At 38.5% G+C, this 57,671-nt stretch carries 46 protein-coding genes (1 of these 46 running past the window's edge); 31 read left to right on the top strand and 15 right to left on the bottom strand.

The window, feature by feature from the left end:
- Both HRT55_RS08500 and HRT55_RS08505 read left to right on the top strand, forming a co-directional pair.
- A partial coding sequence (locus tag HRT55_RS08500) for a MerR family transcriptional regulator (protein ID WP_291620489.1) occupies window positions 1-789 on the top strand: 789 nt, incomplete at its 5' end.
- Window positions 790-1,059: 270 nt separating this feature from the next.
- Entirely contained in the window at window positions 1,060-1,890 is an 831-nt protein-coding gene (locus HRT55_RS08505; protein WP_291620491.1) for a hypothetical protein, read from the top strand.
- A gap of 211 nt (window positions 1,891-2,101) precedes the next feature.
- On the opposite strand, the gene HRT55_RS08510 is transcribed toward HRT55_RS08505, so the two are convergent.
- A complete protein-coding gene (locus tag HRT55_RS08510; RefSeq protein ID WP_291620493.1) occupies window positions 2,102-3,226 on the bottom strand; it encodes an alkene reductase in 1,125 nt (374 codons plus the stop codon).
- A gap of 111 nt (window positions 3,227-3,337) precedes the next feature.
- On the opposite strand from HRT55_RS08510, the gene HRT55_RS08515 reads away from it, so the two are divergent.
- A complete protein-coding gene (locus tag HRT55_RS08515) occupies window positions 3,338-4,228 on the top strand; it encodes a LysR family transcriptional regulator (protein ID WP_291620495.1) in 891 nt (296 codons plus the stop codon).
- 361 nt (window positions 4,229-4,589) lie between these two features.
- Here the strand turns inward: HRT55_RS08515 and HRT55_RS08520 are convergent, their stop codons facing one another.
- Both HRT55_RS08520 and HRT55_RS08525 read right to left on the bottom strand, forming a co-directional pair.
- Complete coding sequence (locus HRT55_RS08520) at window positions 4,590-5,159, bottom strand: class I SAM-dependent methyltransferase (protein WP_291620498.1); 570 nt, start codon at window positions 5,157-5,159, stop codon at window positions 4,590-4,592.
- A 54-nt stretch (window positions 5,160-5,213) separates the two neighbouring features.
- Window positions 5,214-6,131, bottom strand: coding sequence for a LysR family transcriptional regulator (locus tag HRT55_RS08525; RefSeq protein WP_291610392.1), 918 nt, complete (start codon window positions 6,129-6,131; stop codon window positions 5,214-5,216).
- A 271-nt stretch (window positions 6,132-6,402) separates the two neighbouring features.
- On the opposite strand from HRT55_RS08525, the gene HRT55_RS08530 reads away from it, so the two are divergent.
- Window positions 6,403-7,380 carry a zinc-dependent alcohol dehydrogenase family protein gene (locus tag HRT55_RS08530; protein ID WP_291620500.1) on the top strand — a complete coding sequence of 326 codons (978 nt, stop codon included), beginning with the start codon at window positions 6,403-6,405 and terminating at the stop codon, window positions 7,378-7,380.
- A 186-nt stretch (window positions 7,381-7,566) separates the two neighbouring features.
- Here the strand turns inward: HRT55_RS08530 and ygjK are convergent, their stop codons facing one another.
- The 3 genes from ygjK to HRT55_RS08545 all read right to left on the bottom strand — a co-directional run bounded on the left by ygjK (window position 7,567) and on the right by HRT55_RS08545 (window position 12,055).
- Entirely contained in the window at window positions 7,567-10,056 is a 2,490-nt protein-coding gene (gene ygjK, locus HRT55_RS08535; protein ID WP_291620501.1) for an alpha-glucosidase, read from the bottom strand.
- Window positions 10,057-10,296: 240 nt separating this feature from the next.
- Complete coding sequence (locus tag HRT55_RS08540) at window positions 10,297-11,640, bottom strand: M56 family metallopeptidase (RefSeq protein WP_291620502.1); 1,344 nt, start codon at window positions 11,638-11,640, stop codon at window positions 10,297-10,299.
- On the bottom strand, window positions 11,633-12,055 hold the full coding sequence (locus tag HRT55_RS08545; protein WP_291620503.1) for a BlaI/MecI/CopY family transcriptional regulator: 423 nt from the start codon (window positions 12,053-12,055) through the stop codon (window positions 11,633-11,635). The genes HRT55_RS08540 and HRT55_RS08545 overlap by 8 nt, the downstream gene beginning before the upstream one ends.
- Before the next feature lie 148 nt (window positions 12,056-12,203).
- Between HRT55_RS08545 and HRT55_RS08550 the strand changes: the two genes are divergently transcribed.
- A complete protein-coding gene (locus HRT55_RS08550; RefSeq protein WP_291620505.1) occupies window positions 12,204-12,902 on the top strand; it encodes a hypothetical protein in 699 nt (232 codons plus the stop codon).
- A 106-nt stretch (window positions 12,903-13,008) separates the two neighbouring features.
- On the opposite strand, the gene HRT55_RS08555 is transcribed toward HRT55_RS08550, so the two are convergent.
- From HRT55_RS08555 to HRT55_RS08565, 3 genes are all read right to left on the bottom strand, one after another.
- The gene (locus tag HRT55_RS08555; protein ID WP_291620507.1) at window positions 13,009-13,917 is read right to left on the bottom strand and encodes an aldo/keto reductase family oxidoreductase; all 909 of its coding nucleotides are present in this window, start codon (window positions 13,915-13,917) and stop codon (window positions 13,009-13,011) included.
- Between the two features lie 33 nt (window positions 13,918-13,950).
- On the bottom strand, window positions 13,951-15,483 hold the full coding sequence (locus tag HRT55_RS08560) for a tryptophan halogenase family protein (protein WP_291620509.1): 1,533 nt from the start codon (window positions 15,481-15,483) through the stop codon (window positions 13,951-13,953).
- Between the two features lie 105 nt (window positions 15,484-15,588).
- The gene (locus HRT55_RS08565; protein WP_291620511.1) at window positions 15,589-18,396 is read right to left on the bottom strand and encodes a TonB-dependent receptor; all 2,808 of its coding nucleotides are present in this window, start codon (window positions 18,394-18,396) and stop codon (window positions 15,589-15,591) included.
- 294 nt (window positions 18,397-18,690) lie between these two features.
- On the opposite strand from HRT55_RS08565, the gene HRT55_RS08570 reads away from it, so the two are divergent.
- Entirely contained in the window at window positions 18,691-22,647 is a 3,957-nt protein-coding gene (locus tag HRT55_RS08570; RefSeq protein ID WP_291620513.1) for an alpha-1,6-glucosidase domain-containing protein, read from the top strand.
- A gap of 139 nt (window positions 22,648-22,786) precedes the next feature.
- On the opposite strand, the gene HRT55_RS08575 is transcribed toward HRT55_RS08570, so the two are convergent.
- Window positions 22,787-23,722 carry a redoxin domain-containing protein gene (locus tag HRT55_RS08575; protein ID WP_291620514.1) on the bottom strand — a complete coding sequence of 312 codons (936 nt, stop codon included), beginning with the start codon at window positions 23,720-23,722 and terminating at the stop codon, window positions 22,787-22,789.
- Window positions 23,723-23,871: 149 nt separating this feature from the next.
- On the opposite strand from HRT55_RS08575, the gene HRT55_RS08580 reads away from it, so the two are divergent.
- Window positions 23,872-24,843 (top strand): LysR family transcriptional regulator, encoded by a 972-nt coding sequence (locus HRT55_RS08580; protein WP_291610370.1) that lies wholly within the window; start codon window positions 23,872-23,874, stop codon window positions 24,841-24,843.
- A gap of 117 nt (window positions 24,844-24,960) precedes the next feature.
- A complete protein-coding gene (gene pulA / locus HRT55_RS08585) occupies window positions 24,961-27,825 on the top strand; it encodes a pullulanase-type alpha-1,6-glucosidase (RefSeq protein ID WP_291620516.1) in 2,865 nt (954 codons plus the stop codon).
- Between the two features lie 111 nt (window positions 27,826-27,936).
- Here pulA and HRT55_RS08590 read toward each other — a convergent pair whose 3' ends face one another.
- Window positions 27,937-28,824: a 1-acyl-sn-glycerol-3-phosphate acyltransferase gene (locus HRT55_RS08590; RefSeq protein WP_291620518.1), complete on the bottom strand. Its 888-nt coding sequence runs from the start codon at window positions 28,822-28,824 to the stop codon at window positions 27,937-27,939.
- 614 nt (window positions 28,825-29,438) lie between these two features.
- On the opposite strand from HRT55_RS08590, the gene HRT55_RS08595 reads away from it, so the two are divergent.
- On the top strand, window positions 29,439-30,452 hold the full coding sequence (locus HRT55_RS08595; RefSeq protein WP_291620519.1) for an FHA domain-containing protein: 1,014 nt from the start codon (window positions 29,439-29,441) through the stop codon (window positions 30,450-30,452).
- Entirely contained in the window at window positions 30,445-33,150 is a 2,706-nt protein-coding gene (locus HRT55_RS08600) for a serine/threonine-protein kinase (protein ID WP_291620521.1), read from the top strand. The genes HRT55_RS08595 and HRT55_RS08600 overlap by 8 nt, the downstream gene beginning before the upstream one ends.
- A gap of 9 nt (window positions 33,151-33,159) precedes the next feature.
- On the opposite strand, the gene HRT55_RS08605 is transcribed toward HRT55_RS08600, so the two are convergent.
- Window positions 33,160-33,555 (bottom strand): hypothetical protein, encoded by a 396-nt coding sequence (locus HRT55_RS08605; RefSeq protein ID WP_291620524.1) that lies wholly within the window; start codon window positions 33,553-33,555, stop codon window positions 33,160-33,162.
- 498 nt (window positions 33,556-34,053) lie between these two features.
- Here HRT55_RS08605 and HRT55_RS08610 point away from each other — a divergent pair, with 498 nt between their 5' ends.
- From HRT55_RS08610 to HRT55_RS08645, 8 genes are all read left to right on the top strand, one after another.
- Entirely contained in the window at window positions 34,054-34,428 is a 375-nt protein-coding gene (locus HRT55_RS08610) for a hypothetical protein (RefSeq protein ID WP_291620526.1), read from the top strand.
- 90 nt (window positions 34,429-34,518) lie between these two features.
- Window positions 34,519-34,725, top strand: coding sequence for a hypothetical protein (locus HRT55_RS08615; RefSeq protein WP_291620528.1), 207 nt, complete (start codon window positions 34,519-34,521; stop codon window positions 34,723-34,725).
- A 464-nt stretch (window positions 34,726-35,189) separates the two neighbouring features.
- Complete coding sequence (locus HRT55_RS08620) at window positions 35,190-37,268, top strand: winged helix-turn-helix domain-containing protein (RefSeq protein WP_291620530.1); 2,079 nt, start codon at window positions 35,190-35,192, stop codon at window positions 37,266-37,268.
- 76 nt (window positions 37,269-37,344) lie between these two features.
- Window positions 37,345-37,515 carry a hypothetical protein gene (locus HRT55_RS08625; RefSeq protein ID WP_291620532.1) on the top strand — a complete coding sequence of 57 codons (171 nt, stop codon included), beginning with the start codon at window positions 37,345-37,347 and terminating at the stop codon, window positions 37,513-37,515.
- 88 nt (window positions 37,516-37,603) lie between these two features.
- Window positions 37,604-37,867 carry a hypothetical protein gene (locus HRT55_RS08630; RefSeq protein WP_291620534.1) on the top strand — a complete coding sequence of 88 codons (264 nt, stop codon included), beginning with the start codon at window positions 37,604-37,606 and terminating at the stop codon, window positions 37,865-37,867.
- A 44-nt stretch (window positions 37,868-37,911) separates the two neighbouring features.
- Entirely contained in the window at window positions 37,912-38,277 is a 366-nt protein-coding gene (locus tag HRT55_RS08635; RefSeq protein ID WP_291620536.1) for a DUF6232 family protein, read from the top strand.
- Window positions 38,278-38,547: 270 nt separating this feature from the next.
- Complete coding sequence (locus HRT55_RS08640) at window positions 38,548-38,697, top strand: hypothetical protein (RefSeq protein WP_291620538.1); 150 nt, start codon at window positions 38,548-38,550, stop codon at window positions 38,695-38,697.
- 50 nt (window positions 38,698-38,747) lie between these two features.
- Window positions 38,748-39,005, top strand: coding sequence for a hypothetical protein (locus tag HRT55_RS08645; RefSeq protein ID WP_291620540.1), 258 nt, complete (start codon window positions 38,748-38,750; stop codon window positions 39,003-39,005).
- Window positions 39,006-39,112: 107 nt separating this feature from the next.
- Here the strand turns inward: HRT55_RS08645 and HRT55_RS08650 are convergent, their stop codons facing one another.
- On the bottom strand, window positions 39,113-41,518 hold the full coding sequence (locus HRT55_RS08650) for a S9 family peptidase (protein ID WP_291620542.1): 2,406 nt from the start codon (window positions 41,516-41,518) through the stop codon (window positions 39,113-39,115).
- A 243-nt stretch (window positions 41,519-41,761) separates the two neighbouring features.
- On the opposite strand from HRT55_RS08650, the gene HRT55_RS08655 reads away from it, so the two are divergent.
- The 4 genes from HRT55_RS08655 to panP all read left to right on the top strand — a co-directional run bounded on the left by HRT55_RS08655 (window position 41,762) and on the right by panP (window position 46,077).
- Window positions 41,762-42,742: an ABC transporter ATP-binding protein gene (locus HRT55_RS08655; protein WP_291620544.1), complete on the top strand. Its 981-nt coding sequence runs from the start codon at window positions 41,762-41,764 to the stop codon at window positions 42,740-42,742.
- Entirely contained in the window at window positions 42,743-43,507 is a 765-nt protein-coding gene (locus HRT55_RS08660) for an ABC transporter permease (protein WP_291620546.1), read from the top strand.
- A 50-nt stretch (window positions 43,508-43,557) separates the two neighbouring features.
- Window positions 43,558-44,280 carry an SAM-dependent methyltransferase gene (locus tag HRT55_RS08665; RefSeq protein WP_291621297.1) on the top strand — a complete coding sequence of 241 codons (723 nt, stop codon included), beginning with the start codon at window positions 43,558-43,560 and terminating at the stop codon, window positions 44,278-44,280.
- A gap of 165 nt (window positions 44,281-44,445) precedes the next feature.
- Complete coding sequence (gene panP / locus HRT55_RS08670; RefSeq protein ID WP_291620548.1) at window positions 44,446-46,077, top strand: pyridoxal-dependent aspartate 1-decarboxylase PanP; 1,632 nt, start codon at window positions 44,446-44,448, stop codon at window positions 46,075-46,077.
- 211 nt (window positions 46,078-46,288) lie between these two features.
- Here the strand turns inward: panP and nagB are convergent, their stop codons facing one another.
- The gene (nagB, locus tag HRT55_RS08675; RefSeq protein WP_291620549.1) at window positions 46,289-47,095 is read right to left on the bottom strand and encodes a glucosamine-6-phosphate deaminase; all 807 of its coding nucleotides are present in this window, start codon (window positions 47,093-47,095) and stop codon (window positions 46,289-46,291) included.
- Between the two features lie 269 nt (window positions 47,096-47,364).
- On the opposite strand from nagB, the gene HRT55_RS08680 reads away from it, so the two are divergent.
- The 9 genes from HRT55_RS08680 to rraB all read left to right on the top strand — a co-directional run bounded on the left by HRT55_RS08680 (window position 47,365) and on the right by rraB (window position 56,483).
- Window positions 47,365-48,822 carry an HDOD domain-containing protein gene (locus HRT55_RS08680; RefSeq protein ID WP_291620551.1) on the top strand — a complete coding sequence of 486 codons (1,458 nt, stop codon included), beginning with the start codon at window positions 47,365-47,367 and terminating at the stop codon, window positions 48,820-48,822.
- A 147-nt stretch (window positions 48,823-48,969) separates the two neighbouring features.
- Window positions 48,970-49,515, top strand: coding sequence for a YcxB family protein (locus HRT55_RS08685; RefSeq protein ID WP_291620552.1), 546 nt, complete (start codon window positions 48,970-48,972; stop codon window positions 49,513-49,515).
- A gap of 23 nt (window positions 49,516-49,538) precedes the next feature.
- The gene (locus HRT55_RS08690) at window positions 49,539-50,408 is read left to right on the top strand and encodes a sulfite exporter TauE/SafE family protein (RefSeq protein WP_291620554.1); all 870 of its coding nucleotides are present in this window, start codon (window positions 49,539-49,541) and stop codon (window positions 50,406-50,408) included.
- Window positions 50,409-50,606: 198 nt separating this feature from the next.
- Entirely contained in the window at window positions 50,607-51,572 is a 966-nt protein-coding gene (locus HRT55_RS08695; protein WP_291621298.1) for an extracellular solute-binding protein, read from the top strand.
- Window positions 51,569-53,197, top strand: coding sequence for an iron ABC transporter permease (locus tag HRT55_RS08700; RefSeq protein WP_291620556.1), 1,629 nt, complete (start codon window positions 51,569-51,571; stop codon window positions 53,195-53,197). Before HRT55_RS08695 ends, HRT55_RS08700 begins: the two co-directional genes overlap by 4 nt.
- Window positions 53,194-54,264: an ABC transporter ATP-binding protein gene (locus tag HRT55_RS08705; RefSeq protein ID WP_291620558.1), complete on the top strand. Its 1,071-nt coding sequence runs from the start codon at window positions 53,194-53,196 to the stop codon at window positions 54,262-54,264. Before HRT55_RS08700 ends, HRT55_RS08705 begins: the two co-directional genes overlap by 4 nt.
- Before the next feature lie 138 nt (window positions 54,265-54,402).
- Complete coding sequence (locus HRT55_RS08710; protein ID WP_291620560.1) at window positions 54,403-55,173, top strand: response regulator transcription factor; 771 nt, start codon at window positions 54,403-54,405, stop codon at window positions 55,171-55,173.
- A gap of 181 nt (window positions 55,174-55,354) precedes the next feature.
- Window positions 55,355-56,083 carry a 1-acylglycerol-3-phosphate O-acyltransferase gene (locus tag HRT55_RS08715; RefSeq protein WP_291620562.1) on the top strand — a complete coding sequence of 243 codons (729 nt, stop codon included), beginning with the start codon at window positions 55,355-55,357 and terminating at the stop codon, window positions 56,081-56,083.
- 49 nt (window positions 56,084-56,132) lie between these two features.
- Window positions 56,133-56,483: a ribonuclease E inhibitor RraB gene (gene rraB, locus HRT55_RS08720; RefSeq protein WP_291620564.1), complete on the top strand. Its 351-nt coding sequence runs from the start codon at window positions 56,133-56,135 to the stop codon at window positions 56,481-56,483.
- Between the two features lie 629 nt (window positions 56,484-57,112).
- Here rraB and HRT55_RS08725 read toward each other — a convergent pair.
- A protein-coding gene (locus tag HRT55_RS08725; protein WP_291620566.1) for a LacI family DNA-binding transcriptional regulator crosses the window boundary here: on the bottom strand, window positions 57,113-57,671 show its 3' portion. 473 nt of this gene lie beyond the right edge of the window; 559 of the gene's 1,032 nt are visible here — the last part of the coding sequence; its start codon lies off the right edge, out of view; it ends in the stop codon at window positions 57,113-57,115.

Here is a 57,671-nt window from a genome sequence, read left to right on the forward strand (position 1 = left end):
AGTGTAAGTAAGCTAAGCGAAATTTCGGGTGTTACTATTCGAACACTTCATTATTACGATAAGGTTGGCCTATTAAAGCCACACCGACGTATTGATAATCACTACCGCGAATATACCCAAAAACATCTTGCTTTACTTAAACAAATAATTATTTATCGTGAATTGGACTTTAGTCTTGCTCAAATAAAAGACTTAATCTATGCCAAAGAGCTAGAATTTTTACAAATATTAAGTAATCAAAAAAAACTACTGTTAAAACGACAAGAAGAAACTCAATTAATTATTAACAGTATCGAGGTTACGATGAATACTTTAGCAGGTGAAAAAAACTTAGAGCTACTTTTTAGTGATATGCCTGGAGGCTTTACTGAAAAACTAATGAAACACAAAGGCGATGATGCATTTGACTCAATGCTTTCATCTTTAGGTGGACTTAGTAAAATTGAAATAGAACTATCAACAAAACAAACTGATGAATGGGCATTGGACTACAAATTAATGTTATCTGTTTCTGTAGGCTCCGAAAAAGTTCAGGAAAAAATAAAAGCTCATTATCTTCTTATGAATAGCTTATTTAAAAAAATTCACGGAGATAGCTTTAAAGGGATTGGATATAGCGGTTATTTAATACTAGCCGATAAAACCATATCGGAACCAATTACTAAAGCTGTTTATGAGAATTATCAAGTTGGTATGGCTGAGCACCTTTATGAAGCTATGATTATTTTCGCGGATAAAGAATTGAAAAAAAACGTTGAAGAGTATAAAAAATTAAATACTAACTTTTAGAGTAATACATACAAGAGACTATGGCTCAAGTAAACGCTATTTCAATACAAAATCTAATGGAACCTGTCCAATTAGCTGTAATTGCTAATGTCAGCAATGTGGTAAAAGTGAACCTTAGGTCGTAATCAATTGCTAACGAAAAATAGGTCTTTGTTAACTACTTCTTGGTGCGCATAGTTGACGTAAGTAACTGAAAAGATTAATGTCGGCCTAGAGCGATAAGCTGTCGTTAAATTTTATGCAGTGGAGTCAGCATAAACAAGGAAGGTTATGTCCCAACTATTAAAAATTTTCTTTTTCATCTGTGCCCTACTTTCTCCTACTGTGCATGCTGATGCCCCAAATTACTTTACTAAAGAAATTGATAATGAGTATCGTACTTTTATAAAGCATATACGTGAAATGTTACCAAAAACAGATTTACCACTAGCTTACTTACCTTCCTTTGAACCATTTAATTTGTTAGATGTTCGTCCACTTAAGTTTGGGGATAACAAGGACAAACAAGATTTCGCAAATTTTAACTTTGGAGTGTTCGGTGCAGCATTACTTAATATTAACAAAAAACAACTCTCTAATTTGCCAAGTGTGTCAATTTGTAAAAAGAATAAATGTAAAACTGAACGGTTAAAAGTAATCGATGCCTTTTTACTGGACGCCTCTTTACAATTAAAAAAACTACATAAAAATAAAGAGATATTCATTGTCCAACAAACCGCACATCATGTTTATCGTGTAAATAACACCTTTTATAGCCCTACGACTCTAATTACTTACTTCCCCTCAGAACACGCAGGGTTTGTTCCATCAGGAAACTTTGAAGTTACCTCTAAACTCGCGGATGCTCCTAAACTAATGGCTCTATCTGCTAGCTCAAATAAATTAAGAGCTATTATGGGAGAACACAAAGTAGCTGCAATAGCTAAAATAGATGAAGTCAGTACAAATGTAATATTTGGTGGGATAGGAGATAATCACTGGGGAGTTGTAATTGAGCATTATGCTAAATTACCAAAAGCAGGAGTCTCCAATCACATAGGGTTAGAATATGATATTGTTGAGGAAATTTCAGAAACTAGCTTTTATTATCAGACAAACTAAACGATCGAAATTGCCACTTTTAGGACGGTTAAATGATGTTATTTTTAATACTATTTATGTTAACTTCACTAATGAAAGCAGCTAGTGCAGTGGCTAAAATCAATTAGCCACTGCACTAGACGATAACTTAGGTCAGGCCTTCGAGGACCAAAATTATGACTTTCCTTGATTTTCTGGTGAGCAAATACCGTTACGATGGTATGTTTTTATATCACCCAGAGAATTTAGGGTAATCGGTATAGCCTTTATCCGTGCCGCCATACATGCTGGTAGGATCAACATCATTTAAAGGCCATTCATTACGAATTCGTTCTGGTAAATCCGGGTTAGCAATGAATGGGCGACCGAAACCAAAAATGTCACCTTTACCTTCTGTCAACACTCTCTGTGCTTTCTCTGGCGTGTATTTACCAGCGTACATAATTAATCCTTCGAAGGTATCTCTTACTTCTTGGTAAAACGCTTCAGGTAAATCCGGCGCGTTATCCCAATCGGCTTCTGCCAATGATAAATAGGCTATGCCTACTTCGTTCAGAACTTTAATGGCTTCGATGTAAGTTGTGTGCGGATCACTTTCAACCAAGCCTAAATACACCCGGTCTTCATCGGTGCTTTCAAACAAGGGGGCGAAACGCACACCTACTTTGTCGTGGCCAAAAACTTCAGTGACGGCTTGGGTAATTTCTTTCAAAAATAGTAAGCGGTTCTTTAAACTTCCTCCGTATTTATCTGTTCTGGTGTTGGTGTGCTCAGAAATAAACTGGTTAACCAAGTAACCATTAGCGCAGTGCAATTCAACCCCATCAAAGCCGGCCTCTTTGGCATTAATTGCCGCATTGCGATACATGCCTACTAAGGCTTCGACTTCTTCGGTTGATAATGCTCTTGGCTGACTTGGGTCTGCCAATGCACCTTCGCCTGGCCCTGTTTCAATGAACACACTTACCGAATCCGCTTTTATATCAGAAGGTCCTACAGGCGATTCTTGATTTGGTTGCAGCGAGTTATGAGAGACACGACCAACATGCCAAAGCTGCGAGAAGATCACGCCATCTTTGTCATGTACTGCTTTGGTTACTTTCTTCCAACCTTCGACTTGTGCTTTGCTATGAATGCCCGGTGTCCAAGCGTACCCTTGACCTCTGGGTTCAATTTGAGACCCTTCAGTGACCATAAATCCAGCTCCCGTACGTTGAGAATAATATTCTGCCATCAGCTCATTAGGGATATTGCCAGGTTGTGAACTTCTTGAGCGAGTTAACGGGGGCAAAACAATACGATTTTTTAATTTATAAGGGCCAAGTGAAACTTCGCTGAACAAACTGGAAAACGACATAAAAACTCCTGAAATGAACTGTTTAGTTCATTTATAATATGTAATAGATAGGTGCTATTTTAAACCGACACAGATACAATTAAAAACAAGATGAACCTGTAAGTGATACAAATGAAACTTTTAAATAAAATAGATATTCGTCAGTTACGAATTCTTCAAGGATTGCTTAAAGAGCGGAATTTATCCCGTGTAGCAGAGAAAATGGATGTCTCCCAACAAGCAATAAGTGACCAACTGCGTAAATTGCGCGATACCTTCGATGATCGATTGTTTATTCGAACTAGTAACGGAGTTATCCCCACCCCTTTTGTCGAATCTCTTAAGCCTAAAATAGATCACATTTTGGAATCATTAGAAAACCTGCTCAAACCTGATATCTTCGATCCGGCCACTGCTACAGACCTGTTTTCCATCAGTTCCACCGATTTCGAACAAAGAGTCATTCTGCCTAAGTTAGTGAATCTGCTTCGTCAAAAAGCACCTAATTTGAAATTGGCAGTGCGGAAGCTGGAATTAGATAAATTGGCAGAATCTTTAATGACTGGCGACGTCGATTTAGTGATCAGTAACCCTGCATTTGTGCCTGAGAGCTACCCTTCCATGCTCTTGTACAATGAAAACTATGTTTGTGTTGCCGGTAAGACCAACAAGAAAGTGAAAAAAAAGATGTCGGTGGCAGCCATAGCTCAAATTCCTCAATTAGTGGTTTCTCCTTCCAGCGGAGAATTTAGTGGGGCCGCTAATTTATGGTTTGAAGAACAAGGCCACCCCAGAAATGTAGTGCTGTCAGTACCTACTTTCACGGCAGCCAAAGCATGTATCGGCGAAAGTGATTTATGCGGCTTTATTCCCTCACGTTTACTCCCTGACCTACAGCTTAAAACTATCGAATTAGAAGAGTATCCTCCTAATTTTGAAGTCATTGCTGTCTGGCATCAAAGATCTAACCAGGACCCTCTTCATATTTGGATAAGAGGACAGTTAAAAAAACTTGTGGGATAGAGGGAAATCTATAAAAGTAAAATATATTTTAAGTCAGTAGACTCAATATCACCGGTTTTTAACCTGAAGTTTAGACTTATATTTGTACACATATTCCATATGAGACTATCCGGGGGTTTCTCCCTTTGCCATATAATTTAAAATTTATGTCAGTTGAATGGTCGGAAAGTTGACCTTCATATCGAGGAGGGTTAACGTCAATGTGCACAACGTGATCGTTACCAGCTTAACCATGAATAACAGCAATGGTGGCAAAGCGGACTATTTATTAAGATAAATTCACGTCTTAATTAGATCGTCTTTGTGGTACTGGCTGTCATTGGTCAATACCTGAAATCTAAAAGCTTAACATTGCTTGTTTTCACCTTTGTTTTTTATAAATTTTATATAGGTAAACCGGGGATTTATAAAAATCATCGATTTGTATAGTCTTGTAAGGTTGCCATGCTGGTAGGGCAAAATTATTGCTGATAAGAAAGTTAACGCCTGCTTGTTTTAAGTGCAGCTTATCGCTGATTTTCTCCATCGCCTGTGGGAATAAATAACACACTAATATCGATGCGGAAGATAAGTCCGCCTGATAAAAATCTTGTCGATGTAAAGTTAAGTTCTTTAATCCCAGTAGCTTCTTAAGTAAGGAGGATATTAGCCATGGCAGGTAGGATAATTCATAACCTACTACTGTCCTTTGCGGATGTCGCTTGGCAATACGTATTACAAAATTGCCCCAGCCACTACCCAGATCAATTATCGACCCTGCTTTTGTTTCTAATCCCGCTTCGTCAATTAATTGCATCATCGCTAGGTAAGCTTTATTTGAGCTTGGCATTGGTGAAATGCCTAATTTTACTGTGTTATAGATGATCGACACGGTAATAAATAGCACTATTAAGGCAAAAAACAGCAACAAAAAAAAATCAAATATTAGCAAGGGCACACTCTCCTGTTTTCTGTGTTAGTTATCAAAGTCGACCATGTTTTCAATTTAATCTTCTACCCTGTTTTCTACTACGTTTGCCACTAAATTATCTACTAGAAAGTCTAAGAAAACCCGTGTTTTAACTGACACCATTTCTCGCTTTAAATAAATAGCGTAGGTGGAGCTTAGTTCTTCATAAGGACTAAAGGTATGTTCGGGCATTACTTGGATGAGCGTGCCATCGGCTAACTCTTTTCTAACAGCCCATAGTGGCATTAACGTTAAGCCACTGCCATTTAGCACCAGTTGCTTTTGACCGTTAACTGAGTTCACAGAAATAGTATCGCTAATGGTTAATTTTGTTCTTTGTTCAGCCATTAAATACCAATCTTGCCAACGAGAATAGCTGTAGCGGATACATTGATGATCAATTAGCTCTTCAGGGCTTTGCGGCGTACCTTCACTGGCTAAATATTGTGGGCTGGCGCAAAGTAAAAAGTTATTAAAAGCCAAGTGTTTGGCAATCATACTTGAGTCAGTTAAGCGACCACTGCGAATAGCAACATCAATATTTTCTTCTACCAGATCAACAACGCGCTCGGTTAACTCAAGTTTGATATTGATATCAGGATATAAGGCGATAAATTTGGGAATCAATGGCAGTACAATGCTTTCGCCAAAGCCGACGGTCATACTTATTTTTAGTTTGCCTTTGGGATTTTCTTGTAAGTCATTAACGGCCTTTTTCGCTTCATCAAATTCAGCAACAATACGCTGAGAATACTCGTAATATTTTTGACCCGCTTCAGTTAAGCCAGTATTTCGAGTGGTTTTATTTAACAAACGCACACCTAGCTCTTGTTCAAGTGCTGCTAATTGCCTTGAAATAGAAGAGGGCTGGACATCAAATATTCGGCTCGCAGCTGAAATGCTACCGGTTTCTACCACACAATTAAAATACAGTAATCGATTTAATGAACTCATCTTTATTCCTTTAGGCCTGCTCTTAAACAAGGTCTGCTAAATAAGGGCTCTCAGGCACTAACTCTTATTAATAACTACTTTAACTTTGCCTTGCTTTAAAAGCAAAGGTGATTTGTCAGTTAGGTAATGGTTTGCTTTGTTGGCAAGGCATAAAATGGCCGCACTTAAACGAACAAGCAAAGCCTTTACTTATGTAATCAACTAAGTAAATAGCTAAGCAAGTAGCATAAGAAAATATGCAAACTAATTTAAATATATAGAGAGTAAAATTATGAAAGCAATGATCATTAAAGAAATCGGTAGCACAGACGTTTTCCAACTTGTTGAAAAAGCAAAACCAGTCGCGAAATCGGGCCATATGGTAGTAGAAGTAAAAGCTAGCAGTGTCAATCCAATTGATACCATGTTGCGTTCAATTGAATTGCCATGGTCGACAAACTTACCTGAAGTATTACACGGCGATGTTGCGGGTATTGTGGTTGAAGTGGCTGAAGACGTAAGTAACTTCAAAATTGGTGATGAAGTTTACGGTATGGCTGGTGGACTTAACGGTGTTGATGGTGCTTTAGCTGAATTTATGTTGGTTGATGCCCGTTTAATGGCGATGAAGCCTAAAACCCTAAGCATGAAACAAGCTGCTGCTTTGCCTTTGGTAGCAATCACTGCTTATGAAGCACTTGTGCAAAAAATGAATGTTAAAGCCGGAGACCATGTGCTTATTCATGGCGCTACGGGCGGCGTTGGTCATATTGCTATTCAATTAGCAAAAGTGCTTGGTGCTAAGGTAACTGCTACTTATTCTCCTGCTAATGAAGCGCTAGCCAAAACACTGGGTGCAGATAATTTAGTTGATTATAAAACTGAGTCGGTTGCAGACTATGTACAGGCTCACACTGCTGGTGTTGGTTTTGATAAAATATTTGATACGGTTGCCGGTGATAACATTGAAAAGTCCTTTGAGGCTGCTAAGTATAATGGTCATGTGGCAACGATTTTACCTATTGCCGATCCATTACAAATTGCCCTTAAAAGTTTGTCATTCCACAGTATTTTGATGCTTATTCCATTATGTCATGGCATTAACCAAGAATCACATGGTCGTATTCTTACTGAGATTGCTGAACTTGTTGATGCAGGCAAGATCACCCCTATTATTGATGAAAGCAACTTCTCAATTTGGGAAGTCGCAAAAGCTCACGATTACCTTGCTTCTGGCAAAGCGGTAGGTAAAGTTACCCTTACAGCATAAGCTTGATTTAAATTTATTTAACGAAAAGCTTCTAATTAGCTAATAGTCGCTTTTCTATTTTTATCAATTATATTAATCACCAGATAAAATAATAATGAGGATAAATTTTCAAGAACAAGGCGCTTGATTGACCAATAGCTGGCTATTGGGATTGAAAGCAACGATGTTATTGGATATTTAGGCCATTTATTTAGCCAAAAACTCTCGGTATAACATCAATAAATGTGCAGCACTCCAGCTAAAGTTGGTAGCGCCTTGTACCGCGCCCGTTTCAGGGTTGTAGTTCTCTCTAATCGCACCATTTTCACTCAAACCTTCGGCATTATTAAATAATTTTTCTGCTAAGGTTTTAGCTTCTTGATGATAACCATAATTATCGAGGGCGATTAAGCCAAAATAGACTTGATCTAACCAAACACGGCCACGCCAGTATATGTCAGCATCATAAGCTGGATTGGAGAGTGCAGCTGTACCTAGCGGGATAGTGGTATTAAACTCATTACTCTTTAACATGACATTTTTTACCCGCTCGGCTTTATCTACGTCAGCTATATTGGCCCATAATGGACTCCAGCCCTCAGGTCCTCTACCACGTGCCGTTAATAATTTACCGCTACAGCCATTTTTGTCGATTTTATCACTCTTCATATTAGTGGCGGTAAAACTTCGGTCATAGTAAAAGCCTCTAGCTTCATCGAAGAAACACTGGTTAATACGTTTGGCTAACACTTTAGCTGCTTGCCTATAGTCTGCGGCGAGATTTTTTTGCTGCAGTAGCTCTGCCATATTGGCCAATAATGTTTTTTCATGAGCAAGGTAGGTATTTAACTCTACCGATTCTTGATTGATTGAGAAACCTAATAAATCACCGGCGTCATTCGTGTTTTGATAGAACATCACTTGCCAATCTTTACGAGCCTTATTTACGTCGCCTTGGTAGTTTTTCTTGGCATAATCTGATAATTGCTCGGCATTGATAAAACCGAATCTGGCGGCATTGTCCATACCCGACTCCCAACCCGCGCCATGTTGAGCACCAATATCAATATCATCATAATCGCTACTGGCGATGATATTTCGGTAAAGGCTGATACCTGAGCAAAGATACCAATTTTCATCTGCGCTTTGGCAGGAACTTAAGTCAATGCTGGGGCTTTTAGGCTTAGCGTTGCTAGGTTTAGCGTTATTAGGAGGAGTTACATAGCGCACTTTAAAGCTGATATCGCCTTGTGCGTTATTATGGTATCTATGTTTAGTTGCACCATACTCAACCAAACCGTTTTGGTTATGATCTCTGTTGCGATACCACCATTGATGATAGCGCTGTAATTTAGGTAACATTTCTTCGATAAAGCTAACATCTTTTGTAGCTTTATATATCTCCCATACCGCCCAACTAGCCAGTGGTGGTTTAGTGTTGCGCTCATTCCAATTACCGCCGTCACCGCCACGGGCTTGGTCTTTGTTGTAAAATATGGCGTCAATTACCATGCCTTCATCTTGTGGTCTAAGGGCATCATCTGCTTGAATTTGATAGGCAAACATTGCACGAATATTTTCTTTGGCGATTTCGCTATTAAAGTGCGCCATGGCATAAGCATGTTTCCAGCTATCCCACGCCCATACACCATTAAACCAACGTGCGGTAACCGAAGGCGTAACACCAGCGTGGCTTAATTTACCGGCCGGACTACGCCAATTGCCATTAAGGGTTTCAATGGCTTTGATAGCGACTTTATTTTGAGCTTTACTTCGCTTGCCAACGGCCATGCCTTTTTCAAGGTATTGCTGCCAACGTTGTTGTGTCGCTACAATTTTCTCTTGAGGTTTTTCCAAAGCTGTTTTGATAAAAGCTTGCTCAGCATCTGCTTCAGTTTGGTTATGAAAGTAACTTTGTGTACTAAATAGGCTAGTACTGCTATTTTTAGCAATGTTGATTGTGCCTGTGCTCTGGTAGCTATGCTGTTTTTGGTTAATGGTGGTTTTAGTCGCGAGTGAACGTGTTATTTGATATTGCGCACTATCACTGGTCATAATATTCCAGGTATTGCGCACTTCACTAAAATGAAAAGTTATTCCGTTAGCATTTGCAGCAAGACTTCTTTGCCATTGGGGCAGGGCTTGTTTAACGGTCTTTTTATCATCCCATTGTGACAATAACTGACCTTGCCATGTTAGTGTCAAAGCAAGTTTGTCATTACTGTGGTTGGTTATTTTTGTTTCAATAATAGCTGTTCGGCTACTGATGAAATGTAAGGTTAAATCTAGCGTTAGCTCTTTAAATACAAATTTTTGCTGCAGTTGACCAGGACTTGAAGTACGTTCTATTTTTGCTTTTGAAAAGTCTAAGTTTTCTTTTCGGGATAAATCCCTAATAGTTAACAGCTCTAATTTTTCAGCAATAAATAAGCTGTATTCTTCGGCAATAATCATAGGACCAGTGAAGGCGGCGTAATTATTTTCTTGCTCAGGCAATAAAAAACCGTGCCAAGCGCCTAAATCAAACAGTGGATTAAAACGTTGGTTTTGGTATTTGTCGTAGTCTTTATGTTGTTTAGGTGTACCAGCTCTATCGATGACATTGCTGGTATTATTTGTCGTTGCTAAAGCAAGCAGTGGCAATAACATGAGCGATATTAGTGTTAATGCTAACGATGCATTTCTAATTAATGGCATTAATCTTCTTCTTATTTGAACTTGTTGGTTTACCAAATTCGGCCATAAATTAGGTCGAGTGGTCTTAGATAAACGTACTATGAAGTAAGTTCGGTATATTGTATATCATTTTTATTTGTAACAAGGCAGGGTATCTTTTAATGGGAAAGATAAAATTTAAAGGGTCATGAAAAACAAAAGATAAAAAAACCTGTAACGCAGGGAAGGCCTTACAGGTTCAACGGATTAATTATTTATAATCTACTGACTTACTTTGATACGTTCAATCAAAGACTCTGGCATGGCAGATGACTCACTCATGACAAAGTCTAATTGCACTAATAAGTTGGTATGAATAGTATCAGTGGCATTATAGCGCCACTGTTTTAAAGCGGTGACCGCAGATTTATCAAAGATATAAGCGGGCTTGCCATTAATCACTTCGACATGACTTACCGAGCCATCGGCTTCTACATTAAACATCAATACCACTGAGCCTTCTGTTCCCGCTTTAGCTGCGGTAACAGGGTATTTAGGTTCAATCCGGATGGTAGGCGATAGGCCATTGACTACTTTTTGAATGCTACCCTTTTTACTTTCATCTTGGTGCAGTTGATGACCCGCATAACTAACACCAGCCAGTAATGAGCTTGATACTAGGGTAACCAAACTTAGTTTAGCTACTTTAGCGATAGTGCTCTTTGCTGAGAAGGCTTTTGACATCTGTTTTATTTGTTCTATTCGATTAAACATAAAGTGTTGTTCTCCATTTTGCTTAAAACTATTCTTAAAACTAAGTAAGGTAAAAGCGTTAGGTGGTGACGTTTCCGCCGCTAAGACTAGTGCTTTACAGTATTGGATCCTGGATTGGGTATGCTTTCGCGCCAAAACAACTTGGTCACAGGAATGCTCTTGATCTTGACGAAATGCCGCATAAGCACGCCAAGCTAGCGGATTGAACCAAAATAGCGCTAAGAGCATAAGCGCTAGCTGATTCGTCCACATATGGTGCTGAGAAAAATGACACATTTCATGACTGATGATCAGCTGTTGCTGCTCAGTGCTATAAAGTGTCTCAAAGTCCTCAGGAATAACTAAAACTTGTTTGAATAAACCGATAAGTATTGGGCTATGAATATGGCTGCTTTGTGCAAGCATTAACTTTGTTATGCCACTTTCGGCTATTTGTTGTTGATGTTTACCGTCAGTTAAGAATGTTAATTTTAACGCTCTGCGATAGTTATATTGGCTAACACTCCAATAACTAATAAGTAGGGTAAAACCTAGCACCCAAGTACTGCTGAGCCATAAACCTAACAGATTATCTATTGATAATTGCTGGCTAATGCTCTGGCTTGGCGTCACTAAATAACGTTGCATTAAGCTATTATGTGATTCAATAGCTGTTAGCTCACTCATGCTTAGCCAGCTTAAATTTTGCCAAGGTAAAGGCAAAAAATAAAGCACTAAACTCAATGGAATAACCAGCCATAAGTTATAAACAGTATTGGCATCGATACTTTTTCTTAATGGCTGGCGAATAAGCAGCATTAGCGACAATAAAACGGTTAATGGCAGTAATGAATTAACTAACGCGCTAATCATTATTTTTCTCCCAGTCAGAAATTAATGATTTTAATGCGTTAATATCGTCTTTATTAAGATCATTTTTCTTAGCAAAGCCAGCCACCAGAGGCGCTAGTTTGCCGCTAAACATACGCTCGATTAAGCTGGTGCTTTCTTTTAATGTGTAAGCTTCACGCTCTAATAAAGGGGAATATAAATAATGACGTTGCTGTTTTTCAAAATTAATAGCCTGTTTTTTTACGAGGCGGTTTAGCAATGTTTTTACCGTTTTATCATGCCACTGCTTCTCTTGATTTTTATCATCAGCACTATTGGCATTAACATTGGAACTAGCACTTTCATTAAGTTTAGCAATTATATCGTTAGCGCTAGCAGGGTAGTTTTGCCACAGTGCTTCTAATACTTCAAATTCGGCATTACTGATTTCAGTCATTATTATTTCCAGTTTTTTTCTAGGTATAATTCTAGGTATCTTTAACTATTACAAGTGTAATCCATGAATTAGGATTACACTTGTAATCTTAGCTGTCAATTGTTATTTTGATCTAGGTTACTTATTGGATACTAAGGATTGTAATAAAATGAAGATGATAAGTGTTTTGTTGATGTGCTTTTTTATTTTTGCGTGTTCTTCAACAAAGGTGCACCTTTATACACGTTATTTATCAGCGGAAGAAACTGAAGCAGTGACTAAAAATCTAGAGGGATTAGGCTTTGATATCATCGTTAATACGCTTGTTTTTCCCGATGGTATTGAGCAATCCACCTTACTTTATTCGCCATTTGTTGAAGGAGAAAATACTTTAAATATCCTAATCGATACACTGGCTAATATTGGTTGGCTTGTCCCTACTGTACAGCTTATCTTTGCTGGCAATCACTATTACACTAAAAATAGTGTTGGACTGCTGTTACTGCCTGATGGGGTGAGGCAAAGTGATAAAGTGACAAGGCAAGATCTGGTCAATGAATATGAAAGCGGAAATTGTCAGGACTCAATGACACTCAGGCTAAATAGTGATGCTAGTTATCAATTTTTATATTTAACTAAAACTGACCATCAATCCCGGAAAAGTGAGCAGCTTAAAGGTAGTTGGCAGATCACCAGTTACCCTTATATTGAGTTGGTTTCGTCAAATAAAATGTGGCGTTTCTATTATGAAATACAAAAAAATATAGAAACGGATGTGGTGGGTAAAATAGAAATTATTGAATTAAAGCCAGTAGATGACCATTATACCCTGCCGAAATGCAGTTTTCTCTATGGGCTAAGAGTTTAATTTTAGTTGTATACTTTTATAGGAAAACGTATAGGCAAAGCAGCGTATTAGCAAAACTAATACGCTGTCAGTATTTTATTAAAGATTCGCGACTTAAGGTTACGACTTAAGGCTGCGCATAGCCGTTTCTGGCTTCAAGCAAGCGATACCAGTCAGCATGATTATATTCAATCCCTAAGGCTTGTTTAGCGGCGACAATTCGCTCAGGCGTAGTTGAACCAATAATGGGACATATATTAGCTGGATGTTTAAGTAACCAAGCTAAAATAAGCTGCCAAGGTGAACAATTATATAACTCAGCTTGCCGCGCTAATTCAATTTCAATACGTTGTTCATCAGCCGTAGAGAAGGTATTTCCCCAAGCAGGATAAGCTACACCGCCGAGTGGACACCAAGCTATAGGGGTTATGCCTAACTGCTGACATTGATCTAAGCTACCGTCGGTCAAGCTGCTGATATTATGAATATTAATTTCTATTTGATTGACAAGTAATGGCTCATCTAACGCTGATTGCAATAAGCTTACTTGTGACGGGCTAAAGTTACTGACGCCAAAGTGTTTCACTTTTCCGCTAGCTTTTAGCTGTTGAAAAGTTTGCGCTACTTCTTCGGCATTAAATAAATAATCAGGGCGGTGCAGCAAAAACATATCTAGGTAATCAACATTTAACCGCTTTAGAGAATTCTCAACACTGGTAGTTAAATAGTCTGTTGAAAAATCATAACGCTGGGGCTCAAAGCGAATGCCCGCTTTGGAGGTGATAATAAGCTGTTCACGTATTGTTGGTGTTTCTTGTTTAAGCTCAGTTAATAACTCGCCAAATAAACTTTCACAGTGACCTCCGCCATAAATGTCGGCATGATCAAAATGGTTATAACCCGCTTCAAGTGCCGCTCTAAGTGCTAGCTTACCCTTGGTTTTATCTGCAGGGGTATTACCACCGACAATGCGCATACAGCCATAAATAAGGCGCGAGCTGGTTATTGAGGATGAAGTGAAATTAATTTTTTGCATTTTATGCCTTTATTTTATAATTGTGCACAGCGGTTAAAGTGACTGTAAAAACTCATCATGACTGGGGAGTTTCTCCACCGTACGATTGATAAGTGTCTTTAAGTTTGCCATTAAATCGCTTAGTTGTTCGTCAGATAAAGTGTCAACTAGGGGATGGTGATCCTCAGGAATACTACCTTGACCTATCATCACTTGCTGCCAGGCAATTTCAGTAAACAGATCATCCGGCTGACAAAAGACTTTACCAGTTTTTTTAAATAATTCTATTTTATGAAACAATGATTCAGGTATATCCATGCGCTGACAAGCACGCCAAAACTCACTATCACCTCGGTTGTTAAGCTTGTAATGCAAAATAATAAAATCACGAATACCTTCCAATTCAACTTTAGACTGAGCATTAAACTCATCAACCTCTGCTTGTTTGATACCATTATGAGGAAAGAACTTCATTAATCGTATGGCAGCGGTTTGAATTAAATGAATATTGGTTGATTCAAGGGGCTCAAAGAAGCCACTAGATAAACCAATGGCAATAACATTTTTATGCCATTGCTTGCGACGACGACCGGTTTTAAAAGGGATAATTCTAGGCTCTGCTAGCGGTTTACCGTCAAGGTTATTGAGCAATAATTCTTGCGCTTCTTCATCGCTCATGTATTTACTTGAATACACTAAGCCATTGCCGGTTCTGTGTTGCAGTGGAATGCGCCATTGCCAGCCTACCTTATGTGCGGTTGAACGAGTATAAGGCTCAATAGGCGTAACCTTTTCACAAGGCACCGCAACAGCACGATCACAGGGTAACCAGTGTGAGTAATCTTCATAACCGGTACTAAGGGTTTTTTCGATTAATAAGGCAGCAAGTCCGCTACAGTCGATAAATAAGTCTCCGGAAATACAGGTCCCGTTTTCCAGTAATACACTGTCGATAAAGCCCGAGTCCGTATGCTGATTCACTTTTGTGATAGTGCCTTCAATACGCTTAACACCCATATTTATTGCGTGTTTACCTAAAAACTTAGCGTATAAACCGGCATCAAAATGATAGGCGTGAGCGATACCCGGTAAATTAGTATTGGGAATGTTATTTATCGGGGCAAATTTATGTTGTTTCGCCGCTTGGTAATTGAGTGAGAAATCCCAAAAACTACTGACATTGATGGTGCTATCGGACTTTTTATTTTGCTGATCCTTTAGCCAAAAATGATGGAAATCACAGAAAGGAAACTTTTTACCTATGTTGCCAAAGGCATGCATATAACTATCACCATCTTGCTGCCAGTTATTAAACTCTATGCCTAGCTTAATAGTGCCCATGGTTGCTTTAACAAAGGATTTTTCATCAATGCCAATGGCACGGTTAAAATTAACTATGGGTGGGATAGTCGCTTCGCCAACACCGATAATGCCTATTTTGTCAGATTCAACTAGGGTTATGTTGAGGGTTTTACCTAAGGTTTTTGCCAGTAAAGAAGCTGTCATCCAACCGGCAGTACCACCACCGACAATAACAACATTCTGAACCTTACGTTGTGTATCATTTTGACTATTAGTTTGTTGCATTGCACTTTCCTTAATCTGACGATAAACCTTCATTGATGAAATTCAAAAGCCCTAGTAACACATGTTCACTAGGGCTTTATATAAAGGAGTTACTTAAGAAAACCCTTACATTTTGTAGCTAAAACCTAGTAAGTAAGTGCTACCGTAATCTTGGTAATCACGTACTTGTAGTGCATTATCACCTTGTAAAGAAGTGAATGGCTCTTCAGTTAAGTTATAACCTTGTAGGAAGATAGATAGACCTTCTAAGCTTTCAAAACCGCCTTCGCCAAAATCATAACCTATTTGTGCATCCCAAATAGTTTCGCCAACAATATCAACTTGCACGGTATCGAAACCTAAGCCGTAAACATCACCTTTAAAGGCACCACGTTTACGCATGCTAGCACGAGCTGAGAAACCATTTTTATCATAATAAAAGGTTGCACTGGTAATACTGTCTGATAAACCTGGTAATTGATAGTCATCACCATTTTGATCTTTCATGTCTGATTCAATGCCAGTGTAACTAGCAATAAGTCCAAAACCATCAAGGTGCTCTGACATTACATTAAACGGTATAGTTGCTGAAAGTTCATAACCCCAAAGTGTGCCGCCACCGCCGTTAACTTTACCGGTACCTGTACCTGTGCTTGTTGGTGGTAATTCACCTGTTGATGGGTCGGCAACACCGGTCATATCAACTTCATAGCTACCATCAAAAATCCAGTTTTTCAAATCTTTATGGAAAAGTGCTACCGCGAAATAACCTTCATCACTGAAGTAATTTTCATAAGATAAATCAAGTCCAATGGCTTCTTTAGGTTCAAGTGATGGGTTACCACCATTAACACTCCAGTGATTGCCATTTTCATCTGGTGTTTGGTTGTATGTGGCATTATATGAAGCATTCATTTCATCCAAACGCGCACGAGAAATGGTTTTAGCTGCGCCAAAACGCAAAGTCTGACTATCATCAAGCTGTAATGATAAGTTTAAGCTAGGCAAGAAATTACCATAATCATGGCTAACATTGGTCGGTTCAGTAACGACTAAACCATCAACTGTGTTAAAGGCATTACCTTGTGAAGACTGATCGGTATAGACATAACGGACACCAAAGTTACCGGTAAGTGGTAAACCGGCAATATCAGTAACAAGCTCAGCTTGAACAAACGCCGACATTACTTTTTCATTAACCATCCAAGACTTAGTGGCATGGGTTGGGTTAGTTAGACTTTCTTGTAGTAGGTCATAGTATCCATCGTTAATCAAACCCATGGTATCGTAGGCTATCATGTCGCCCATACCAATAAAGTCTAAGTTAGCTGAGCCTAAACGATACTCTTCAGGTACCGATTGCATGCCTGGGTTATCAGGGTAGCTAAAGCTGCTTAAGGTCATAAAGTAACCTTCAGACTTTTTAGTTTTTTCACGTTCACGATAAGCAACACCGTAAGTAATATCTGAGATAAAGCTTAAATCAACTTCCTGACTCGCAGCAAACTTCAAAGACATTAACTCATCATCAATGCTAGGGGTGTTAATAAAACCATCTTGTAATTGGTTTTCATAGTCAGTACCAGTAACGCCATGTTTATCATTAAGTGCGCCACTCCAGCCCCAGCTTAATGGGCCGCCTAATTGAATTAGATTGTAATCACTATAATCCAGACCATGGCTAAAGGTAGCGCCAGTGTTGCCAGAATCGAAAGTGTAACCTAAGTCATCAGCAGCGCCTCGGCTATCGCCACGGCCAGTACCTGAGTAACTTTCAACACTGTATACATCACGTTCTACTTTAGAGTAACTAACATCTAAGTCTAAGGTCCAGTTATCACTTGCGACCCATGAAGTATTTAAACCAAATGACATTAACTGAGCATCACGTTCTTCGTAGTCATTACGTACTACGACACGTTGACCCTGAGTTATTGCACTGGTGACAAAGCCAGTTGCCGGATCAATTACTGCGGTATCAGCAGAAATGTTGCCTTGACCCCAAGCAAAAGGAATCTCAATGCCGCGTAAAATTTTAGTATCTAAAAAATCAACGTAAAGCGCATCAAAGGTCATTTTTAAGTCGTTAGTTGGCGCAGCTTCAATAACTAACATAACTGAGTCACGTTCTAAGGTAGAAGAGCGAACATATGGCTTAGCACCACCTAAAATAGAGCCTTTTGAACCATCGTCGTATTCAAATTCTGGGTAGCCCCAGGCATTCCAACGTTTCTCTTGGTTTGGTGACGTCATGGTGGTGTAAGCAAAAGCAACACCTAAAGTATCGTCAGCAAATTGGTCCATGTAGAAGAAGGTGCCCTTTAAGCCTGCATCATCGCCATCAGGGTTTAGCTTATCAAAGCTGGTTTTTTCATAAACACCGTTAAATTGAATAACGCGACCATCTTGATTAAGTGGTTTAATTGTTTGTAAATCAATAACACCGGCAATACCTTCACCTTCAAGACTAGCACTTGGTGTTTTATAAACGGTAACGCCGCTCATAATTTCAGAAGGGTATAAGTCAAATTCAACGCCACGGTTATCACCGATAGACACTTGCTCACGACCATTTAAGGTAGTGCCACTTTCATTTTCACCAAAACCTCGAATACTTACCTTACTAGCACGGCCGTCAATACGTTGTGCCGCAAGACCAGGTAAGCGAGCAATGGACTCAGCAATTGAAGAGTCAGGTAGTTTACCAATATCTTCAGCAGAAATTGCTTCAACAACGTTTGATGAATAACGTTTTAAGTTGATTGATTCAACCAGGCTTTTACGAAAGCCGGTAACTTGAATTACTTCTACGTCTTCTTCCGCGATTTTTTCAGCTGATTTAGTTTCTTCTGCAGCAAAACTTGCAGTGCTTAATGCCATTAAGCCACTTGAAAGTAGCGCTAAAGTCAATTTGCTTGGTTTAAAATGTAGCATTGAATATTCTCCCCTAGCCATCCATGATTAATTTTATTAGCTAACTTCCATTTAGCCTAATAATTATATATTAGTGTTTTATGTTGTCGTTATGCTGTCACATGTATTAATTCGTTATTATTTGTGAGCAAGTTTAATATAAAGGGGCAAATTACAGATGAATAGAGGTTGCATACGTATTCAGAGGTCAAGCTTGTCCTCTATACCCGTTGAATACGTATGCAACGACTGTTTTAAAAATAAACAAGTCATTAGGTTAAAAGAGAAACTAAAAAACAATAAAAGGAAATAGTTTTGATTTTAATAAAAAGCTTAAGGAATATTTTAATTGTTACTCTTACTTCAGTAAGTTTACTTGCTTGTGAAGAGGGTGATGAACAGACTGACGAAGTTACACCAATCCCTGTGGTTGATACTTTACCTGAACCTGTAGTTATCGCAGGCGATGACGAGTTAGTTATTTTCTATAACCGCTCTGACGATAATTATGACGACTGGGTATTACATTTGTGGAATGGCGATGGCTGTATTGCGTATGCCGATTTTTCTGATGATGAAGGTACTGTTTGGGATGTAGGTCAAGTAGCAAATGGTGAAGATCCTAACTATGGTGCTTATTGGATACTGCCACTAAAAACTGATCATAACGGATGTGCTAATTTTATTGTGCATAACGGTGATGAAAAAGACATTGGTAGCGATACTAATAACGTAGTCGATCTAACCGGTGAACACACTATTTGGACATTATCAGGTATTAGTGATCTATATACCGAGGCAATACTAGCGCCTGAAGGTACCTTTATCGAAGGTGCTAGCGCACATTGGTTAACCGCATCTACAGTTTTACTGCCAACAGACAATGCCGCCGAAGTGCGTATATACCATGCAGCAGATGCTGACTTAGCCTTTGATTCTGTTTCAGGTATATCAGGTGATAACTTTATTAGCTTTACTTCAAGCACTCTTAGTGAAAGTGAAGCTGCATTGGTGCCTCATATTAAAGATTCATTTGCAGCTTATGCCACGACCGCCGATTTATCATTAATTAAAGCCGCCTTAAAAGGTGAGTTAGTGGCAATAGCGTATTCAGCAGACGACGAGATGTTATCGGCAACGCGAGTGCAAATTGCCAAAGCCCTTGATGATATTTATACCTCAGGTGATAACGACGCCAATGAAGCAACATTTGGTGTTGTTTATACCAAGGGTAACATTACCGCTTCAGTTTGGGCGCCAACAGCGCAAGTTGTTGCCTTACAAGTATTTGATGATGCTAAAACCTTAACCAGTACCGAAACCATGATACTTGATACTGCAACAGGTATATGGTCATTTACGGGTGATAAGGTCTCTTATGATCGTAAGTTCTTCCGTTATCAAGTCAGTGTGTATCACCCAGTTTCACAAAAAATTGAAAACATTTGGTCAACTGACCCCTACTCAGTGAGTTTAGCGACTAATGGTCTGTATTCGCAATTTGTTAACTTAAATGACGATGATTTAAAACCTGTTGATTGGGATAATCATTTATCGCCAACAATTGCAGAAATTGAAGATGCGGTGATTTTAGAAGCGCACATTCGTGATTTTAGTGTCACGGATAGCAGCACAACAGCAGAAAATCGTGGTAAATATTTAGCCTTTACTGAAACGGACTCAAATGCAGTGCAATACCTGAAAAGTTTAGCCGATGCAGGTGTTACTCATTTTCATATGTTGCCTGCTAACGATATCGCTACCATTAAGGAAGGGGTAGGAGAAACGGTTAATATTCATAATACTGTTGCCGAGTTATGTGTTTTAAATGCTAGTGCACCTGTATGTGGTGTGGAAGATAATAGCGCCACCATTCTTTCGGTGTTAGAAAGTTATCAACCAACAAGCAATGACGCTAAAAATTTAGTAGAAGCTATGCGTGAATTCGACAGCTTTAACTGGGGTTATGATCCTCATCATTTTAATGCACCAGAAGGCAGTTATGCTTCAAATGCTGATGGCGTAACTCGTATTAAAGAAATGCGCGAAATGAACAAAGCCTTACACGACTTAGGATTTAGAGTAGTTCTCGATGTGGTTTATAACCATACTTCAGCTTCTGGTTTATGGGACAATTCTGTTTTTGACAAAATGGTGCCGGGTTATTATCACAGGTACAGCGAGGTTTCTGGTGATTTAGAAAAATCTACCTGTTGTGATAATACGGCTACCGAACATGTAATGATGGGTAAATTTGTCGTTGATTCTTTAGTGCAATGGGCCAAGCAGTATAAATTTGATAGCTTCCGTTTTGATATTATGGGGCATATGCCTAAAGCTAACATTTTGGCTGCCCGTGAAGCGGTTAAAGCTATCGACCCTGATAATTACTTTTATGGTGAAGGTTGGAACTGGGGAGAAGTAGTAAGTGGTCGTTTATTTGAAAATGCCATTCAAGAAACAATGGCTGGCTCAGAGGTTGGTACCTTTAATGATCGCCCACGTGATGCAATTCGTGAAGCGGTACTTTCAGTAACATCACCCGACTTAAATAAAATAGACAAAATCCGTCGTGGTTTAGCGGGTACCTTGCAAAACTATCAACTGCAAAATTTTAGAGGTGCTACTAAACTTGGCCGTGATTTTTCAGACGGTAAAGCTTACGCTTTAGATCCTGCCGATATCATTAACTATGTTTCAAAACATGATAATGAAACTTTATGGGATTATTTACAATATAACCTACCAGCAGCAATGCTCAATGATGATCGTGTGCGTGTGCATAACTTATCGGCTAGTATTCCGTTATTAAGCCAAGGCATACCTTTCTTTCAATTAGGTTTAGATAAGATGCGCTCTAAATCCATGGACAGGAATACCTACGATGCAGGTGACTGGTATAACGCCGTTGACTACACCAACCAAAGTAATAATTGGCAGGCTGGTACGCCTATTGATAATAGTAACGATAGTAAGTTAGACGCTATTGCTACCATAAAAAGTAATAGCGAAATTTCTGTTGATAATAGCGATATTGATTTCAGCTCGGCGATATTTGCTGAATTCTTAGCTATACGTAGTGACAGTCCATTATTTAGATTAACTTCAGCAGAAGATATTATTGACCGTGTTGGTTTTCATAATACCGGCTCTAATCAAACCCAAGGTTTAATCGTGATGAGCATCGATGATGGTCTTGGTGCGGGCATCGGCGGCTCTTCTCAACTAAATGATTTGGATGATAACTATGACGCTATTGTTGTGGTAATTAACGGTACTGATGCAGAGCAAAGTCATAACATAATTACCGCCGAGGGTTTTACCCTTCATTCAATACAGCAAACGTCTGTAGATAGTAGTGTCCAAGCAGCAAGTTTTACCGCAGGAGCTGGTGAAGGAACCTTTACAGTACCTGCTTATACCACTGCAGTATTTGTTAAGCCACAAGTTGGCGAGCAAGGAGCAGGGTTAGCCGCGGGTCTTACTCGAGATGCCGAAGATATTGGACCATTTGGTGATACCATTGTGTACTTACGCGGCAGTATGAATAACTGGGGTAACGATGGATTAACTGAGGAAGATAGCTTTATTTATCAAGAAAATGACGTTTACACTCTTAGTGTTAATTTAACTGCGGGCCAGCAAATCTTTAAATTTTCTGATGCTGACTGGGCAAGTGTAACTTTAGGTTTTAATGATGTGAATTTTACCGAAAGTTCAATCATAGTGAATGATGATGGTGGCAATATGGTATTTACTGCCGACAGTGATGGTATTTATAGCTTTACCATTGACGCTTCTGGTGAAACACCTCAAATCACTGTTACTAACATTACCCTAACCGTAGATTGTAGTGCATTAACAGACTCTGCTGATGGTATTCCATTTAGTATTGCTGGCGGCGGTGAACTATATGTCAAAGGTGATCATTCTGGTTGGGGTGCAAATGAGTTATATCGCTTACATTATAAAGGCAATAATCAATATCAAGCAGTAGCAGATTTTGATGGTGCGATGTCATTTAAATTAGCTTCTGATGATGATAGCTGGACCACACAATTGTGGGCACAAGCGAGTGATAGTACTAGTATTAATACTGACGAGCTTAGTGTCGGCATTAATTATAATGTTACTTATGGCGATGCGGGTGAAACAAATAATTCAGCTAATTTACCAGCAGGCAGTTATAGCTTTTTATTAACACTTAATGACGCTAACCCAGCACAGGGCGCGAATGTAGGTAGTTTAATTATTCAGCAATGTCAGCCATAACAATCAAAGCAGAATAACATGCGGGTAAAATAGACCTTGAGCTTGTTTTGAAGGTAATGAGAAAGGCTTGCTGAGTAAATCAGCAAGCTTTTTTTTATTTTAGCTTTGCACCGGAAATCTACGAGTAAATGATTACTGCTTATAGCTTGGATATTTGTTCAGCTAAAGCTTCAGGCTCAGAAAAGTCAGACGTTCTTAATATGACTTGACCATTTTTTACAATGACTAAGCTCGGTAATTCTTTCACGGCATATTGATGAAACATGCCGTTGTTAGCATCAATCGCAATGGCATGTTTTACCTGATACTTCTTAGTGTAATTCGCTAGTTCAGCTGGACCAGTCCAAAGTCTTGAAATTATGCCTTGCCATGCGATATTGTCAAACTGCGGGGTTAAAATATTGACTGAGTTTTGTGCCGCTATGCATTGTTGTGATGAGCTTGGGCGAGAGTCTTTAAAGTACCAATCACACCAAGTAGCCGTAAATAAAAATGCCTGTGTTTTATTGTCATTAACCCCTAACTCCAGTGGCAATGCAGTTTCTGTAATGGCATTATCGGCCAGTAAATCAAGTTGTTTGTCAGTACTTATCAGGGCAATTTTGTTATCAAGCACTGAATCAGCTTTGTGGCCAAGGTGAACTAAGTTCATTTGTTTATCAAACAATAAATGATACGGGGTACCGAGTAATCGAAATGCTTGCGCTAAGTCGCCACTATTATCGATAGCCATAGGCATTGATAAGTTAAACTCTTGCTGCACTTTTTGCACTGCAGCTAAATTATCATTAATGCCTAGATTAATAGCGATAACCGCTAAATTTTCTCCATGTTGCTGGCTAATCTGTTCAAAGTGCGGCATTTGCTCAATACAGGGTTTGCACCAGGTTGCCCAGAACTTTAAATAGACTGGCTTTTTACCTTGATATTGCTCTAAGGTAATCACTTCCCCCGTGGTTAGTGTCATTGGCATGGTTAATAACTGCTTCGATAAGTTGCTGGCTTGCACCAATAAAATAGGACTGATAAATAATGTCAGAGTGAAGGATAAGAGCAATCGTTTTAACATGAGCATAAGGATTCCGTTAGTTATTCGGTTGAAGGTAATTTGTATATTTTTCTGCTTAGCGATTTCAATGAAATTTATTTTACGTCAAATTATTATTACCAGAAGTGCCGATAATGAATTATATTAGTGAATATAATTCATTAATAAGTGGCATTATGGATAAGTTTAAAACCATCGCCTTGTTTATGTCGACTATCGAGACTGGCAGCTTTGCTGCAACAGCCAAAAAACATTCGACAGATCCATCCACGGTAAGTAAAGCAATTAAAAGATTAGAAGAGCAGCTCGGCTTGCAATTGCTCTATCGTTCTACTCGGCAATTAAGTTTGACCTCAGCAGGGCAGAAGTATGCAGATACCGTTGGCTCTCTCTATCAACAATTAGAGTCGTGTGAGCAAGAATTAAAATCAGACAATAATAGTTACAGCGGTGCACTGAAAATTAATTTACCGGTATCGTATGGCCGTATGTATATGCTGCCAATGTTAAGCCGATTTAAACAGGCCTATCCTGAAATCCAGCTAGATGTCAGTTTTAATGATCAATATGTTGATATGATTAGTGATGCAGTCGACGTTTCTATTCGTAGTGGTACTTTAAATGACAGCCGCTTGGTGGCACAAAAACTGTCACCCATGCCTTTTGTTCTCTGCATCAGTAATGAGGGTGTCAGTAGCAATGGAGTAGGTAATAAGTTAGTAACCAGCAGAGATATTGATATTTCGAATAAAGTACTGGCTGCTTTACCTTGGGTATTATTTCGCTTCAAACAAACAGGTAGGACAATGCCGATAAATTTCTCCTATCAAGGTTGCCACATTAATGTTGAACCAAAAAACGTAACCATTGTTGATGATGGTGAAGCCATGGCCCAAATGTGCGCTGAAGGTCTAGGCCTTAGCCTTATGCCTCATTTTACCGCGAAAGCTTTAGTCGTTGCTGGCAAGATGAAGGTTGTGGCACAACTTGATGACTTTCCAAATTCAGGAGTCTTTATTGTTTATCCAAAAAGAAAAGACCTACCCAAACGCACGCAACTATTTATCAAATTTGTTAAAGATTACCTTCAAGAAATGGGCGAATCGCCATCGCATACTTGGCTTGATAGACCGCTAAAACTTGGTTAACAGGATAGAGTATTAGGAAGCAAATATTGAATACGTATGCAAAATTATAAAACTGGTTCTTTTATATGGGCTTAACAAGTAAGTTAGTAACAATAAAAACTTACTAGAATTGTGATCATGAAAAAGCCTTCAATTTCCTTTTTTACTTACGCGACACTTATCGTGTCTTTATACCTAACCGCTTGTAGTGATGGTGTTCAAACGCTAACTTCCGCGCAACTAGTCGCTGAGAAAAATGCTGCTCTTACTAGTGGGTTTGCTAAGCAAGCCAGTGATAGCTCAGTCCATTGGTTAACACCTGAGTTATTGGTTTTACCTAAAAGTACCGAAGAGGTGTTATATCAATTTCTTAATACAGGAAAAGATGAATTTAATGCCATTACGTTATTGGCAGTTGATTTTCCTGAGCACTTAGCAAAGAAATTCCCCCACCTTGCCGATTTTCAAGCTTACAAAGTTGACTTATCCCCAGTAGAAGCCAAAGAATGGTTAAAGCAGCAATTAATGGTTGTTGCCTTTGATAGACGTCAGCAAGCACAAAAGGTTTCTTTTGTGCAAACAGGGCCGGTAATTGACGCACTTTACACTCAGGGTGAAAATGATGCCGACGAAGTAACTGATTTAGGTGCAACGATTACAGAGGAAGGGGTTAGCTTTAAGTTGTGGGCACCAACAGCACAAGCTGTTTCTGTACAGCTTTTTGATGACAACTTACAAGTGATTTCAGGCGGTAAGCTTGCCATGGTAGAAGATACCAATACAGGTATTTGGCAGGTAATATCAGATGACCAAGCGAGTTACGCTTATTATAAATATCAGCTCAGTGTTTATCATCCAGAATCCCAAAAGATAGAAAGCTTATCGGTTACCGACCCGTACTCTTTAAGCTTGTCTGTTAATAGTGACTACTCACAGGTAGTCGATTTGAATGACCCTATCACTCAACCCGAAAACTGGCTGAATCAGCCAATACCGACGGTTAAAAATGTTGAAGATAATGTTTTTTATGAAACCCATATAAGAGACTTTAGTGCTAATGAACAACGTTTAAGTGATCCTGATTTTAAAGGAAAATATAAAGCTTTTAGCGAGCAAAACTCTGACGGCATTCAACATTTAAAAGCATTGCAAGCGGCAGGGCTAAATAATATTCATTTATTACCTACCTTTGACATTGCTACGGTTAACGAAGATGAGTCTAAGCACCTTGATATAGATGATAACCTCGCTAAGGTTTGTACCATTACACCCAATGCCAGTATCTGTCAGCAATCTTACGATGAAAAACAGTCAATTAAGTCGTTATTACAGAGTTTTTCGGTTGCTGGAGAAAAAGCACAGCAATTAGTTAGTCAATTACGCGCATATGACAACTATAACTGGGGTTATGACCCTTTTCATTACACAGTGCCTGAAGGAAGTTATGCTGTTAATGCCCAAGGTGTGCCACGCTTAGTCGAATTTAGAGAAATGGTGCAAAGCCTACATGGTATGGGCTTTCGGGTGATTATGGATGTAGTTTATAACCACACTCATCAAGCAGGCTTAGAAACTAATGCCGTATTAGATAAAATAGTGCCTAATTATTACCATAGATTAGACCCAATAACCGGTGCAATCGAGCAATCGACATGTTGTGATAATACCGCGACAGAGCGTGTAATGATGGCAAAACTAATGACAGACTCTTTAGTCGTTTGGGCGCGTGATTATAAAATTGATGGTTTTCGTTTTGATTTAATGGGGCATCAACCAAAAGATGTCATGTTAGTGGCAAGAGCAGCGGTGCGCCAAGTAGACAGTGATACTTACTTTTACGGCGAGGGTTGGAACTTTGGTGAGGTCGCTAGCAATAGTCAATTTACACAAGCCAGTCAGTTAGAGTTAGGTGGAACGGAGATAGGAACATTTTCTGACCGATTGCGTGATGCCGTTCGTGGTGGTGGTAACAATACCCGAGACTCTCAAGGTGTAGGCAATGGCCTATTAACCTTCCCTAATGACAAAGCCAATGAAAAGAAAAATGAAGAAACAAATCGTGCTGATTATGCGTTAAGAATGGATCAATTACGTATTGGCTTGGCAGGCAATTTAATTAACTTCCCTTTAAGGGAGGTTAATGGCGCAACAGTATTCGGTAAAGATATCCCATATGGTGACCAACCAACAGGTTATGCCTTAGACCCCGCGGATACCATTAACTATGTTTCCAAGCATGATAACCAAACCCTTTGGGATAATAGCCAATATCGCTTAGCGTTTGATGTCTCGACAGATGATAGAGTGAGAATGCATTTACAAAGCTTGTCTTTCACCTTATTCGCCCAAGGCATACCTTTCTTACATATGGGCGCAGAGTTTATGCGCTCTAAGTCTTTCCTTCGTGACAGTTATGATTATGGCGATTGGTTTAATCGTGTTGATTTTTCTAAGCAAGATAACTTTTATAATGTTGGCTTACCACCTGCAGAGAAAGACCAAGCTAACTGGCCACTGATTAAAGAAGTGTTAAAAGGGCATCAAGGCCGTGATCAAGTCAGTGCCAAGCATATACAATTTTCTAGTGAAGTCTTTAAAGAAATGCTAGCGATACGTATGGGTAGTCCATTATTTAGATTAACCAACGAACAGGATATTATTGATAAAGTGAGCTTTCTTAACGCTGCTTCACCTAAAAATGGCGCAAAGCAGGGCAAAGAACAGCAACTAGGTCTGTTAGTAATGAAAATTGATGACAGTGTTGGTGCCGCGGTAGATAGTAACTATCAAAGCTTAATAGTTATCTTTAATACCAGCGATAAAACCCAAACCTTTGATTATGACTTTAGCGATGACTCTAATGCTAGCAGCACTCAGGGGTATCAATTACACCCAATACAGAAAAGTGGCACTGATGAAGTAGTTAAACAAAGTAAAGTAACGGCTAATGGCTTTACTGTACCCGCACTAAGCAGTGTGGTATTTGTTAAACAGAGAGACTAGTAGGTTTTCTATTCTTACCATCATTTAACAAAAAAAGGCTCTGATTATGAATAATCAGAGCCTTTTTGTTTCTTGTGACAAGGTATTGCGATTAAGCGTGAGTGTGCTTAATTATACACTCGGTGATAAATGTAAAAAGCAACCACGTCCGGCAAAGGTTAGTTGGTAGCGAGGCTCGACACCTTTATCAGTATTAATACTTTTTTCTAACAAGCCTTTATCAACTAAAAAATCTAACATGTTAGTTGATAATTCACCTAATTTTGCTTTGGCGGTAATTTCAACTTTAGTGGCAACGCCTTTAAAGGTGTACATAGCTTTGATTATCTTAGCTTCTGCTTCAGATATTTTTGGCATACGACCAGTATATGCAGGGAATTGCATTAACGGGAACTTACCTTGCACACTCTCGTAAGAAGCCTGTATCGCCTTAATATCAGTGTCTTTGTTATCAGTTAATTTAAAGGTATGAAAAACCCCTGTTTCTTTACTTAAATAATCAACTTTCGCTAAAAATATCGGTAAGTCACAACCTTGTGCAACATGGTAAAAGCCGCTTTTCCATTTAGGCACTAGGCCTCGTGTTCCTTCCGGAGTGAATAAGAAAAACACTCGGTTTAATTTTTGGCTGTTGATAAAGTTTTTTATTTGTTCAACTTGGCCAACGCCTTTTGCTGAACGATCAATAGGTATAGCGCCAAGATACATCATCCAAGTACCTAACACTGGCACTCGACATAAGCTGTCTTTTACCGAAAAGTAAATTTTAACATCTTGTAAAATAGCGGCACCAAGGGCGTAAAAGAAATCCCAGTTTGATGTATGAGGCGCAGCAATAGCTACCCCTGCACCTTCTGGCGCTGTTTTAGAAAGTTTCCAACCAGCTATTTTAAACCAAACAGTAAACATAAATTTTAAGAAATATTTAGTAAAAATACCGTCAAAGATGGTTTTTTCGCGAATGGTGAGTGCTTTTTTAGCCATGATAAAGTAATTCAAAGTTACTACTAAGATGGCGCTATTGTAGCAGGTAAGTGGCAAAAAATATTGATGTAGCTAGCTATTTCGTTCGCTTGGCACTTGCTTCTGCTGATAAAAGTAAACACTCGTTTGAAAATAGATAATCATCTTGAGTTGTTTGCTAGGGTTTTACCAATAAAAACGGGGTGTTAGTTTAATGTTTGTAGCTTTAAAAGCTGTTATGTTGTTAGTGCGGTGTTTGAAATAAATAAACTTAATTGATAGTGAAGCTACTTTATTTAAACGGCCCCTTTTTAAAGTTGCTATATATATAGACACTTTTCAGGACTATCGTCATAACTAGCACCTTCATTGGTAATTCAATAGGTACCATTTCAGTGGTGCAATGTCATAGCTGATTTAAGCGGGGGCTTTGTTGTAATTTGTTTCCTAAAAATGTCTCATATAATACCGATTAAAGGATAAAACATTGTATTTAGAGATAATTTTTTAAGCACTATTTTTAGGTCATGATTAGGGCGCAATGCGAGAAGTTACTATATTCACTAGAAGAGTCACTTATATTTATATACAATCAACCTTTCTATGCACTTTGCATCCCAGTATCAACTCAACGTATCAATGATAATAATATGGCTGCCATTTTAGATCTTAGTAGTAAAAACAAAGCGTTAAGTTATTTAAATGCCTGTCATTGCTTTGGCAGGTCGCCGACTAATGTTGATACTGTAATCAATGCTCAGGAAGTGTCTCGCATACACGCAGTAGTAGATTGGACTAATAATCAATGGCTTATTCGAGATATTAGTAATAATGGTACTTGGGTAAATAAACAAAAATTAGTAAAAGATACTCCGTATAAACTTAAGGTTGGCGATCAGATATTTTTCGCTTCAGGTGATAGCCACGGTTTTGCTATTCAAGACCTTAATCCTCCGCAAAATATGTTACTGCCTATTGACCAATATGGTGAGCAAGGAACTGAATCGCCAATTATTTTATCTGATGGTAATTTACTTCCTTCAGAAGAAAACCCTGAGATTGCTTTGTTTTATGTGCCGAGTAAAGACCAATGGTATAAAGAGTTTTTGGTTGATACCGACGGTAGTGCTTATCCTGTGGTAAATTCAGATTTATTATTTTTTGCTAACCAAAAGTGGCAGTTAAAATTAATTCCATTAACTGAAAATACTGTGCTCATGGCGAAAGCTAAGTTATCTGTTCATCAGATAAAATACCGCTTTAATTTAAGCCTAGATGAAGAAAATACTGAATTAACGGTTACTACTGATGATGAAAAATTCTCTTTAGCTACTAAAGCACATCATTACTTAACCTTAAGTTTGGCTAGACATAGAGATGAAGATGCTAAGCAAGGCATAGATGAAGATAATCAAGGTTGGCGCTTGCCAGAAGTGTTAACCAAAGAGTTAGGTTGTGATATCACCCTGTTTAATACTCATGTTTGCCGTGCTAAACAGCAATTTAGAGACATACTTGATGGTGCTTGTGATGGTGATGAATTAATTGAACGTAAAGGAAAGAAAATACGTTTTTCTGGGGTTAATTATCGTATTTATAAAGGCAATGAGCTGATTGTGAATCGCGGACAAGATAAAGTTTCACTTACGGTATTACATGGATAATAAGTTACCACATTACAGCAGAGAACGATTATTAGGTGAAGGTGGCATGGGTAAAGTTTACCTAGCCCAAGATAACCAGTTACAACGACAAGTTGCTATAAAAGAATTAACCTATCAACCAAAAGATGGAGAGGTTAATCATGCCCTGCAGGAAGCACGCTTATTAGCGCGTGTGAACCACGCTAATATTATCCAAATTTATAATATCCATGATGAAGGTGATCATATCACTTTAGTTATGGAGTATTTCAATAGTAAAACCTTGACGCAATTTCAACAGGAAAACTACTGTACCTTAGTACAAAAGCTAGATTTATTGCAGCAACTCTCAGCAGGACTAACGGCGGCACATAAAAACGATGTTATTCATTGTGATTTAAAACCTACTAATATATTGGTGAATGACCAAGGGCAGCTAAAGATCACAGATTTTGGTATTGCTTTAATTGCCAGCAAGGAAAGAAAAAATAGTGAGCCTTCAGCTAGTGGAGAACCTTCAGCCAGCGAAGAGCCGTTACTGTACGGCAGCTTGCTTTATATGTCGCCAGAGCAGATACAAAAAAAACCATTAGATTATCGTAGTGATATTTTCTCATTCGGTATTGTTGCTTATCAATTGATGATAGGGAGCCACCCCTTTGGCCGTGGCTCAGCGACAGATATTGCCGAAAGAATATGTCAACAAACGCCAGAGCATGCAAAAAATTTAATGTTAAACGCACCTATTGCCTTAACTGACTTGTTAATGGAAATGTTAGTTCAGCCCCTTGAACAACGAACATTAACCGCTAGCGTCATAGAAAATCGTTTAAAGCATATTAGAACAGCTTTAATACAAGCAGAGATGAGTGAGCAAGCAACATTACCTTTAGGTGAACTGCCGATACCTTCTCAACTCGCTGCTAATGAATACGCTACGCAGCCTATTCAGCAAGCCTTTATTCCTCAAGGTACGCAAAGTATTCAGCCAATTGAAAAACTACCAACGCCCTGGTTTAGACAGAGCAATATAGTCATTACTAGCATGACTATATTTTGCATTATGCTGATTGTACTTTATTGGCTTGATAAGACTAATGTAGTGGAAACCAAGCAAGTAGTTATACTAAAGCCAACGTTGTCAGACAGTTCAATAATGGCACCTATGCAACAAGATTTAGTTACTTCAGCGGTAGAAGATGCTTTACGACAAGCAGTAATAAATACCAAAGACATGTATTTAATTTCACAACGAGAAGTGAATGCCATTAGTAAAGCATACCCTGATAATTTAAATAAGCTTAGGCAAGCAACAGGTGCCACAGATATTATCTCAACCGAGTTAGAGTGTGATAACAGCCGTTGTAAAGTGAACTTTTCACGTTTGGTGGCTAAAGTAAAAAACAGTGATAGCGTTGAAAGGTTAACGGTAAAAGCTGAGAAAAACTGGCTTGCACCTATAGATAAATTTAATGCTATTTTTAGCACCAGCCAAACACAATTTGCTTCACTTTTCCCTCAGCACTCAGAGGTTAACCAATCAGCTTTAGTACAACGTCCTATTGATGAAGATGATTACCGAGATTACATAACACTCTATAGTGAAATTAAAGGTCAAGGCAATTATAGTGCAGAGAGTTTGGGGCAGTTAGAAGCTTTGTTAGCACGCTCTCCTTATTTATATGCGGCTTATGCCTTGTATCGAGATACCGCATTAGATCTGTATATTGATTCAAAGGATAAAAAGTACTTTCAACAATTAGATGTTTTATTAAAAAACTCACCACCTGAGTACCGTTACAGTGTTTTTGAAGCCATTGATAGATTTTGGTTAGCCTCTGATAGGGGGGATATGGCGGAAGCAAGGTTGCAAATCAGTGAAGCGAATAAAAGAGGCGCTGATGATTTAACCATTTTAGGTTTTGAAGCCTTTATGTCTTTTAATTCAGGACAGTATAATGAGGCAGCTAAATCCTATGCAAATGCCTTTAAATTAAGACCTAGCACAACACTATTAAACAATATTGCTTTTAGTTATTGGCGATTTGGGGATTTAGTTAAAGCTGAGGAATCACTAAATAAAATGCTTGAAATTGTCCCTGATAACTATATAGCACAGCAGTTACAAGCCAATATTTGGTTACTACAAGGACGACTTGAGTTGGCCATTACTGCTTATGAAAAAATAGTGGCTAGGATTAATAATGGCAGAGATATAACTAATTTAAGTTTAGCTTATGGTTTAAATAAACAATATGAGAAAGCATTAGATTTTGCTCAAAAAGCGTTAAAGCAAAACCCCAAGCACCCCTTTAATTTATTGAATTTAGCTGATATTGAAATGATGATGGGTAATAAAGAAATAGCATTACCTTATTATCAGCAAGTAGTTACTATTTTAGCAGGAGAAAGTGAGGTTAAATACTTACTGGGTTTAGCACAAGCTTATAGTCAACTAAAGCAAGCTAACTTGGCGATAGCGGCTTTAAGTAAAGCGCAACATTTAGCACCTGACAATGGTGAGGTATATTATAGTTCAGCTATTGTTTATAGCTTATTAAATGAAGATGCTTCGGCCATTCATCATGTTAAAGCCGCATTGAAAAATAATGTTGGCATTGTTTGGTTTAACCGTCCTTGGTTTGATCAGTTATGTGGCGAAGGTGAGTTTCAGCAGTTGATGAAGGATTATGATAATACTGGTCGATGCCTTAAGTAGCTTATAAATTTAATTTCGGATAATGCCGCCACCATCACTAATAATTCCTCTGGTAGACATTTGTCCATATGGCGAAACTTGTTCTTCTGCTACTTTTAACTCTTGAGTTGCGGCTACATTCTTAATGGTTACCATTTTTGCAAGCAGCTCAGGTGCGTACTCAGCTAAATATAACAATCTTTCTAATTGCGCCGCGTCAGAATCGGCCATTTGCATTATTTGTTGTAATAGTTTTGGCTCATTCAAGGCAATATCATTTAATCTATCAATTAACACCGGGTTGTTTTCGGCAATAGTGATTAGCATATCGGTTGAGTTCGCTGTGCTTGCTGCATTGGCACTAGATAAAAAAACACTGCTTGATAAAACCAAAATTACTGATAAAACTTTAATATATTTGTTCATGATATTTCCTACTACTATTTAGTGATAAGTATTCTTGCGATTGCGATAAGTAATACTCGTAATTAATTTGTGTCTGCTCTTGTGCCTAGATGGTGTCTAAATTTGTAATTAGTTGCTTAAAAGCTGAGGTAAATTTAAAGGTTTACGACCTCTCAAACCATGACAGCCGATTACAAACTACTTAATACTGCTCTTCACCTTGTTTTTCAATGTTTTCTTGTGCAATAAGTTGTTGTTAAATAATTGCTTATTAAATGTTTTTACTTTTGTGCAAATTTATCTTAATAATTGATGTAATTTTGTACTCGTAAGGGCGTGTCATTTTTTGTGATATTTTTGTGATGGAAATTTATAAATACTTCCATGTCAGCTTCAATGTCATTGGCCTTGTAATGCCGTGTAATGTTTTTTTGCTTTCAACTATGGAATAGTGCATTAAGGATAAAAACAATTAACTTCCCTGGAAGTATTCATACTTTCGATGGTAAGGAAATAACAATGCATGCACTATTATCAAGAGACTTAGACAAAGAGGTTGTATTAGCAGCAGGCAGCATTGCGGAAACGCAAAGGTTAACCAAGACAAATAGGAATGACAAAATGCAATGCACCCATGTTCACCTGAGGCAGTTAGATGAAAGTACACTGACAACCTTGGCTGAGCATAAAATGCATGGTAAAGGTCGGCATAAGTGTTGCCAATGCGCTTATAACTCAGGATTCAATCAAGGCTCGCTGTTGCAAAGCTTTATTAGTTTGGATATTGAAAGCTTAGGTGATGCACACGCAGGTTCGGATGGTCGTTATAAGAGTGTTCATCAAGCTTTTGCCCTAGGGTATAGCGATGGCGTTAATTCATTTATTCGAAGTTAACGGCATTTTTTTTAAATAGTTGCATAAGGTATAAGGAAGTTAAAAAGGCTCGATATTGTTTGTGGCCAATATTTGCAACCGGAGTAGTTCATGCAAAGTAGAAAAACACTAACAAGTAGGTCTGGATTTAATTTGATGCAAAAAGATATTTTAGATAGCAGCGGTAACGTCATAAGAACTTCTTATGAGGTGGAAGACGCTAATGAAGATGTTATAGGTCGTTTTGGCAGCTTAGCTGAGGCTGAGAAATTTATTAAGCTGTTATGTCACTTAAATTTTGAAGAAAAAGCCTTCTGAGTCTAGGTTTGAGTCTATAAGAGTTTATTCTCTCAAGACATTTAAATTGCTGTTGGCTTATCTGCGGAAAGCACGACACAATCCCAGTCGATTCAATCCAACTACTCTATTCGACTCTTATATTTAATAAAACTATTCGATAAACCTATTCGACAAAATCCCGCTTCAGAGTAATAAATGGCTATGGCCTTTTTTATATCCAATCATTCCCTGAAACTTGTTTCTATATTGAGTTTTTACCGTCGAAAACGGCTCCAGTTATAGCTTTACCATATTAGTCAGTGAACCATCTCAGAACCTATCATCTTCACTAGTAGAGTTACGGGTATTTATATACAATCAATTGCCCAATGTATTATTTTATTATTAATATGGAGCATTAAAAGTATCAAATTTAAGCTGCGTATTTTATTTAAAACCTGTTTGGCTAGTATGCTGAGCAATATATATGAATCGGTCAGTCAATGAATAATTCTATTAAGTATCACCTAGCCAATTTAATTTTCTGCCCAGCAACTAAAACAATTGCCAAGCCGGATGGCTCAATTGTAAAGTTGAGACCGCAACGAGCCAACATATTAGCTTTATTTATTGAGTATAAAGGGCAGCTAGTTACCTCTGAAATCCTGCATAGCCGCATATGGAAAAATCGTAAGGTAGAAGATAAAACGGTACAGGCCGCATTAACCAAGCTGAGAACAAGTTTAGGTTGGCGAGCAGGTGAAAACCTTATTAATGAAAGAAGTGAGGGCTATCGTTTAGTTTGTGAAGTAATAGAAGTTAATGAACCTACAGACACTCAAGCAGTAGCACCTCAAGAGCTAGTGGATAAAACAGTAAAAAAAGGCGGTATAACTAAATCTGTATATGCAGCAGTACTTGCTGTTATAGCAGTAGCATTTATAACAATGCAATACTTTGCTTTTAGCGCTAATCCGCCTGACACAGTTAGAGAATTTAGCACAAAGCCAATTACCTATATTAAAGGGCAGGAGCTAAAACCCAGCCTATCTCCTAATGGTAAATACCTGGCTTTTACTCATGCTAAAAATAAAACTTTACAATACCAGGTGAAAGTAAAGTTATCATCAAATAATAAGTTCTTATCTGTTGATGACGCATCCTTTTCAAGCTCTGCTAGTTGGAGTGCCAACGGTTCTACATTATATTATCAGGCGTTCGGAAATGAAGAATGTTTAGTTAAAAAAGTTCAGCTAATCGAAGAAATGATGTTTAGTAAACCTGAAGTTATTACGTCATGCGGTAAAGAAAAAAGTGAAAGCCCACTGGCTGTAGACAAAAATAATGAGTGGTTGTACTTCTCTTATAAAACAGCGCCAAATAAAGCGATGCACATTAAGAGAATCAATTTAATTACCGGCAAAGAACAGCAACTAACAAGCCCAACTGAAGATGCTTACGGCGACTATAGTTTAAGCTTGAGTCCTGATGGTAAAACCTTAGCGATATTAACGTTTGACGCTTCCGCTATTGGTCGTGTGTATACGATGGACTTGCAGACCAAAGAACAAATTTTGGCATTTAGTTATAAGCACCTTTTATATAATGTTGATTGGGCAAAGCATGGGAAATCTTTCTTTTATATAGATCAAGATGCTTATATCGTTCAATTCAACTTAGACAGCAAAGTGAAAACTCAAATAACCCAATTGAGCCAAAGCTCGCAAACAATACAAGTAATTGAAAACGGTAATTTTTTGGTAGGCTTTGGTGAGTTTTATATAAGTGATTTATATAAACGTAGATTGGGTACTTATAAAACAGTACAACTTCAAGAAAGCCATTTCAATGACCATTCAATAACACCAATAAGTGTTGCACCAGAACAATATGCCTTTGTTTCCAACCGTTCTGGGCTACAGCAAATTTGGCTTTATGATAACGGTAGTTTAAAACAGCTGACAGATTATAAAAATCAGCTATTAATCAAAGAACTGAATTTGTCTGGGGATAACACATCATTAGTTTATTTAACAAATTCAACAGTAAATGTGCTTGATTTAAGTGAGAGTATTTTTAAAAAAGTCACCACCAATGAAACACACTTTAGAAGTCCTATATGGCATTGCAATAACGAGACTATCCTAGCCACGACTAAAGTAAATGATGTTTGGTCTTTAGCTGAAATTATACCATCAACAGGAACTGTGGATATTCTATTGAAAGGTGTAACGAGTATTAAAGCGGATTGTAAAAATGATAAATATTATGTTGCCCAAGAAGAAAAGTTTGGCGTATTTTTATTAACAAACTTACTGGACAACATTCAAGACACACCTATTTTAGCAGATTATTATTTTGGTAGTGGCAGGCAGTGGTTAGTAGAAAACAATGTCGCTTACTTTGTAGACCAAAGAGTACTTTACTCAATGAACCTTACGACTCGGACTAAACCAGAAAAGCACATGGCCAATGTAAACATGGTCGGCTTTAACGTTGCATCCTCAAATATATACTTTAGTGAAAAAGTACTAAACGATTCATATATCGCTCAAATAACAGCCAAAGGCAGTAAAAAGTAGTAAACGGCAGTTATTTTTTTTAGCTCATTTGCAGTAACTTAAATCCATCTAAAATCATAAGTTAAAGATGGAAGCTATGAAAAAAATTATCTGTTTATTATCCCTTGCGCTATTAATTAGCAGCGCTTCAGCTCAAAACACTGCTCAATTAAATGATTTTAAAGGCACAACCAGTGCTGATAAAAAAGATCCAATAATCATCATACTTTGTATGCCTTTCCCATCTTGTGAAAAACTTGACGCTTAAGACGCTTAACTTGCCGAACAAATAACAAAGCGAACCATAACTTTCCCTTTCAATTATTCTCGCCTTCGTGGGCAAGGGAGTAAAAATAATGCATGCAATGTTATCGCTAGACCTAGATAAAAAGACCACTGCTATAGAACGAGAAAAGTTCTATGCCCACATAAGAGGTAGTGGCTGGATGAAACTTGCCAAGGTATCGACAACTTGGTTCACCAGTTATAAAGCAACGGTAAAAGAAGACAGAATCATCGCTGAAGTGAAACAAGACGTAGCCGCTGCAGCACGATATTCAGGGGTTACTGCTTATGATGCCGTGGTCAATGTTAGCCCATCAGAGCCAAGTTTATTTTAGTTATACCTAACTAATGGTGTTATCAATTGAAATGGGGAGCTGTCATGGAAGAAAAAATATTTTTAGACGCTGGTAATATTTCTGTCTCCAATAGTCGATTTATTGTCGATGGGCAAACCTATGCAATAGATAACGTTACTTCGGTAAAAACAGGAGTAGAACAAGCCAAGAAAGGCACAGGTATTTTAATTGGCTTAATTGGTGTTTTCGTTTTATTTTCAGCAAAACCTTTTCTATGGGGACTCGTTATTCTGATGTTCGCTACTTTAGCTTTAATAGGCGCTAGGAATAAATATTCAGTTGTTCTAAGTACTTCATCGGGAGAAAACCAAGCATTAACGAGTGAAGATAAAACACAGATTGAACAGGTTGTTTCAGCGTTAAATGAAGCAATAGTGAGTAGAGGATAAAGCTAACACTAGCACTAACACGTTTAGTCATTGGTGCCGCATATTGGTACTTTTATAACCTAAAGCCTAATTGTGCACATAACTATGTTCTAGATCAGTTAACTAAGTCAAAAAATAGGTTTGAATTCTTATTTTCTCCAATATATATCGAAGAACTTGAGGGGGTAGTGTTCATATGCCTTATGCGTTTTAGTTGGAAAATAAGTTATCAAAATTACTAGCGTAAAGCAGTATTAAATCAATTTATTAAAACCGAGAAAGGAGATAAGCATGGCTGTTAAACATATCCCTACAGACGTAGTACACCAAGAAAAAAAAGGTGGCACTACCGGCTGTGGCATTGATACCACAAGGAATAATGATCAGTGGATCGATTCACAGCAAAAAGTCACTTGTGATAAGAATGGTTGTAAGGATTAGGTTTTTATAAAAAGTAATCTTACGCAAATACAATTTAATAGGAATTAATAATGTCTTGTCCGCAACAGCACAGGTATAGCACTGACTTTGAGTCAATTCCTTATGATCAAAGTCAATTTAATGGGCGTCATAAATGCGCTGGGTGTGCATACGAACAAGGTCATATATTAGTACTTTCGAAAGCCCCATCTATAAATATCGCCTTTGAAGCTCTATCTGATAGTCAAGCAGGTACAGTAAGGTATAAAAGTGTTCAAGCTGTATTTTCAAGTGGGTATTTAGATGGTGTATTAGCTTCTTATAAGTAAACAAAGGGCAACTAGCTTCAAACTAGTTGCCCTTTTAGTTACTTTTTCAGCTCTTCACTCACAAAGCCTTAGATCTTCTCTTGCTCTCTGGCTCTCTGTCAGGAAAGTTACTTCTCTAACAAATGCTTTTTAAAGAACTCTGTCTTCATCGTTTTATAATGCAGCGTAGTACCTTTGCCTTCTCGTAAACTATGGCTACGGTTAGGGTAAGACATAAATTCAAACTGCTTGTTATATTCAACCAATTTATTGATTAAACGCTCACTGCCTTGGTAATGCACGTTGTCATCACCCGTACCATGTACTAGCAATAACTTACCTTGCAAGTTTTCCGCATGAGTAATCGGTGAGCCTTGCTTATAACCTTCAGCATGATCTTCTAACAAGCCTGAGTAACGCTCTTGGTATATAGTATCGTAAAGTAATTGATCAACTACGGGTGCTGATGAAATGCCGACATGATATTGCTCAGGGTATCTAAATAGCATATTTAAGGTCATAGAGCCGCCACCAGAATGTCCCCAAATGCCTACTCGGTCTGTGTCTATGTAAGACCAACGTTTTGCCATGGCTTTTAACGCATCACTTTGATCACGTGAAGATAAAATACCGACACCGCCATAAATAGACTTACGCCATTCTTGCCCTTTAGGTGCACGGGTACCGCGGTTATCAACAGATGCCACTATGAAACCTTGCTGGGTTAACATTTGGTCCCAGATAAAGGCATTACCGCGCCATTTGTCTTGTACTGTTTGTCCCCACGCTTCACCGTAAACATAAAAGATGATTGGGTATTTTTTACTAGCATCAAAGTTTGCCGGGCGGGTGATGTAACCGTCAAGTACTAGGCCGTCTTGTGCCTTAACTTGGAAGAACTCTGTTTGCGCAATATCTAGCTGTGCTAACTTAGCTTTTAACTTGTTGTTGGTCATTAAGCTGTGTTTTTTCTCATGCAAATTTTGTTCTGCAGATGAAACCTTGTCATCAGCAGGCATGCTAACTAAGTATTTACTGGTCGGTTTGGTAAAGCTTGAATAGCTATGAATTGCCCAGCTGCCGTTTTCTGCCATTTGATATTGATTAAAACCAGCATACTCTGTTGGTGTAACACGTTGGTTAGATAAGCTGCCGTCTAATTTACTGCGGTATAAATAGCGTTGCGAAACGTTTGTTGGTGAAGCAATAAAGTATAACCAGCCAGATTTTTCATCAACGGCTTTTATACTGGTAATATCAAACTCACCTTCAGTTAAATTGGTTACCGTTTTACCGTCACGTGAAATACGGTAAAGATGACGCCAGCCGCTACGTTCACTGGTCCAAATAAAGCTATTACCCTTGTCTAACCATCTAGCATCGTCAAAAAAATCTAAGAAGTTTTCTTCTTGCTCGGTCATTACTAACTTAACTTTACCGCTAGTGACGTTGGCTAGGTATAAGTGGTTGGTATCTTGTTTGCGATTAACATGTTGAACTAATATTTCGCTGCTATTACCTGACCAATTCATACGTGGGATGTACATATTACGCGAGTTGTTAGGTAGTTTTGTCCAGGTTGTTTTTTTACTGGCTAAATTGACAATGCCTACTTTTGCTAAGGCATTGTCTTCGCCTACTTTCGGGTAAGGGAATTTGGTTAATGTCGGGTATAAGGCATCAGTATTGTTGATCATGATGAAATCTTTGCTACCACTGGTGTCTAGTTGCCAGTAAGCGATTTTTTTACTGTCTGGGCTCCAGCGAAAGCCGTCACGGATCATAAACTCTTCTTCGTAAACCCAATCAAATAAGCCATTGATAATACCGTTGCCAGCACTGTTGGTTAGTTGAGTGATGCTCATGTCGTTAAGGCTTTGCACATAAATATTATTGTTCAGCACATAAGCGACTTGTTTGTTATCAGGTGAGAATTTGGCAAACATCAGTTGGCTCTTAGCGACGTTTTTCCCGCCCAGTTGGCTAAGTTTGTTATTACTGAAATCAAATAACCAATAATCGCCACGACTGTTTGAACGCCAAACTTTTTCGCTATTGGTATAAATTAATAATTTGCTGTGATCTTTTGAGAAAAGGTAATCGTCTATAGTCAGGGCTGCTTCTGCACCTTGGGGTGTTAACTGCTTGGCGGTTACGAGCACAGTGCGAGTTAATGTTTTAGAGTCATATCGCACTATGTCCTTACTTATATTCTCTTCATGAACAGCTTGGTCTTTTTGTTCGTGCTCGCTCTTTATTTCAATATCGCTAGCTTCGCTTTCTTTTGAGTCTTCTATAGCAAGATAGCCACTACCGTCTTTTAGCCAGCGAATTTGGCCAATTTTTTCTGATTTAAAAGCTTTATCTTGATAAATGCTTTTAAGGGTAAGCGCAGAGCCTGTTTGCTTAGCGATTGATTGTTCATCGTCGCCACCTGTGCTTTGACAAGCTGAAAGTGACAAAGCAATAGCCGCAGTAAGCAGCAATTTTGTCGATAACTTAGTGAATGAAGAGGTTAAGTGTGTTTGTAGCATAGTTTTCCTTAAGCTTGGCAATACGGGCTGTAATTTCAAGCAAACACTATAAATTGTATACAATTCATGTTCAAGTGAAAGGCGATGAGTCACCATTCTTTATTGATGAAATACTTATCTTTTAATTAACGTTGAATTAGCGTTGAAATTAGCTGTAGCTGATAAATATAATATTCGCGCTATTGAAATAGAATTGTTAGGCTCCATATTTATAATCCATCCATATTTTTACTGGCAGCTAGCATGACCTACGCACTAGAAATTAGCGCATTAGCAAAAACCTATAAAGGTGGTTTTCAAGCTTTAAAAGGCATTGATTTAACCGTAGAAAAAGGCGATTTTTTTGCCTTACTTGGCCCTAATGGTGCCGGTAAATCTACTACTATTGGTGTGATAACGTCATTAGTGAATAAAACGGCTGGCCAAGTAAAAGTATTTGGCTATGACATTGATACCGATTTAGAAAAAGCGAAAAGCTTTATCGGCTTAGTGCCACAAGAATTTAATTTTAGTCAGTTTGAGCCCTTGATGCATATTTTAGTGAATCAAGCTGGTTATTACGGTGTACCTAAGCCTCTGGCCATCGAAAGAGCTGAAAAATATCTAAAGCAGTTAGAGCTATGGGACAAGCGTGATGAACCCGCTCGGGCACTTTCTGGTGGTATGAAACGTCGTTTAATGATTGCCCGTGCGTTAATGCACGAGCCACAGATGCTTATTCTAGATGAGCCAACCGCGGGTGTTGATATTGAACTGCGTCGTTCAATGTGGGGGTTTTTACGTGAGCTAAATAAGCAAGGTATTACCATTATCCTTACCACGCATTATTTAGAAGAAGCGGAAATGCTCTGTCGCAATATTGCCATTATTGATGGTGGTGAAATTGTCGAAGATACCAGTATGAAAAAGTTACTGGCGCAACTGGATGTTGAAACCTTTGTTTTCGATATTAAAGTAGCGGCAACCGTGGCCGAACTTGAGCAGTTTGTAGAGCAATCACAAGAAATTACTTATCGCGCTATTGATGATCACACCTTGGAAATTGACTTAAATAAGTCGCAAAACCTTAATCAGGTATTTGCACAATTGAACGCTGCTAATATTGAAGTGCAGAGTATGCGAAATAAAAGTAATCGCCTAGAAGCTTTATTTGTTAGTTTGATCAATAAAAAATCAAGCGCGACAAAAACCAAGTCGCAGAGCGCTGCTGTGGGAGCTAACTAAATGAACAACTCTATTGCTTTAAAAAGTATTTTAACCAAAGAAGTTCAACGTTTTATGCGTATTTGGGTGCAAACCTTAGTACCGCCAGCCATTACTATTAGCTTATATTTTGTTATTTTTGGCTCTCTCATTGGTTCGCGTATCGGTGAAATGGGCGGCTTTGATTATATGTCGTTTATTGTACCCGGCCTTATTATGATGAGTGTTATCACTAACTCATACTCTAACGTCGCCTCGTCGTTTTTTAGTGCCAAGTGGCAGCGAAATGTTGAAGAGATGTTAGTCGCGCCTGTGCCTAATTGGGTTATTGTTGCGGGCTATGTTGGCGGCGGTATGTGTCGTGGTATTTTAGTTGGTTTGATTGTTACCCTAGTGTCATTGTTATTTGTTGATATTCAACTGCACAATATTTGGGTGATTATCGCTACTGTGGTACTGACTTCGGCAACCTTTGCTTTAGGCGGTTTAATTAATGCTATTTTTGCCGGTAGCTTTGATGATATTTCCATTATTCCGACCTTTATTTTAACGCCGTTAACTTACCTTGGTGGGGTGTTTTATTCGATTAGTTTATTACCTGATTTTTGGCAGGGCGTTTCACAAGCAAACCCAATAGTTTATATGGTTAATGCCTTTAGGTACGGATTTTTAGGTATATCTGATGTCAGCTTAGTGACGGCTTTTGCAGTGATTATTTTCTTTATTGTCACTTTATTTACTATCGCTATGACACTAATCTCTAAAGGTATAGGACTAAGAAGCTAACTATGACCGAAAAAATGACCGACAAGATGACCAAAAAGAAGACTGAAAAAATGACAGTTAATACAAATGACAGCCAAACAATGGGTGACTCTAAGGCGATTATTAGTAATCAAGAGGGCATTCATGAGAAGCTTGATGATGTAGTGAAAAAACACCTTACTCATGCCTTTCAAAAACCTTATCAAAAACATACAGAACAAGCCTTCGCTGAAATGGATGTTTTTGTTAAAGCTTTTCTAACCGCTAACCCTGATGGTGAAATTATCTTGGATGCTTGCTGCGGGGTAGGGCAAAGTACACGTATTTTAGCCCAACAAAATCCACAAGCATTAGTGATTGGTGTAGATAAGTCCGATCATAGAATTAATCGTAATGTTGAAGGTTTTGCTGCTGACGATGGCTTTAGTGCAGAAAATTATCATTTAGTACGTGCCGATCTTAATGACTTTTATCGTTTGGTGAAAGCCGCAAGCTGGCCAGTATCAAAGCACTACATTTTATATCCTAATCCTTGGCCTAAGTCTAAGCACTTACAGCGCCGTTGGCATGGTAGTGCTGTTTTCCCACAAATGGCCAGTATTGGCCAGCAGCTTATTTTACGTAGTAATTGGCGTAACTACTTAGCAGAGTTTCAACAAGCGGCTAAATTTGTTGGTTTGCAAGGTGAAATAGATGCTTTACCTGCTGCTGATTCTTCTGCGGCGTTAACGCCATTTGAAGCGAAATACCAAGCTAGTGGCCAGATATGTTGGCAATTAACGCTACATAGATAATGAATATTGACAGGATTGTTGACGAAATTACGGGACTTTTGCGGTGTTTTTTATTAAAGTGCGTTTTTCGTCTGAGCTACAAATAGCCAATAATTATAAAACTTGCGTGTGGACAGAACAGGAATTGGCCAAGCAAGTGAATATAGTAAAGTAAAGTGAAAAACTATGAGAGCAACTAAGCGCATTGCTGAAGCAACGCAAGAGTCATTACATCGAATTTTTACCATTGCGGAAGCGCCTGATTCTACTTTAGGACGTCTTGAGCAAGAAATGTCACAAAATTTGGTTGGCTTTTTAAACAACCATATTGTTGCCAGTAAAAATGCCTTAACGGATATTGAGCAAGATTTTGTTAATCCTCATATTCCAGAGCAGCCTGAATTCGTTTCTGATCATATGCATCATTTGCTCGATAAATTAGTCGCGCAATCAGTTCATACCTCAAGTCCTAGCTTTATTGGTCATATGACCTCGGCACTACCTTCCTTTATTTTACCGCTGTCTAAGTTGATGGTGGGTTTAAATCAGAACTTAGTTAAAGTTGAAACCTCAAAGGCTTTTACTCCGCTTGAACGCCAAGTTTTAGGTATGATGCACAATTTGGTCTATCAGCAGGATGATGATTTTTATAAAAACTGGATGCATAGCGCTCAGCACTCACTCGGCTCTTTTTGCTCAGGTGGCACGGTCGCCAACATTACCGCTTTATGGGTAGCGCGAAATAAGCTGTTACAAGCCGATGGTGACTTTAGAGGCGTAGCCCGAGAAGGCTTACACCGGGCGATGAAACATTATGGCTATCAAGACTTAGTAATTTTAGTGTCTGAACGTGGTCATTACTCATTGAAAAAATCTGCTGATATTCTCGGCATAGGTCAAGAGAATGTCATTGCTATAGCAACCGATAAAGATAATAAAATCGATTGTCAAAAGTTGGCGGAAAAATGTCGACAACTTAGCGCGCAAAATATTAAAGTGCTCGCTATTGTTGGCGTTGCGGGTACTACTGAAACCGGTAATGTTGACCCTCTTGATAAAATTGCCGAAATTGCTCAGCAACACCAATGTCATTTTCATGTTGATGCCGCTTGGGGCGGAGCAACATTGTTATCGAATAAGTACCGCCCTTTGCTTAAAGGCATCGAACAAGCTGACTCAGTGACCATTGACGCTCATAAACAGATGTATGTGCCTATGGGCGCAGGTTTAGTTATTTTTAAAGATCCTGCCTCTGTGAGTGCCATTGAACATCATGCGGAATATATATTACGTAAAGGCTCAAAAGATTTAGGTAGTCACACCCTAGAAGGGTCGCGCTCAGGCATGGCGATGTTAGTGTATGCAAGTTTGCATATTATTAGCCGACCAGGTTATGAAATGCTAATTAATCAGGCCATTGAAAAAGCCGAATATTTTGCTGAGCTTATTAATCAGCATGACGATTTTGAGTTAATTACTCGCCCAGAGCTTTGTCTATTAACCTATCGTTATGCACCTAAGTCAGTACAAGCTTTATTAGCTCGCAATGATGATGACGCTAACAAATCGCTGAACTTGTTATTGGGTAAATTAACCAAGTTTATTCAAAAGCGCCAACGTGAAGACGGTCGATCTTTTGTCTCTCGTACGCGTATTGAAGTGAGTCGTTACGGCGGTGAAAAAGTGATTGTCTTTAGAGTAGTGTTAGCCAATCCGTTAACGACTAAAGAGATTTTACAGGATATTTTAGAGCAGCAATGTCAGCTAGCACAGGAAAGTGAGAATTTCTTACCTGAGCTACTGAAAATGGCTGAGTAATTTTTTATTAAAAAAGTTTACCAAACAAGTAAGGCAAGTGTCATTCCCGTGATCACTTAGTCGGGAATCCATGGTTCATTGCACGCAGGGCCTTTGTTTCAGCTTTGCTATAACTACTTACCATGATTAGAATCGAAAAAGGCGCAAGTTAATCAACTGATTAACTTGTGCCTTTTTTGTCATTGATAACTACAGCTATATATAAATTCTTTTAGTAGTTATGGTAAAGACCAAACTCTTGGTTTATCTTCAGGTTTTGCTGGTTAGCCCAAATATAATATTCTTGATCTGCCAACTCGCTTGCTGCTTCTTTATCAAGTAAGACAATGGCGTTTTCATGTAGCTGTAAAGATGATGCCGGACAAACGGCTGATAATGCACCGGTGACCATGTCTTTTACTGCTTTAGCTTTATTCTTACCTGTTGCCATAAGTAGTACATATCTAGCATCTAGAATAGTAGCAATACCCATAGTCATGGCTAATGTTGGCTGAAATTCATCAGCAGCAAATAAACGACTGTTATCATCAAGTGTTTGTTGAGTGAGTGTTTTAATGCGGGTACGAGAGGCCAAGCTTGAAGTAGGCTCATTAAAGCCAATATGACCATTGGCGCCAATACCGAGTATTTGTAAATCGACACCGCCAGCTTGGGCAATTTTATCTTCGTAAGCTAAACCTTGTGCTCTTGGGTTTTCACCTTGATTACAGGTAGGCAAGAAGGTCTTAGACTTATCTATATCGACATGGTCAAACAAATTCTCATTCATGAAATGGCGGTAACTTTGTGCATTTATTTCATCAATACCTAAGTATTCATCTAAATTGAAAGTTGTGGTATTGCTAAAGCTAAGCTCGCCGGCTTTATGCTTATTAACCAATTCTTGATAAAGGCTAATTGGGGTGCTGCCTGTGGCCAAACCTAAAACTGGGTTCGATTTTTTATTGATTAGCTCTGCAACCCATTCGGCTGCACTTATGGCAACTTGTTGTGCATTATCAAAAATAATAACTTGCATGTTTTTTCCTTAGAACAATGAAATAAAAAAGCCCGATACACCTCTTATAGTGTAAGCGATAAATTTTTAGCATGGTGAATATTATGTCACATTATTAAAAAATGACAGCGCTGTCAATTTTTAGTGCGTTTTGTTGAAGATTATCTATAACTATTTCTCTGTATCTAGCTAAGCGCAGAGAAATAGTTGTGCTCTTTTTTAGACATAATCACTTATTGAGTGCATAGTTATATTCATGCTTTTGTAATAAGTCATATCGAGAAATTTCCATGAACAATAGTGGTTTACGATCAACAGAGCAATGGATTGATCTTATTGCCAACAGTGAGCTACCAGCTATTACTTCTACGGCGAAAATGTTAGATAAATTTTCCAATGATGATAAATCGTCATTGCCTAAGTTAAGTGAAGCTATCTTGCATGATCAAGGTTTATCTACCTGCTTGCTTAAAGTAGCCAATAATACTCAGCACTTCAGTATTAATAAAGTCACTACTGTCTCACGGGCTACAGTGGTATTGGGTATACAAACCGTTAAGAATATCTGTTTAACGGCAAAGTTAGTGTCTAGCTTACTGGCAACAAAGACCCTTGATATCAATGTTTATGAAAAGTTAACTCAGCTTATGGCTAATTCATTTTATGCCGGTATGCTTGCTAAAATGATGGTGCCTAATTATAGCGAAGAGGTGCAAGAAGAAGTGTATCTAGCCGCAATGTTATATCGCATAGGTGAAAGCGCTTTTTGGAGTGCCGGTGGTGATGTTGCTAAAAATTTAGCAAATCATCAAGCGACATCAACAGAAGATTTTAATCAATATTGTCAGCAAGAAATGGGCACCAGCTTTAATGAATTAACTAAAGGTCTTGCGATGACGTGGAATTTGAGTGATTTATTAATCAAGGCCTTAGATCAGCCAGCCACACGTACCGATGAGGTAAAAGTTATTTATTTTGCCGATAAACTCAGTGCCATTATTGCCAAACCCGCAGGTAGTGAGGAAGACTATCGTCGTTTATTGGCTGATATTGCTCAAATTATGGATATTTCGGTAAGGCAATTAACGGTAAGAATCGACCATACCCGTGAACAAGCTGGCAAGTTATTGTCATCCTACGGCGCTGATATATTAATAGAGCGGATCAATAGTTTACCTACCAGTAAGGACTTCGAAGCCTGCAACGATGTTACTTCCTCAGCAGAGCCTGCCAGTAAAGAGCAAGCTTTATTAGCAGGCTTTATTAAGCTAACTAAGTTAATGCAAAGCAGCAAAGACTTTAATGAGTATTTGCAGTCAGCTCTACAAAGTATCGCCTTTACTTTTGCCTTTGAGCGCAGCTCTTTTTTAATGTTGGTTGATGAGAGAGCGGGGGTTAAGTCTCGTTTGGTGGTTAATCAAAATGCCGAAGACGATGCTATATCAATAAATATTGATATAAAACACAGTGATAATGTTATTGCTAGGGTGATTAATACAGATACAGCAGCACTGATTAATGACCACCAAGAAGCTCGCTGGCGTGAATTAATCACTGAAGAGATCAGTGCAGTCATTGCCGATGGCGCAATCGCTTTTGTGCCAGTAAAAATAGGTGGCAAGGCAATAGGAGTGATTTGTTTGCAATTACTGACACCCAAACACAAGATATCGACTGAAGATTTTCAACAAGTCTGTGCCTTTATTGATCACCTAAACATGTGTTTAACCATGATAAAGTACAGCTAAGCGAACAATAATTTGTTCTATTGTTCATAACACTGGGAGGAAAGTTACTTTGTAATTGTCGCGACAATTAGTTACTCGTTTTAGTAAGTCTTCTGATAAACTAGCGTTAACTTACTTTGTTAACCGACTTTAGTGTTTGTAAATTAAATGACTCAACCTTCAAAAAATCAATCTTCAATGACGCAAACAAGCTCTTTTTCTGCCAGTTTTACCTTAGATAAAGTCCATTATAGTGAGTGTTATACGCAATCTAGTACGCTAGAGCATAATAGAAAAACCTATTTTAAAGCCAATATATTAACTGTTTTTGGTTTGATTGTTTTGTTATTCACTCCTGTTAATCCTTATGCTGCTTGGTTTGTTATCGCTTGCGGTATTCTCGAAACACTTAGTGTTTATTATCATAAACCTTGGTGGGTGATGAGACAGATGCTTAGTAAAGCTTCTGGAAGTGTAGTTAAGCTTACTATTGATGAACAAGGCATATTGACCGAGTCATTTCATATAAATAGTCGTATTTTATGGGCAGATGTTACTGTCGTTACTGAAACCGAGTTAGGCTTTGTCATTAACTTTAGCTTAGGTAAAAGTGCCATGGGCAAAGATATTGCCGGAAAAAGCTATATCTCTAAAAATTGCTTATCCGATGATGCTATTGCCTTTATCAATCAGAAAAATCCAGTCACAACTTAGGCTAACTTATCAAAGATATCGCTATGGCTAAACAAGCGTTTATGCGCTTATCAAACCCTAAGTTTATCGTGCTGTTTCTAGTGCTATGGGCAAGCTTACTTTTAAGCTCTAGCCATACTTTGTCTGAACTGCTTGATTATACACTATTTACTTTTTTAGGTAGCTTAGGTGCCATTTTCGCCAACTCAACGGGAGCTGGCGGCGGTGTGGTGTTTATTCCCATGTTTAGTAAACTAAATTTTTATGAGCAACAAGCAATTGCCACCAGCTTTGCTATTCAATGTTTTGGTATGACCGCAGGTGCGGTTACTTGGTGGCATCATTATAAAACGGAAAAAACAGACTTACGTTTATGGCAGGGCTTTAAACGTATCATTTGTGTCACCAGCATAGCTTCAGTTATTGGCTTAAATGCGGTGTTTTTCTACCAAGTGGACTCTCCGGCTGCTTTACATATCAGTTTTAGCTGCTTCTCATTGCTGCTAGGTTTTTTCATTATCTTGACTATCTATTTACTGCAGCCGCATCGTGAGCGTAGCCAGTTATACTTTGTCGATTATATTGCGCTTGTGCTGATTGGCTTATTCGGTGGTGCCGTAACTGCTTGGTTAAGTGTTGGTGTCGGTGAGTTATTAGTTATTTATCTGCTGTTACGCCATTTTGATATGAGTATGGTAGTCGCCGCAGCTGTTATCGTTTCAGCTATTAGCGTCTGGGCGGCAATTGCCCAAGTTAATAGCGATGTTTATTGGCAGGTGGTTTTATTTGCTGGCCCAGGGGCAGTATTGGGCGGTATTTTTGCTAAAACGCTAGTTACACACTTATCGGTAACTAAGTTAAAATTATTTTTCGCTTGCTGGTTATTGGTAAGTGGTGCTGTTGGTTTAAGTTAAGCTCAGTTAAATTAAGTAAACTAAATTTAAGTAAAAAATAATGATCTGTTACAAGTCTTAATGAGAGTTATTCTCAAATGCCTTGACAGCTTTAACTGTCCTTGTACAATTCGCCCACAGTATTTTATTGAGACACTATTTATGTTGAAAAAATTGTTTAATCGCACACTTATAGCATTATTTTTTACCACTAGTTTTATGACAAGTTTTATCGCTAATGCTAGCGAAGAAGTTAATGTTTATTCATATCGTCAGCCTTTTCTTGTTGAACCTTTATTTAATAAGTTTACTGAGCAAACCGGTATTAAAGTTAATGTGGTCTTTGCCAAAAAAGGTATGGCTGAGCGTTTAGCCCGTGAAGGTAAATATAGTCCTGCCGATATCTTACTGACCACAGATATCAGTCGTTTGGTGGAATTACGTGAAAAAGGCTTAGTGCAAGCGGTTAATTCTGCCATTTTAAGTAGCGCTATCCCTAAGCAATATCAAGCCGAAGATAACACTTGGTTTGCCTTAACTACTCGAGTTCGTAATATCTACTCAGCGAAGCGTTTAGGTAAACTTGATTTAAATTATGAAGATTTAGCTGATGAAAAATACAAAGGGCGTATTTGTACTCGCAGTGGTAAACACCCTTATACTGTCGCTTTAGTTGCTTCAATGATCAGTGAACATGGCGAAGCTTATACTTTAGATTGGCTGAAAAAATTCAAAAATAATTTAGCCCGCAAACCACAAGGCAGTGACCGTGGACAAGTACAAGCTATTCATCAAAAGTTATGTGATATCTCGTTAGGTAATAGTTACTACTTTGGTAAAATGCTAAAAAATGACGAACAAAAAGTATGGGCTGAAGAAGTGTATATTAACTTCCCTAACCAAAATAACCGTGGCGCACACATCAATATTTCCGGCGTTGCCATGGCTAAATATGCCCCTAATGCAAAAAATGCCCAAGCCTTAATGGAGTTTTTAGTTTCTAAACCAGCACAGCAGTTATACGCAGAAACGAATATGGAATACCCAGTTCGAGCAGGTGTTGAAGTGTCTAAGTTAGTTGCTTCATGGGGCACCTATAAAGCTGATACTTTACCGTTAGAAGATATTGCTAAAAACCGTAAAGTAGCATTAAAGCTGCTAGATCAAGCACAGTTTGATTTGTGATAGCACTGTATAACAGTAAAATATGGAAGTTATCTAGCTATATAATTGCACTGGTACTTACCGTACCAGTGTTGGTTATGCTAGTCGGTGGTATTAGCGCGTCAACGCAACTGTTTAGCCATTTGTGGCAAACAGTACTGCCAACTTATCTTGAAAACACTTTATTACTCGCTTTCTTAGTGGTATTGCTCGCGTTAATCTTTGGCGTGTTCAGTGCAGCGATCATTACCCAAACGAATCTCATTTTTAAAAAGCAGTTGCGCTGGTTATTATTGTTACCTTTAGCAATGCCAGCGTATTTAGTTGCTTATCTTTATACTGACCTATTTGATTACGCCGGCCCGGTACAGCGCAGTCTTCGAGCCTGGTTTGGTTGGCAAGCACCAAGTGATTACTGGTTTTTTGATATTCGTACTTTGCCAGGCGCGGCTTTAATGCTGGCTTTGGTATTATTTCCTTATATTTATATGCTGACTCGTGGTGCATTTGAGCAACAGGATCAGAACTTAATTCGCGCCAGCCGGCTTTTAGGTTTAACGGCTAAACAGAGTTTCTTTAAAGTTGCGCTACCGTTGGCAAGGCCAGCTATTGCGGTTGCCGCGAGCTTAGTATTGATGGAAACCTTAGCTGATTTTGCTACCGTGCAATATTTCGCCGTTAATACCTTAACCACAGCGATATATGATACCTGGCTTGGTTATGGCGATCTTGGCGCGGCCAATGCCTTAGCAAGTGTGTTGATGTTATTGGTACTGTTTGTGGTATTAGCTGAACAACGCAGTAGGGCAGGGTTAAGACATCAAAGCGCTCGACCTAACTTATCAAGAGAGTTAATACAGTTATCTTTTAGCCAACAGATTATTGGCAGCATTTTTTGCTGGGCCCTGGTTATTTTTGGTTTTTTACTGCCCCTTACTTTATTAATCGTTATGGCGGTGCAGTACAGCGATGTAGCCCAGTTATCGGTGTTAATGTCTACCGGTGTTAATTCCTTGAAAATTTCAGTGATTGCTGCGACCGTTGCAGTATTGATTGCTTTGTCATTAGGTCTATATCAGCGTTTGCATAGCGATAAGTATCGCCAGTTTCCCCTGCAAATATCAGGATTTGGTTATGCTATACCGGGCACTGTACTTGCCATGGCAATGTTATCGACTTTAGGACCGCTAGATCACTGGCTTAATGATATTGCTGAATTTCTGGGGTTTGCACCACCGGGCTTAATTTTATCCGGTTCATTGTTCGCCATTATATTTGCTTTGGTAGTACGTTTTTCTGCCATAGCCAATGGCACCATTATCAGTGGTATCAAACAAATTCCGCAATCCTTAGATTATGCTCCAGCATCATTAGGGGTTAATTTAACGGGCAGCTTAACTAAAGTACATTTACCTATTTTAACGCCAGCAATACTGGTGGCATGGTTATTAGTTTTTGTTGAAGCAATGAAAGAGTTACCGGCAGTATTATTGCTACGACCTTTTAATTTTGAAACGCTAAGTAGCCAAATTTATCAGCTTATTTCTGATGAAATGCTAGAGCAAGGTGCCTTAGGCGCAATCCTTATCGTGTTGTTTGGTTTATTACCAATAGTGCTACTAAATAAGAGCAAGGAAAAAGTATGACGGCGTTATTAACTATCCAACAACTTTCGATAACATTACAAGACAATGTTGTTTTATCTGAGTTAGATCTTAGTCTGAATAAAGGTGAGATCTTAGGGCTTGTTGGTGCCAGTGGTTGCGGAAAAACTACCTTACTCAATGCCATCGCGGGCTTTAGTAAGCCTAGTAATGGCAAGATAGTTATTGATGAGCTTATCCTCAGTGATAATAACGGCTGCGTGCCAGCTGAAAGCCGTCAAGTAGGTATGATTTTCCAAGATTTCGCCCTTTTTCCACACTTAACGGTGCAAGAGAATATCGCATTTGGTATTAGTAAACTAAGTAAGGCTGAGCAAGATAAACAAATTAATGACTTGCTCAGTATTTTAAAGCTAGAAGAATATAGTGATAGTTATATTCATCAACTTTCTGGTGGCCAGCAACAGCGGGTAGCTATTGCCCGTGCATTAGCACCAAAACCTAAATTACTTTTGCTAGATGAGCCATTTTCAAATATTGATGCTCGTCTTAGAAATGAATTAATGGTCGAGATCAGGCAGTTATTAAAGCAATTTGATATGACAGCCATCTTTGTCACCCATAACAAAGATGAAGTGTTCACTTTTGCCGATAAAATGGCGGTGATGGCACAAGGCAAGTTATTACAGTTTGATGCCCCCAGCGTTATTTGCCAACAACCTAATAGCTATCAAGTGGCAGACTTTCTTCAGCTTGGTAGTTGGTTGCCGTGTCAGCTTGATGCAACGGGAGCACAGAGTTTACTCGGCCGACTTGATGTCGATACAGCGAGTATTAAACAGCAAGATTTTGCTTATTTATTGGTAAAACCATCGCAGTTATTACTCGATACCGAAGTTGCCGAAAATCATATCGCCAATGCGCAAGTTGACTACATCAGTGTTACCGAGCAAGGTTATCATTACTACTTAAGTAGTCTTGAAAGCTCAGTGTCTGATCAGACTTTGTCATTTAACAAATTAAGCTTATACAGTGATAGTGTGCTTTCATTAAAGCAGCAAGTATCGGTTAGTGTTAAAGCGCATGACTTTTTATTTTTCCAAAAGTAATTAATCTCTCAATATTCTAACAACTTACCAGTCTTGCAAGTTGTTACTGTTTCGTAACAACCTATTACAGTCTCTGCTCACCTTTGATTTTATACTTTAGTAATCCAATCTAAGTCGTTTAATTTTAAGGAGTCTGTCATGGCATCAAGTATAGAGCTTGTTGAAAATACACAAGCACTTGAAACTAACCAGAATAATCAATCACAAAAAAAGCTATTATTGATTGAAAATGATCAATATCTAAGTAAAGCCTTTGCAATTCATGCTGCTAACTTTGGCCAGCAAACGACAAAGATTCGCACCGGCGAAGTGCTTAGCCAAGAATTGAAAAGTTACTTAATTGACCATCGACCTAACATGATAGTGTTAGATGTAGGTTTTGCTGACAGTATACAACTGCTGATAATTCGCGATATTAGGGCGCTATACGATGGTCTGTTAGTGGTTGTTTCAAGCAAGAATAGCGAACAAGAGCATATAGACGCTTTTACGCTAGGCGCTGATGATTACTTACTTAAGCCGATTAATTGTCGTGTTTTAATGATGCGAATAGAGGCTTTATTTCGCCGCCAAAACAATAAAATAAATCAAGTTGAGTTAGCCAGTTTAACTGTGGGGGATGTTTGTTTACAGCCCAAGTCACAAAAATGCTTTATCAACGGTGAGGTTGTGAAATTAACTACTTTTGAATTTAATTTATTGAAAGCACTACTTGAGCATCAAGGCAAAATATTATCTCGAGATCAGCTCTATAGCACCTTGCTTCGCCGAGTATATAACGGTGTTGAGCGTACCCTAGATGTCAGAATGTCGCAGTTACGTGAAAAACTGACCCTAGCTGGAATGCAGAAGAATCAAATTGAAACGGTTTGGGGACAAGGCTATATGTTTAATAATATATCGTCTTAGCTGTATCAACTTACCCGCTAAATAGCGTTCAATATTACGAGGTATTCCGCTTCGTTTTATTGGACTGCTTTTATCTCATCAACCATTTCTAGTTTAAAAAGTTAATAGCTTTACCCTATTATTTGTTTTTTCTGTATACTCGCCAATAATCTTTCTTTAGCTACCAATGCGGGAGCTTTTTTTGCTAGCTGTAATACGTATTATTTTAATGACCTTGGCGTTGGTCATCATTTGCACTATTTCTATTTTCTATTGTTTATTGCGTCCTTTTCATCGTGATAACGTTTATCATACGGCCAGATTTTTAGGGAAAATCCCTAAATTATTGGGTGTTGAAATTGAAGTGAGAATTCCTGAGTCTGTTAAAAATATCGGCCCTGTGGTTTGGTTGTCAAATCATCAAAACAGCTATGATCTTTTTACCGTGGCTAATGCCGTATTGCCAGGCACGGTCAGTGTCGGTAAAAAAAGTCTCAAGTGGATTCCTTTTTTTGGACAAATGTATTGGTTAACCGGTAATATTCTAATTGATCGAAAAAACACTAATAAAGCGATGAATACCATACAGTTAACAGCAGATAAAATAAAAAAAGATAAGCTTTCGATATGGATGTTTCCCGAAGGAACCCGCAGTCGTGGCCGAGGTCTATTGCCACTTAAAACCGGCGCTTTTCGTACGGCCATACAAGCCGAAGTGCCTATTGTGCCAGTTTGTGCTAGTAATCAACATGGCACTATTCAGTTAAACCGCTGGGATAATGGTAAAATTATTATTGAGTTTCTAGAGCCACTGTATATTGAAAATAGTGATCGGGAAAACCTTCGAAAAACGGTGAATCAGGTCCATGAATTAATGAAAAATAAAATTGAAGAATTATCTGCTGAAGCAGCGGCTTATCATAATAAATAACGCGGTTATTTGTCGGTAATTTAACGAGTTAATATATATAGGTATTAAAATGATTGATGAAGAATTAAAACACTGGCTAACCCATACAGAAGTACTTGTGAGCGAGTTACTTGCAGATGGTACCAATGATGAGGTTTATCACACTATAGAGCACCACTTTGCCAGCAGTGACTTTGATTTACTCGAAAAGACGGCTATTGCGGCATTTAAGCTAGGCTTGGAAATAGAAGAGCCGGAAGAAGCCGAATTAGAAAATGGCGACAAGGTTTTTGCATTTGATATAGTCACTGAACAGATGCTTGATGTTGAATTAATTAAAACAGAAACTAAAGTTATGTTTGAATTGGCAACTAAATGTAAAGTAGACTACGATGGTTGGGGCACATATTTTGAAGAATAGCCTTTAAATTAAGCTAAAGTACTCATAAGCTTGAACATAAATGCTAAATATCATAAGGTGTAGAGAATCACTACCCGTATAATATATCAGCAATGTCACTGGCGCTAAGATAGAGCCGGTGACTAGCTTAATTTATCAGTACATTTATATACTAAGGAAAGTAAACCATGGAATGGCTTAGCAGATCGCTATCACAAGAACCTCTCGTATTAGTCCTCTCAATCACTGTTGTTATCGGTATCTTCATTTTTGCAGCAAAAAAAGCGCACTTGAATTATTTAGCCAAAATGAAAAAGATAGATGAGTCTTTTAACATTAAATAAAGCGCTAGCACTTTACTGTTGCTCACACTCCGCAAACTATTAAATTCAATGTCACTAACGTTGTGATCATTTCTCCGGGTAAAACTTGCCACTTTTGCGTTATTTAAACGGTATAATACCAATTTCATTAAATTATTGCCCACTTGTGCTGGTTAAAATACCCCAAGGCGGCGTTGCTCTCAATCCCAATAGGGAGTATTGCTCAATCAAGCGTCTTGCCCTGATTTATTTTTCCTGCGCACAACAAGATCACAAACTTAATGAAACAGGTATAACGATTTAAATATTGCTGAAAAAAACGCTTGATTAGAGCTTTTCACACTGAGCTGTAGAATCTCTGACGATAAGTTTTGGTACATATTGGCTAATTGTAATCGGATTTTTCTGCTTACGAATTTGGCTAATAAGTAACATTGCTGCATCTTCGGCAATTTGGTTGTTAGGCTGATCTGCCGTAGTCAGTTTTGGCCAAGTCTGGCGGGAAAAAGGACTGTTTTCAAAACCGACAATAGACAATTGTTCTGGAATTGATATATTCATTAATCTTGCGGCGAATAATGCCCCCGCGGCGATTTCATCGTTACAAGAAAATATGGCAGTAGGGCGGGGATTAGCGGTTTGAACAGACATTAATTCCTTAGCACCACTGACTCCAGAATCAAATGAGTAACTTCCTTCAATAACCAGTGCCTTGTTAAATTCAATATTACTGGCTTTTAATGCTCTTCTGTAACCTTTATAGCGCTCTATCGTCGACATATGTACAGCGTCACCGGCTAGAAAACCAATATCTTTATGGCCTAAATCAATAAGATGCTGAGTAATTGTTTGTGCCGCGTCTCTATCATTGACCATAACACAAGGG

This window comes from Colwellia sp. (assembly GCF_013214175.1).
Classification (GTDB): domain Bacteria; phylum Pseudomonadota; class Gammaproteobacteria; order Enterobacterales; family Alteromonadaceae; genus Colwellia.

What these genes read in the sequence shown, in the direction of transcription:
- HRT55_RS08600 (WP_291620521.1), top strand. Translation starts at nt 30,445, where the DNA reads ATGGATAATAAGTTACCACATTACAGCAGAGAACGATTATTAGGTGAA.
- HRT55_RS08645 (WP_291620540.1), top strand. Translation starts at nt 38,748, where the DNA reads ATGTCTTGTCCGCAACAGCACAGGTATAGCACTGACTTTGAGTCAATT.
- HRT55_RS08530 (WP_291620500.1), top strand. Translation starts at nt 6,403, where the DNA reads ATGAAAGCAATGATCATTAAAGAAATCGGTAGCACAGACGTTTTCCAA.
- HRT55_RS08555 (WP_291620507.1), bottom strand. Translation starts at nt 13,917, where the DNA reads ATGCAAAAAATTAATTTCACTTCATCCTCAATAACCAGCTCGCGCCTT.
- HRT55_RS08640 (WP_291620538.1), top strand. Translation starts at nt 38,548, where the DNA reads ATGGCTGTTAAACATATCCCTACAGACGTAGTACACCAAGAAAAAAAA.
- HRT55_RS08635 (WP_291620536.1), top strand. Translation starts at nt 37,912, where the DNA reads ATGGAAGAAAAAATATTTTTAGACGCTGGTAATATTTCTGTCTCCAAT.
- HRT55_RS08625 (WP_291620532.1), top strand. Translation starts at nt 37,345, where the DNA reads ATGAAAAAAATTATCTGTTTATTATCCCTTGCGCTATTAATTAGCAGC.
- rraB (WP_291620564.1), top strand. Translation starts at nt 56,133, where the DNA reads ATGATTGATGAAGAATTAAAACACTGGCTAACCCATACAGAAGTACTT.
- HRT55_RS08580 (WP_291610370.1), top strand. Translation starts at nt 23,872, where the DNA reads ATGGATAAGTTTAAAACCATCGCCTTGTTTATGTCGACTATCGAGACT.
- HRT55_RS08605 (WP_291620524.1), bottom strand. Translation starts at nt 33,555, where the DNA reads ATGAACAAATATATTAAAGTTTTATCAGTAATTTTGGTTTTATCAAGC.
- HRT55_RS08680 (WP_291620551.1), top strand. Translation starts at nt 47,365, where the DNA reads ATGAACAATAGTGGTTTACGATCAACAGAGCAATGGATTGATCTTATT.
- HRT55_RS08685 (WP_291620552.1), top strand. Translation starts at nt 48,970, where the DNA reads ATGACTCAACCTTCAAAAAATCAATCTTCAATGACGCAAACAAGCTCT.
- HRT55_RS08710 (WP_291620560.1), top strand. Translation starts at nt 54,403, where the DNA reads ATGGCATCAAGTATAGAGCTTGTTGAAAATACACAAGCACTTGAAACT.
- HRT55_RS08660 (WP_291620546.1), top strand. Translation starts at nt 42,743, where the DNA reads ATGAACAACTCTATTGCTTTAAAAAGTATTTTAACCAAAGAAGTTCAA.
- HRT55_RS08545 (WP_291620503.1), bottom strand. Translation starts at nt 12,055, where the DNA reads ATGACTGAAATCAGTAATGCCGAATTTGAAGTATTAGAAGCACTGTGG.
- HRT55_RS08630 (WP_291620534.1), top strand. Translation starts at nt 37,604, where the DNA reads ATGCATGCAATGTTATCGCTAGACCTAGATAAAAAGACCACTGCTATA.
- HRT55_RS08665 (WP_291621297.1), top strand. Translation starts at nt 43,558, where the DNA reads ATGACAGTTAATACAAATGACAGCCAAACAATGGGTGACTCTAAGGCG.
- HRT55_RS08690 (WP_291620554.1), top strand. Translation starts at nt 49,539, where the DNA reads ATGGCTAAACAAGCGTTTATGCGCTTATCAAACCCTAAGTTTATCGTG.
- HRT55_RS08560 (WP_291620509.1), bottom strand. Translation starts at nt 15,483, where the DNA reads ATGCAACAAACTAATAGTCAAAATGATACACAACGTAAGGTTCAGAAT.
- HRT55_RS08515 (WP_291620495.1), top strand. Translation starts at nt 3,338, where the DNA reads ATGAAACTTTTAAATAAAATAGATATTCGTCAGTTACGAATTCTTCAA.
- HRT55_RS08550 (WP_291620505.1), top strand. Translation starts at nt 12,204, where the DNA reads ATGAAGATGATAAGTGTTTTGTTGATGTGCTTTTTTATTTTTGCGTGT.
- HRT55_RS08595 (WP_291620519.1), top strand. Translation starts at nt 29,439, where the DNA reads ATGGCTGCCATTTTAGATCTTAGTAGTAAAAACAAAGCGTTAAGTTAT.
- HRT55_RS08655 (WP_291620544.1), top strand. Translation starts at nt 41,762, where the DNA reads ATGACCTACGCACTAGAAATTAGCGCATTAGCAAAAACCTATAAAGGT.
- panP (WP_291620548.1), top strand. Translation starts at nt 44,446, where the DNA reads ATGAGAGCAACTAAGCGCATTGCTGAAGCAACGCAAGAGTCATTACAT.
- HRT55_RS08615 (WP_291620528.1), top strand. Translation starts at nt 34,519, where the DNA reads ATGCAAAGTAGAAAAACACTAACAAGTAGGTCTGGATTTAATTTGATG.
- HRT55_RS08510 (WP_291620493.1), bottom strand. Translation starts at nt 3,226, where the DNA reads ATGTCGTTTTCCAGTTTGTTCAGCGAAGTTTCACTTGGCCCTTATAAA.
- HRT55_RS08610 (WP_291620526.1), top strand. Translation starts at nt 34,054, where the DNA reads ATGCATGCACTATTATCAAGAGACTTAGACAAAGAGGTTGTATTAGCA.
- HRT55_RS08695 (WP_291621298.1), top strand. Translation starts at nt 50,607, where the DNA reads ATGACAAGTTTTATCGCTAATGCTAGCGAAGAAGTTAATGTTTATTCA.
- HRT55_RS08505 (WP_291620491.1), top strand. Translation starts at nt 1,060, where the DNA reads ATGTCCCAACTATTAAAAATTTTCTTTTTCATCTGTGCCCTACTTTCT.
- HRT55_RS08525 (WP_291610392.1), bottom strand. Translation starts at nt 6,131, where the DNA reads ATGAGTTCATTAAATCGATTACTGTATTTTAATTGTGTGGTAGAAACC.
- nagB (WP_291620549.1), bottom strand. Translation starts at nt 47,095, where the DNA reads ATGCAAGTTATTATTTTTGATAATGCACAACAAGTTGCCATAAGTGCA.
- ygjK (WP_291620501.1), bottom strand. Translation starts at nt 10,056, where the DNA reads ATGCCATTAATTAGAAATGCATCGTTAGCATTAACACTAATATCGCTC.
- HRT55_RS08540 (WP_291620502.1), bottom strand. Translation starts at nt 11,640, where the DNA reads ATGATTAGCGCGTTAGTTAATTCATTACTGCCATTAACCGTTTTATTG.
- HRT55_RS08650 (WP_291620542.1), bottom strand. Translation starts at nt 41,518, where the DNA reads ATGCTACAAACACACTTAACCTCTTCATTCACTAAGTTATCGACAAAA.
- HRT55_RS08705 (WP_291620558.1), top strand. Translation starts at nt 53,194, where the DNA reads ATGACGGCGTTATTAACTATCCAACAACTTTCGATAACATTACAAGAC.
- pulA (WP_291620516.1), top strand. Translation starts at nt 24,961, where the DNA reads ATGAAAAAGCCTTCAATTTCCTTTTTTACTTACGCGACACTTATCGTG.
- HRT55_RS08565 (WP_291620511.1), bottom strand. Translation starts at nt 18,396, where the DNA reads ATGCTACATTTTAAACCAAGCAAATTGACTTTAGCGCTACTTTCAAGT.
- HRT55_RS08575 (WP_291620514.1), bottom strand. Translation starts at nt 23,722, where the DNA reads ATGCTCATGTTAAAACGATTGCTCTTATCCTTCACTCTGACATTATTT.
- HRT55_RS08620 (WP_291620530.1), top strand. Translation starts at nt 35,190, where the DNA reads ATGAATAATTCTATTAAGTATCACCTAGCCAATTTAATTTTCTGCCCA.